Source organism: Streptomyces sp. NPDC054834, assembly GCF_053611185.1.
In genome coordinates, this window is the sequence record NZ_JBSGZV010000031.1 from 1 (window position 1) to 56,047 (window position 56,047).

The window sequence follows — 56,047 nt, forward strand, 5'->3', positions numbered from 1 at the left end:
GGGGGGGGGGGGGGGGGCCCGGGCGCGGGGGGGGGGGGGGGGGGGGCGGCGGGGGGGGGGGCGCCCCCCGGGGGCGGGCGGGGGGGCGGCGCCCCCCGGCCCCGGGGCGGGGGGCGCGCCGCCGTCCGCAGGCGCTCCGGCAGCAGCGCCATCGCGCCGCCGCCGGTCGCGCCGATCAGCCGGAGACCGGGGTACTTGTCCAGCCATCCCGCGAACGCGATCATGGCCATGCCCACCGTGATGTCGCCGAACCGGCCGATCTGCTCGACGAAGCCGATCTCGTCGACCCGTTCGGTGCCGACCGGTTCGGCCGGTGCGTGCACCAGGACCGGCACCCCCGCCTCCGCGGCCAGCGCGAAGAAGGAGTCGGCCCGTGGGGAGCCGAGGAGCTCCCCGTGGACGCTGGACGTGGTGATCAGACCGACGAAGGCGGGGTCCGCCAGGGTCTCCCGCACCCCGTCGAGGTGATCGTCGTCGCCGAACGGGTTGGCGTACACGTATCCGCGCAACTGGTCCGGGAACCTGCCGATCAGGCCCGACATCCAGGCGTGGAAGCCGCGCAGCCGGTCGCGTGGTTGCGCGTAGTTGTCGACGCCCGGGACCCGGGCCATCGCACCGGCCCCGACGGGGCTGCCGATGATGGTGAGGTCGATTCCGGCCTCGGCGCGAGCGGCGAGCATGCCGTCGACGTCGGTCAGGCTCGGGGGCATGGGGAAGCGTTCGGCCGCCTCCGGCGGGGACAGATGCCCGTGGATGTCGATGATCACGTGTCGCTTCCCGTTCTCGGTGTGAGTACGCGGGTGACCGCGGCGCAGTCCTGGTCGCCCAGCCCTTCCTCGGTGGCGCGGACGTGGGTCTCCGCCGCGGCGGTCGCCAGCGGCAGGCTCAGGCCGGCCGCCGCTGCCTGCTTGGAAGCGAGCATGAGGTCTTTGGCCATCAGCCGCAGCCGGAAGTCCGGCTCCTCGAACTGACCGGAGGCCAGGCGTCGCGACTTGAACGCCATGACCGGCGAGGCGAAGCCGCTGCCCGCGATCGTCCTGAGGACCAGCCGCCGGTCGAGTCCACAGGCGGCGGCGAGTTCACTGGCCTCCGCCAGGGCCTGCACCTCTATGCCCATGAGCAGGTTGAGGAGCAGTTTCATCCGCATGCCGGAGCCGAGTACGCCCAGATGGACGACCTCCTTGCCCAGCATCCGCAGCAGCGGCCGGCAGGCCTCGAACGCCTGCTCCTCGCCGCCGACGAACAGCCGCAGCTCGCCGTCACGGGCGTGGTCGCGGTTGCCGAGCATGCCCATGTCCAGGACCGCTGAGACGTCCCCGGCGATCTGGACGACCTCTTCGGGCCCGACGGTGCTCGCGCAGATCAGGACGCCGGGGTAGGCGCCCCGGGCCAGTACGCCGTCGGGTCCGCGCAGCACGGCGCTGAGGGCTTCGCCGTCGGCGACGGCGCAGATGGCGGCCCTCGTACCGGCGACGGCGTCGGCGGGGTGGGATGCCACGAAAGCACCCACCTCGGCAAGCGGTTCGGCCCGGTCCGCGGTGCGGTTCCACACCCGGACCCGTACCCCCTGGTCGAGAAGGCGGGCGGCCAGGCCGGCGCCCATCGTCCCGAGTCCGAGCACTGCGACGGGGTCGTTGGTCGTCCGCGTCATGACGACACCCCCAGGGTCTCCTTGACGACCCGGAAGCGCAGCGACTGCGTCGAGTCGACCCACTGGCGCAGCGGGGCCACCAGCGCGCGGTGCTCCTCGCTCTGCTGCCAGGCGAAGAAGTGCTCGGCCGTCTCCCACTCGCTGGTGATCACCCACTGCCGCGAGTCGTCCACGGGTTCGCCCAGCCTCTCGACGATGTGGCCGGGGGTGCGGGACACGGACTTCCGGATCCGGTCGTACAGATCCAGGAACCCTTGCTCGCCGCCCTCGATCACACGGACCGTGAAGACGACGCCCAGCTTCTCGGCCGAATGGCCCTTCTGCTCAGTGCCCATGTCTCCTCCTGGTGGTGAGATCCGGCAGGACACGCATCCCACCGACTCATGACCGCCGTACGGACGCAACTCCGAATGGGGGACAGCCCAGTGGGCGCAAGGGACTCACGCTGCGTGGTTAGCCCGTTCGGGTGGGTGACGAGACGTGCCGTCACCAGGCCGCGGGACGCGGGTCACCTCACCCGGACGGGGCACTGCCGGCCCTTGCGATCCGGCCCTCGGGTGACGCTCGATCGGGCGATGTCCCGGCCCGGTGGGTGGTGCGGCCGTCAGCCGCCGAACCGGTCCCGCAGCTCGCGCTTGAGGATCTTGCCGCTGGCGTTGCGCGGGAGTTCGGTCACGAACAGCACCCGCTTGGGCGCCTTGAAGGGGGAGAGCTTCTCGCGCGCGTGGGCGATGAGTTCGTCCTCGGTGACCTCGCCGCGCGGGACGACGACCGCCGTGACGGCCTCGATCCACCGCTCGTCGGGCAGGCCGATCACGGCGGCCTCGGCGACGGCCTCGTGCGTGTACAGCGCGTCCTCGACCTGCCGGGAGGCGACCAGTACGCCACCGGAGTTGATGACGTCCTTGACCCGGTCGACGATCGTGAAGTAGCCGTGCGCGTCCCGCACCGCGAGGTCGCCGGAGTGGAACCAGCCGTCGCGGAATGCCTCGGCCGTCTCCTCCGGCTTGTCCCAGTAGCCCTCGCACAACTGCGGTGACCGGTAGACGATTTCGCCGGGCGTGCCGTCGGGCACGTCCTCGCCGTCCTCGTCGACCACGCGGGCGTCCACGAACAGCACGGTGCGGCCGCAGGAGTCGAGCCTGCCCTTGTGCTCGTCGGGTGCGAGGACGGTGGCCAGGGGGCCGATCTCGCTCTGGCCGAAGCAGTTGTAGAGGGCCAGTTTCGGCAGCCGTTCGCGCAGCCGCTCCAGGACGGGCACCGGCATGACCGACGCCCCGTAGTACGCCTTGCGCAGGCCGCTCAGGTCGCGGGTGGCGAAGTCCGGCCGGTTCGCCAGGCCGATCCACACGGTGGGCGGCGCGAACAGGCTGTCCACGCGGTCGGCTTCGATGAGGTCGAACAGGCGGTCACCGTCCGGCGCATCGAGAATGATGTTGGTCGCGCCGACCGCGAGGCAGGGCAGCAGGAAGACGTGCATCTGGGCGGAGTGGTACAGCGGCAGGGCGTGCGCCGGCCGGTCGCCTGCGCTCAGGTCCAGGGCCGCGATCGCGCTGAGGTACTCGTGCACCAGCGCCCGGTGGGTCATCATGGCGCCCTTGGGCAGGGCGGTGGTGCCCGAGGTGTACAGCAGCTGCACCAGGTCCTCGGTACGTGGTTCGGGGCCGTCGTACGGGGACGCGTCCGCCAGCCGCGCGAGGAGCGAGTCCTCGGCGTCCCGCAGCGGCATCACCCGTATCCCGTCCGGGAGTTGCCCGGCGATGTCCGGATCGGCGAGCACCAGGCCGCTGCCCGACTGGCCGACGATGTAGGCGAGGTCGTCGCCGGTCAGGTTCTGGTTGACCGGCACGTGGACGAGTCCCGCGCGGGCGCAGGCGAGGAAGGCGATCAGGTAGGCGTCGGAGTTGTGGCCGTAGGCGCCGACCCGGTCGCCCGGGGCGAGGCCCGCGCCGAGGAGTACGCCCGCCGCACGGGAGACGGCGTCGTCGAGCTCCGCGTACGTCCACGTCCGCTCGCCGTACTCCACCGCGACCCGCGCCGGGGTGCGCCGCGCGCTGCGCCGCAGCACTCCGTCCACCGTGCTGCCGTGTGCCTGCGTCATGTCACATGATCTTCGACCCGCTCGGGAGAGAGGTCAAGGACCGGAGACGGATCCCCCAGGTCCCGGACCGGGACATCGGTCACACGGGTCGCGTACGGCCCTCCCAGTAGGGGTCGCGCAGCCGTCGCTTGTACAGCTTGCCGTTGGGGTCGCGGGGCATCTCGGTGATGAAGTCGACGCTCTTGGGCCGCTTGTAGCCGGCGAGTTGCTCTGCGCAGTGGTCGAGCAGGGCGGCGGCGAGGGCGGGTCCGGGCTCGTGGCCGGGGGCGGGTTCGACGACGGCCTTGACCTCCTCGCCCCAGTCGTCGTGCGGGATCCCGAAGGCGGCGGCGTCGGCGACGGCGGGGTGGGCGAGCAGCGCGGACTCGATCTCGGCGGGATAGATGTTCACACCGCCGGAGATGATCATGTCGATCTTGCGGTCGCGGAGGAAGAGGTAGCCGTCCTCGTCGAGGTAGCCGAGGTCACCGACGGTGAAGAAGTCGCCGATACGGTTCTTGCGGGTCTTGGCCTCGTCCTTGTGGTACGCGAAGCCCCCGGTGCTCATCTTCATGTACACCGTGCCGAGTTCGCCGGGCGGGAGGCGGTTGCCGTCGTCGTCGAAGACGGCCAGTTCGCTGATCGGCCAGGCCTTGCCGACGGTGCCGGGCTTCTTCAGCCAGTCCTCGGCGGTGGCGAAGGCGCCGCCGCCCTCACTGGCCGCGTAGTACTCCTCCACGCTGTGGCCCCACCAGTCGATCATGGCCCGTTTGACGTGGTCGGGGCAGGGGGCGGCGCCGTGGATGGCGTGGCGCATGGCGGAGACGTCGTAACGGGCGCGCACGTCCTCGGGGAGGGCGACCAGGCGGTGGAACTGGGTGGGGACCATGTGGGTGTGGGTGCACCGGTGCGTGTCGATGAGGCGGAGCATCTCCTCGGGTGTCCACTTGTCCATCAGGACCAGGCGGTGGCCGATGTGCAGGGACGCGCCCGCGAACTGGAGGACGGCGGTGTGGTAGAGCGGTGAGCAGACGAGGTGCACGTTGCCGTCGAACGGCTTGATGCCGAAGATGCCGAGGAATCCGCCGAGGTAGGCCTCCTCGGGGAGCTTGCCGGGCAGCGGGCGGCGGATGCCGCGGGGGCGTCCGGTCGTACCCGAGGTGTAGTTCATGACCCAGCCGAGTTCGCGGTCCGCGGGCGCCGACTCGGGCTGTCCGTCGAGGAGTTCGTGGTACGGCCGGAAGCCCCGGGCCGTGCCGACCGCGTACCGGTGTGTCGCGGGCAGGCCCGCCTCGTCGGCGGCGTGGCGGGCGGCGCCCTCGAACCTCTCGTGGGCGAGGAGCACCTTCGCGCCGGAGTCGGACACGATCCAGGCGATCTCGGGTCCGACGAGGTGGTGGTTGACGGGGACGAGGTAGAGGCCGGCCTGGGTGGCGGCCAGGTAGGCGGTGAGGAACTCGACACCGTTGGGCAGGACGACCGCGAAGGCGTCGCCGCGTTCCAGGCCGGCGGCGCGCAGGCCGTGGACGAGCCGGTTGGCGGCGGCGTGCAGCCGTCCGGCGGTCCACTCCTCGCCGTCGGGGGCGACGAGGACCGTGCGGTCGGGGTCGGCGGTGGCCTGGGCCCAGAAGCCCGTGGGGGGTGTGCTCACGACTGGCCGCTCCTTCCGGCGATGCGGTTCAGGCGGTCGACGGCCTGCTCGAAGCCGCGGGTGAGGTCGTCGAAGACGGCCCGCACACTGCGTTCGCTGTTCATCCGGCCGACGATCTGGCCGACGGGCGTGCCGAGCAGCGGGTCGACCTCGTACTTCTGGATGCGGGAGACCGCCTCGGCGACCAGCAGGCCCTGCAACGGCATGGGCAGTGTGCCGGGCCCGGCCGGGTCGTCCCAGGCGTCGGTCCATTCGGTACGGAGCTGGCGTGCGGGCTTCCCGGTCAGCGCGCGGGAGCGGACGGTGTCGCCGGACCCCGCGGCGAGGAGCTTGCGGGTCAGCGCGGGCGAGTGCAGGTCGGCCTCTGTGGTGGTCAGCCATACGGAGCCCAGCCACACACCCTGCGCGCCGAGGGTCAGCGCGGCCGCCACCTGCTGTCCGCTGCCGATGCCGCCGGCGGCCAGCACGGGCAGCGGGTTGACGGCCTCGACCACCTCGGGGGTCAGCACCATGGAGGCGATCTCGCCGGTGTGGCCGCCCGCCTCGTAGCCCTGCGCCACGACGATGTCGATGCCGGCGTCCTTGTGCTTGCGGGCGTGCCGGGCGCTGCCCGCGAGCGCGGCGACCAGCACGTCCCGTTCGTGGGCGCGGGCGACGACGTCGGCGGGCGGCGAGCCGAGGGCGTTGGCGAGCAGCTTGATCGGGTAGTCGAAGGCGACATCGAGCTGGATCCGGGCGACCTGCTCCATCCAGCCGGTGATCCGCCAGCCGGGCGCCTCACCCTCGGCGAGTTCGGGCACGCCGTACTTGGCGAGGGTGTCCTTGACGAACTCCCGGTGCCCCTCGGGGATCATCGCCTCGACGTCGGCCTCGGTCACGCCCTCGACCTTCTTGGCGGGCATGACGACGTCCAGCCCGTAGGGCCTGCCCTCGACGTGCGCCTCGATCCAGTCCAGGTCGCGCTTGAGGTCGCCGGGAGCGGTGTAGCGGACCGCGCCGAGCACTCCGAAGCCGCCGGCCCGGCTGATGGCCGCGGCGACGGCGGGGAACGGCGTGAAGCCGAAGACGGCGTGCTCGACTCCCAGTTTCTTGCTCAGCTCCGTCTGCATGGGGCGCAGGATGCCGCAGTCCCCCGGAGGACGGAAGGCTCTTTCTGATACTCCGTCAGATTTTCCGCGAGCCCCGGCGGACCTGAGGGGGCGTCAGTCGCGCTCCAGCACCGCCATCGCCGCGTTGTGCCCGGGCACCCCGCTCACCCCTCCCCCGCGCACCGCGCCCGCCCCGCACAGCAGGACGTTGGCGTGCCGCGTCTCCACTCCCCAGCGGCCGGTGTCCTCCTGGGCGTACGGCCAGGCCAGGGCGCGGTGGAAGATGTTGCCGCCGGGCAGGCGCAGATCGCGTTCCAGGTCCAGCGGCGTCTTCGCCTCGATGCAGGGGCGGCCGTCCGCGTCGAGGGCCAGGCAGTCGGCGAGGGGTTCGGCGAGGTGGGCGTCGAGCTGGGCCAGGGTCGACTTCAGCAGCTCGTCGCGGACGGCGTCGTTGTCCCGGGTGAAGAGCCGGGCGGGGGTGTGCAGGCCGAACAGGGTGAGGGTCTGGTAGCCGCGTTCGACCAGCTCGGGGCCGAGGATGGTGGGGTCGGTGAGGGAGTGGCAGTAGATCTCCGAGGGCGGCGCGGCGGGCAGGTCGCCGGACGCGGCCTGGGCGTGGGCGGTGGCCAGTTGCCCGTAGCCCTCGGCGATGTGGAAGGTGCCCGCGAAGGCCTCGCGCGGGTCGACGTCGGTGTCCCGCAGCCTCGGCAGCCGCTTCAGCAGCATGTTCACCTTGAGCTGGGCACCCTCGGCGGGCGTCGGGGCGGGATCGCCGGTCAGGGCCGCCAGCTCCTGCGGGGAGGCACCCACGAGGACGTGGCCGGCGGTGACGGTGCCCTCGGCGTCGGCGGTGCGGTAGGTGACCTCGGCGGACTGCCCGTCGGTGTCGATCCGTACCGCCTCGTGCCCCGTGGCGAACACCGCGCCCGCCTCGCGCGCGGCGGTGGCCAGGGCGTCGGTCAGGGCGCCCATGCCGCCGACGGGCACGTCCCAGGCGCCGGTGCCGCCGCCGATGACGTGGTAGAGGAAGCAGCGGTTCTGCGCCAGGGAGGCGTCGTGGGCGTCGGCGAAGGTGCCGATGAGAGCGTCGGTGAGAACCACACCCCGAACGAGGTCGTCGCCGAAGTTCTCCTCGATCGCCACGCCCATCGGTTCCTCGAACAGGGCCCGCCACGCGGCCTCGTCGTCGACGCGGCGGCGCAGTTCCTCCCGCGTGGGCAGCGGTTCGGTGAGCGTCGGGAAGACCCGCTGGGCGACGCGGCCGGTCATGCCGTAGAAGCGCTGCCACGCCTCGTACTCCCGGGTGCCGCCGGTCAGCCGGGCGAAGGCCTCCCGGGTGCGCCGCTCGCCGCCGCCGACCAGCAGCCCGGTGGGCCGTCCGGCCCGCTCGATGGGGGTGTACGAGGAGATGGTGCGCCCTCGGACGCGGAAGTTCAGGCCGAGGTCGCGGACGATTTTCCGGGGCAGCAGGCTGACCAGGTACGAGTAGCGCGACAGTCGGGCGTCGACCCCGGCGAACGGGCGGGTGGAGACGGCGGCGCCGCCGGTGTGGTCCAGCCGTTCGAGCACCAGCACGGACCGGCCGGCCCGGGCCAGATAGGCGGCGGCGACGAGGCCGTTGTGGCCGCCGCCGACGATGACGGCGTCGTAGGTCCGGGATGGCTCGCGAGGGGGCATGGTTCTTCGTAACACGTGATGATCTACGGGGGCCAGAGGCGTGCCGATGACGGCTCAGCGTCCGCCGGACGCCCGCTGCTGCCGCTGTACCGCCACCCGGCGGTACAGCTCGACGGCTTCCGCTCCCCGGCCGAGTTGTTCCAGGCAGTGGGCTTCGTCGTTGCGGCTGGCGAGCGTGTCGGGGTGGTCGGCGCCCAGGACCCGTTCGCGGGCGGCGGCGACGTGGCGGTACTCGGCCAGCGCGTCCGGCCAGCGGCCCAGCCAGCCCAGTCCGACGGCGACCTCCCGGCGGCTGACCAGGGTGTCGGGGTGGTCGGGGCCGAGCACACGCTCGCGGAGGGCGCACACGTCGCGGGACTCGGCGAGGGCCTCCTCCCAGCGGTCGAGGCGGCCGAGGTTGACGCCGAGGCCGTGGCGGGCGCGCAGGGTCTCGGGGTGGCTCGGGCCGTGGACGCGGGTGCGGTCGCCGATCAGGTCGCGGTAGAGCCGGAGCGCCTCGGCGCTGCGGCCGAGGCGGCCCAGGCTGATGCCGACCTCGTAGCGGGCGGCGAGGGTGTCGCCGTGGTCGGGGCCGAGGACCGCCGCCCGTGCCTCGGCGACCTCGCGGTAGGTCCGCAGGGCCTCCGACCAGCGACCCAACTGGCCTAGCGCGTAGGCCACTTCGTACCGGGTGACCAGGGTGTCGGGGTGGCGGGGGCCGAGCACCCGGGCGCGGGCGGCGGCCACTTCGCAGGCCATCCGGTGGGAGTCGTCGAGGCGGCCGAGCCGGCTGAGGTTGAAGGCGAGGTTGTGGCGGCAGCGCAGGGTGTCGGGGTGGTCGGCGCCCATCGTGCGCTCCCGGGCGGCCAGCACGGAGGTGTACGTCTGGTGCGCGTCGAAGTGGCGGCCCAACTGGCCCAGTACGTACGCCGTCTCCTGCCGGGCTGCGAGGGTGTCGGGATGGTCGGCGCCCAGCACGCGCGCTCTCGCCCGGGCGACCTCTGTGTACTCGCGCAGCGCGTCGGCGGGGCGGCCGGCGCGGCTGAGGGTGAAGCCGAGCTCGTACCGGCTGGCCAGGGTGTCGGGATGGTCCGGGCCGAGCAGCCGCGCGCGTTCGGCGGCGACGGCCCGGTGCAGGTCGCCCGCCTCGTCCCAGCGGCCGAGCCGGCCCAGGCCGAGGGCCGCGTGGTGCCGTCCGTCGAGCGCGGTCACGGCCCGAGGGGGCGGGAGGGCCGGAATCTGCGGAAGGGCGGTGACCGGGCGGGCGATCCACTCGCCGGTGAGCCCGGCTCCGGGGTCGGGGGCCGGGCCGGCCAGGCCGGTGCCGGTCGCCTTGTGCCCGGTGGTCATTCCCCGGGTCCAGGACGGCAGACGGGGTTCGGAGGTCCGTGGGGGTGCGGCGACCACGGTCGGCACGTACCCGGGCACCGACCGGCCGGCGGCTATCCGGCGGGCCAGTTCCCTGGCGTCGCCCGGCCGTTGCTCGGGGCGCTTGGCCAGCAGGTCCAGGATGATCCGCTCCAGGTACACGGGCAGCTCGGCACGGTGACCGCGCGGCGGCCGGGGCGGGGTGTCCCGGTGGCCGATCAGGATGGCCCAGGCGTCCTCCAGGTCGAACGGCGGCACCCCGGTGGCGATCTCGTACAGCACGCAGCCCAGCGAGTACAGGTCGCTGCGCTGGTCGACCTCGTCGCCGCCGATCTGCTCCGGGGACATGTAGTGCGGGGTGCCCATGGCGACGCCGGTGCCGGTCAGCCGGGAGGTGAAGCCGATGTCGTGGCCCAGACGGGCGATGCCGAAGTCGCAGATCTTCACCGCGCCATCGGTCAGCCGCACCATGTTGGCCGGTTTCAGGTCCCGGTGCACGATGCCCTGCTGATGGGTGTAGGCGAGGGCGGCGGCGACCTGCTCGGCGATGTCGACGACGTCGGCGACGGGCAGCGGATGGTGCTTGTTGTCCTCCAGGAGCTGGCTGAGGTTGCGGCCCTGGAGCAGTTCCATCACCAGGTACAGGATGCCTTCGGACTCGCCGAAGTCGTGGACGACGGTCACCCCGCGGTGCGAGAGCGCGGCGGCCACCCGGGCCTCACGGCGGAACCGCTCCCTGAGGACACGGGTGAAGGCGTGGTCGTGCTGCGGGCCGAGCGGTTTCAGGCATTTCACGGCGACCTGGCGGCCGAGGGACTCGTCCCGGGCGCGCCAGACCTCGCCCATCCCGCCCCGCCCGATCAGGTCCAGCAGCCGGTACCGGCCCTGGATCAGCCTGGAGTCCGCCATCGCGCGCCGTCGCCCCCGTCGCTGTTCGCCCCGCGCCTCCCCTAGGGGAGGGCGTCACGATGCGGTCGCGCGCAGCCGGCCCGATCCGTGACACACCCCCCTGTCAGGGCCTGTCCGGCAATTCCCGTCGTCCGCCCGAAGGGCGGGCCGCGCGGCGATTGCTGGACAGGCCCTGGTCCAGTATGGCGGCCTATCGCCCGACTTTGTACGGTGCCGGACGCGTGCCCGGTCCGAGCCTCGCCATGGCGCGCAGGATGTGTTTGGGCGGCAGTTGCCAGCGCAGACGTGCGGGAATCCCGCGCAGCACGGTGCCGGTGGCGCGTAGCCGCCGGGTGACGGCGGCGGGTGCGGGGGCCGGTCTGCCGTACAGCTCGTGGGCGTACGGCGGCAGGGAGGCGTACGCCAGATGCGCCACCCTCCGCCACAGCAGCGCGCGCACCGGGACCAGCAGGGGGTGCGTCGGCGGGCGGAGCAGGAAGTCGTCCACCGCGCGTGCGTCGGCTCCCGCGACCAGCCGTGGCCGCACCGTCTCGAAGTAGGCCGCCATCCCGGCCCGGTCGCCGGGTACGGCCGCGGGGTCGAGGCCCACGAGGCGGGCGCTTACCCGGTGCTCGGCTATGTAACGGTCGGCCTGCGCGTCGGTGAGGGGGTAGCCGGAGCGCCGCAGCACGTGCAGATAGGAGTCGATCTCCGCGCAGTGCACCCACAGCAGCAGCTCGGGTTCGTCGACGGCGTACCGCTCCCCCGTCTCCGGATCGGACGCCTTCAGCATCGTGTGGATCTTCCGCACCCGGGCACCGGCCCGCTCGGCGGCCTCCGTCGTCCCGTACGTCGTGGTCCCCACGAAGTTCGCGGTACGCATCAGCCGCCCCCAGGCGTCCCGCCGGAAGTCGGAGTTCTGCATGACTCCGCGCACCGCGCGCGGGTGCAGTGCCTGGAGGTAGAGCGCCCGGATCCCGGCGACCCACATCATGGGGTCGCCGTGCATCTGCCAGGTCACGGAGGCGGGACCGAAGAGGCCGGGGTCGGCTGTACTCACGGGTCACCTCCGGCGGCGTCGGTGAGACCACCATGTCACACATCGAGCATGTCGAACCGGCCGTCTCCGTACACGTCCCGGGCGGCAATGGATCATTGACGATCGATTGTGAACTTCGCCGGTCAAGTTCGGTACGAAATGGGAGTGTCCGGATTTCATGGCTGGACCGGCCCCGGAATGGGGAGTGTTGCCAAGGGGAGATGAGCGGCGGATCGGGGGGACTGTCGTTGGAGCCTTCGGAGTCTTCGGGGGAGGAATCCCGCACACCCGCGCACGGGGTGGACGACGATATCCGGAGCCCGGCCGAGCGGTCCGGCCCCGGGGGGTTCGAAGGGCTGGCGGGTGACGCCTTCGCCGACTTCGACCGGTTCGTGTGCCCCAACGGTGATTTCGCGTGGCCGCTGCTGGACGTGGGCGACCCGGTGACTCCGCCGGACCGCTGCCCGCGGTGCCACGTGGGTCTGGAGTTCCGCACGGCCGGCTGGCGCCCTCATGCTGGGTGACTTCTGGAAGGGGCTCGGGGGGAAGCTCGCCGAACGCTGGCTGACCGCGTTGTTCTCGCCCGCCTGCCTCTTCTGGTTCGCGGGCGCGCTCGCCTGGCTGCACGGCCCGGGGCGGGCCACGGTCCGCGACAAGGGCTGGGCGGGGGCCGCCGCCGTGTGGACCGCGGGGCTGACCGGCCGGCCCGCCCTGGTGCAGTGCCTCGCCGTGGTGGCGTCGCTGCTGCTGCTCACGCTGTCCGGTCTGCTGCTCCAATTCCTCTCACGTCTGGCCGTACGTCTGCTGGAGGGCTACGGAACCTCCCGGGGCCTGGCACGCCTGACGCGTGAGCGGCTGAGCCGACGCGCCCAGCGGGACATCGGGCGCCTGCGCCTGCTGGCCGCCCGGCCGGCCGCCGACCTGGACGCCGACGAACTCGCGGTGCGGGGGCGGCTGGTCCGCGCGATGCGGTCGGCTCCGCTGGACCCCGCCCGCAGGATGCCGACCCGGCTGGGCAACCTGCTGCGCGCCTCGGAGGACCGCGTGCGCGCGCACTACGGCCTGGACCCCGTGATCTGCTGGCCCCGGCTGTGGTTCCTGCTGCCGGACACCGCCAGGAACGAGATCGTCGCCGCCCGCCGGTCCCTGTACCTGAGCGTCCAGGTGTGGGTGTGTGCCGTGGCGTCCGCGGTGTGGTCGGTGTGGTCCCTCTGGGCGATCCCGCTGTCCCTGGTGGTCGCCGCGACGGCCTACCGCGGATTCCTGCTGTCCGCCGCCGGCCAGTACGCGGAACTCGTCGAGTCCTGCTTCGACCTGTACCGGCGCGAGTTGTACACCTCCCTGCGCTGGCCGTTGCCGGCGGACCCGCTCGCCGAGCACCTCGCGGGCCAGCGCCTCACCACGTACCTCACGGCTGGATCCCGCCGGGCCGACCCGGCCTTCGCTCCACCCGAAAGCGGCTGACCCATGCTGAACGAGCTCTTCCGACGCGCCTTCCTGCTGTCCCAGGAGGCCGATCCGACGCCCGCCATCGCGGCCTGGGAGGCCGTCATGGCGCATCCCGGCCACGACACCCTCGTGCCCGAGGCTCGGTGGAACGCGCTGAACGAACTGGGTGCCGTCCGTCTGAAGAGGTACGACGCCGATGCCCGGATCGACGATCTGGCGGGCGCGCTCACGTGTCTGGAGAGCGCGGTCCATGTGTCCCGCCCCCTGCGCCCCGAGCTCGGGGCCATGTGCCAGTACAACCTGGCCCAGGCGCAGGAACGCCGGTACCGGCGCAGCCAGGACGCCGAAGACCTGCTCACCGCGGCTCGCAGCATGTGGAGCCTCGTGGACGCCCCGCCGCCCGGTAAGGACGCTCGCTCGATCTGCCTGTGGGTGAGTGCGCACATCGAGTGGCACACCGGTGACAAGCCCGACGCCCTGCGACGGCTGCGCCTCACCGCCCTGGAGCGCCTGCTGGTGGAGTCGGACGCCCCGGACGCCGCCTGGTACCAGCTGGGAGTGGCGGCCGCACTCGTCGATCTCCTGCACACGGATCCGGCAGGCTCCCGGGACATGGCGGCACGCGCCCTGGCGCTCGCCGAGGAGAGCTGCCGTGTCCTGCCCGACGGGCCCGAACGGCAGACGGCGATCGGCATGGCGGCGAAGATCCGTGACATGCGAGCGTGGATCGACGAGAACATCCCCGTGCCCGCCGATCCCGGTCCACCGCAGCAGCTGGACCTCTTCGAGTGGGTGGAGGGCCTGGCTGACATTCCCGACCGCGAGGAGCGCCTGAGCTGGTTCCGTGAGGCACTACGGCAGAATCCGTACGAAACAGCCAGGGACACCTGGGTGATGCTGTGCGTCGCCTTCGCCGACGAGATCCTCAAGGCGGAGACCAACGAGAAGATCGAGACGGACGAGGCCATCACCGCCCTGCGCGCCGTGCTGGAAGAGCCCGACAGCCCCGCGTCCCGTATCCGGCTGGAGCTGACGTTCAACCTCGGCATGGCCTACAGCCGACGCAGGGCCGGCGATCCTCTGGACAACCAGCGCGAGGCGATGTCGCTGTTCGAGCAGTGCCTCGGTGAGGTGGAACCGGGTCACCACCTCTATCCGCATCTCGCCTGCGCCATCGCACGCCTGGTGCGGGACGACCGCAGGGGAAGCCAGTCGGCCCAGGTCGACCGGGCCATCGCCCTGTGCCTCGACACCCTCGCCACCCTGCCCCCGGACGCGGATCCCGGAAAGCGGGCGCGTGTGACCGGCTCGCTGGCACTCCTGCTGCCCCACCGGACGACCGGCGACCCGGAGGCCGACATCGAGGAGGCGATCGACTTGGGGCGCCAGGCCCTCGAGCTGCTGGACCCGGTCCGGGACGCCATGGAACGAGGGAACATGCACCACAACATGGCGCGTCTGTACCGCGACCGGCTCACCGGAGGCCGCGAGGCCAACCTGTGGCGCGCCATCGAGCACTACCGGGCGTGCCTCCTCGCGCAGCCCAAGGAAACGATGCCCGTGGACTGGGCCATGACCCAGACGTCCCTGGGCGTGGCGTACAGCATGATGCGGGGCAGGGACGTCGAGGCGACCCAGCGGCTGGCGGCCGACGCGTTCATGGCGGCCCTGTCGGTCTTCACCCTGCGGGACCACCCCACGGACTGGGCGCACGCCGAGTTCGGTCTGGGGGTGGCCCTGGGTGACTTCGACGTGCGGGCCGAGCCGGATCCGGAACAGGCCATCGCCCATCTGACGTCCTGCCTCCAGGTGTTCACCGAGGCGGGCTCGCCCTGGGAATGGGCGCTGACACAGTCGTGGCTCGGCATCATACGGATGCAGTCGGGGCCGGCCGAGCAGCGCACCGCCGCGGCCGGGCACTTCCGCGCCGCTCTGCGTGTCCTCAGTTTCGAGAACAGTCCCCGTGACTGGGCGATGGCGCGATTGAACCTCGCCCAGTCGGTTCCCGCGGACGACCGGATGCCCCTCCAGGACACGATCAGGGTCCTGACCGAGCACGGACGACGCAACGAGGCCTTCACGGCCTGGATGCTCCAGGTGCGACTGCTGGGCGAACAGCGGGACTGGGCGGGCGCGGCCGAGGCCGGCGCGCGAGCGGCGGATCTGCACGAGAGCCTCTATCAGGAGGCACTGCTGCGGGAGAGCCGCCACATGGAGCAGCGGGCGGTGTCCGGCGACCTGATGGAGATCGTCACCGTCATGCTCCGGGCGGGCCGCACACTCGAAGCGGTACTGCTCCTCGAACGCACCCGCGCCAGGGAACTGGGTGAGACCCTGGGGCAGGAACGTGAGGGGCTCGACCGTGCGCGGCAGGCGGATCCCGAGGCGCTGGCCGCCTTCCGGGCGGCGGCCGACCGGCTCGCCGCGTTGAGCAGCGCCGAACGGTCGGTTCCGGTCGCCGGTCTGGGCCCCCAGGAGGTGGAGCGGCTGAACCTCTCGCTGGTGCGGGCGATCGCGCGGGCCCGCACCGAACGGGACACGGCGCTGGCGCGGCTGAGAGGGGTGACCGAGCACCTCAAGCCGCCCGGCGTCGGCGAACTGTCCGCGGCGGTCGGCCCGCACCGTCCGCTGGTCTATGCGTATGTGTTCAACGCGGCGGTCCACCTGGTGCTGGTACGGCGAGACGGCGAGGGGTGCCTCGACGTGGACAGCCGGACCACGGCGGACGTCCGGGAACTCGAGGCGGACGAGGCCGCGGCCGCGCTGCGGGACAGGCTCGCGGGCACCCTGGCGTCCTGGCTGCGGGAGCTGGGGGCCGAGGAGGTCACGCTGGTCGCGTGCGGGCCCGTCGGCCGGTGGCCGCTGCACGCCCTGGTCTCGGACGGTCGCTGCCTGGTGGACGACTTCCGGATGTCCTTCACCCCGTCGGCGGCCGTCCTGGCCCGTCGGCATGCGCCCCGGCCCGGCCCCCCGGTCCTGGCGGCCGTCGGCAACCCCACGGCTGACTTGCGCTACGCGTCGGTCGAGGTGGCCGCCGCGGCCGCGCTGGGCTCCTGGTCCCGCGCGACGGTGCGGCACGGCACGGACGCCGCCCCTGAGGTCCTCCAGGAGGACCTGCGCGGCGCCACCCACGTCCATCTCGCCTGCCACGGCGTCTTCGATGCCGCGCGCCCGATGGAGTCGGCCTTCGTGCTCGCGGAGGGGAGCCACCTGACGCTGCGCCGCATCGTGGCGGAGCGCGCCTTCCGGGGCGTCCGTCTGGTCTTCGCCTCGGCCTGCGGCACCGCGTCCACCGACACGTTCGTCGCCGACGAGGCCATCGGGCTGGCCTCCGGCCTCCTTCAGGCGGGAGCGAGCGAGGTCATCGCCTCCCTGTGGAATGTGGACGACCTGGCGACGATGCTGCTGGCGACCCGTTTCCACGCCGAGCTCGGCCACGGCACCGGCCGGGCCCTTCAGTCCGCGCAGCTGTGGCTGAGGGACTCCACCGCCGCCGAGTTCGCCCGGTGGTGCCGACAGCTCTCGGACGCGGTGGACGACCCGTCGCACCGCGAACGGCTCGACGGGGCCGTCGCCTTGTTCGAGGACTTCCCGCCCAGGACACGCTGTTACGCGGAGGCCCGTCACTGGGCCGCGTTCATCCACGTGGGCGCGACTGTCAGCGCCGTACCCGGGGCATCCCCAGACCAATCCACGAGATGATCTCGCGCTGGATCTCGTTGTTGCCGCCGCCGAAGGTGAAGATCACCGCCGAGCGGTAGCCGCGTTCCAGGTCGCCGTGCAGGACCGCGCCCGCGGAGCCCTCCTTCAGGGGGCCGGCGGCGGCGAGGATCTCCATGAGCCAGGCGTAGGCATCGCGGCGGGCCTCGGAGCCGTAGACCTTGACCGCGGAGGCGTCCTGCGGGGTGAGGGTGCCCTCCTGGACGGCGGTCACCATCTGCCAGTTGAGGAGCTTCAGGGCGTCGAGGCGGGTGTGCGTGCGGGCGAGCAGGCGGCGCACCCAGGGCAGGTCGACGACGCGGCGGCCGTTGGCGAGCTTGGTCTCCATCGACCAGCGCTGGACGTCGTGCAGGGCGCGGATCGCCATGGTGCCGTGGGCGGCGAGGGTGACGCGTTCGTGGTTGAGCTGGTTGGTGATCAGCCGCCAGCCCTGGTTCTCGGCGCCGACGCGGCGGGAGACGGGGACGCGGATGTTCTCGTAGTAGCTGGCCGTGGTGTCGTGCGAGGCGAGGGTGTTGATGAGGGTGCAGGAGTAGCCCGGGTCGGAGGTCGGCACCAGGAGCATGGTGATGCCCTTGTGGGGCGGGGCCTCGGGGTCGGTACGGGTGGCGAGCCAGACCCAGTCGGCGGTGTCGCCGTTGGTCGTCCAGATCTTCTGTCCGTTGACCACGTACTCGTCGCCGTCCCGGACCGCTCGGGTCTTCAGGGCGGCCAGGTCCGTGCCGGCGTCGGGCTCGCTGTAGCCGATGGCGAAGTCGATCTCGCCAGAGAGGATGCGCGGCAGGAAGTACGCCTTCTGCTCCTCCGTGCCGTACTGCATGATCGTCGGGCCGACCGTGTTGAGCGCCATCAGCGGCAGCGGGACGCCGGCCTGCGCGGCCTCGTCGAAGAAGATGAACTGCTCCATCGCGGTCATGCCACGCCCGCCGTACTCCTTCGGCCAGCCCACGCCGAGCCGGCCGTCGGTGCCGAGCCGGCGGATGGTCTCGCGGTAGAAGCGCTTCTGGGCGACCGGGTCCGTGTACCGGGCGTAGGCGTTGTCCGGTACCAGGTCGGCGAAGTAGGCGCGCAGTTCGGTGCGCAGCCGCTGCTGCTCGGGCGTGTGGTCGAGGTGCACGGCGCCTCCAGGCTCCCATGGCGGGTCGGTCCTGTCGGCGCACACCGTAGAACGTGTTACAGAAATTGGGAAGCGAGGGGAGCGTCAGCGCAGCGTGGCGATGAACTCCGTGCAGGCCCGCGCGCACGCCCGGCACGCCGCCGCGCTCTCCTCGGCGCCCGGCTGCTCGTCGAAGGCGTGCGCGCACTCCAGGCACACCGTCCGGCACAGCTCCAGCTGGATACGGATGCCGTTCTCGTCCAGGCAGTTGTACTCGGACAGCACACGGCAGGTCGCGTCGCACACCTCGGCGCACATGATGCCCCGCCGCCGGGCCCGTTCCTGCTCGTCCGTACCGCCCGGATCCAGGAGGCTCGCGCGCAGCGCGCATGCCCGCGCGCACTCCGTACACGCCTGCGCACACGCGAAGCGGTCCTCAAGGAACCGGTACAGCTCCTGTTGGGAAGTCGTCGTCGGTGTCACACCGGCCGGGTAGCCGTGGCCCGAGCTGTCAAACGCGGCGGCCGTGGGAAGCGGGGTCCGCGAATGGTCACCAGATGTCGCGACCCGTCACGGAAGGTGTCCGGTTCGCACCGTTATGGCGGGGTATTCGTCTCGTATGAGTACCGCATCGATGCAGCTGGCCGCCGCAAGCGGCCTCATGAGTCTGGTCCTCTTCCTGGTGGCCGTGGTCGTGCTTGCGGTACTGGCCGGGGGTTTCTGGCTGACCTCCCGTGTCAAGTACAACGAGTCGCCCCGTCCGCGCCCGGATGAGCAGCCGCACCTGCCCCCGGGCGGCGCCGTCCACGAGGTCCGGGGGAACCGGGAGTCCGAAGAGGTGCCCGTGGTGGAGAAGGGCGGTCGCCCCCTCACCCCGTACGAGCTGAGAAACCAGGACACCAAGCCCAGCGAGACGAAGGACCGGCCGCGCTGGAGCAAGGGGTCGAGCGGTTCGTTCGGCGGTGGCGGACTGGGCGCCCACTGAGATCGAGGCCCACCGACAGCGAGGGAAGTGAGACCTATGGCGGACTCGGGCCACAGCACGCTGCCCCTGCCCGACTACGACCAGTTGCCGATCGGCAGCCTGGAGAGCCGGGTGCGCTCGCTGGGCATCGAGGAGGTCGAGGAGCTCCTCGCGCACGAGCGCAGCCACGCCGACCGGCCGCTGGTGAGCGAACTGCTGGAACGCCGGCTGGAGCAGCTTCGGGCGGGCGCCGAGCCCACCTCCGGTGATCCACGGGGTCTGCGTCCCGAGCGCAGCGAGGGCCACGCGGCGGGGTCACCGGTCTCCCCGGCGACGTCCCCGCAGCCCTCCAGCCCGCCCCCGCACGGCACGCCGGACCAGCCGGGCAAGCCCAAGGGCGATCGCACCTAGCCCGGAGCCCGGGTTTCCGGGGTGCGGCGGCGGGCACTCGTGCGCCGTGCTCAGGAGAACGGGGCCACGGGCCCGGCGCGCCGCCGACCGGCTGGATGCCCGCCTCCCTCTGTCCGAGGGGGGCGGCCTGCTGCGCAAGGCCTTCCCCGACCACTGGTCGTTCTTCCTGGGCGAGCTCGCCCTCTACAGTTTCGTCGTCCTGCTGCTGACGGGCGTCTGGCTCACCCTGTTCTTCCACCCGTCGATGACCGAGGTCGTCTACAACGGCTCGTACCGGCCGCTGGACGGTGTGCGGGTGTCGGAGGCGTACCGCTCGACGCTGCACATCAGCTTCGACGTGCGCGGCGGGCTGCTGATCCGGCAGCTGCACCACTGGGCGGCGCTGGTCTTCCTCGCCGCGATCGGCACGCATCTGCTGCGGGTCTTCTTCACCGGCGCCTTCCGCCGGCCCCGTGAGGTCAACTGGACGATCGGCGTGACGCTGTTCCTGCTGGCGCTCGCCGAGGGCTTCGCCGGTTACTCGCTGCCGGACGACCTGCTGTCCGGCACGGGGCTCAGGATCGCCCAGGGCATCATGCTGTCGATCCCGGTGGTGGGGACGTACATCAGCATGTTCGTGTTCGGCGCGGAGTTCCCCGGGCACGACCTGATTCCCCGGCTGTACACGCTGCACATCCTGCTGCTGCCCGGATTGCTGCTCGCCCTGGTCAGCCTCCACCTGATCCTCGTCGTGTATCTGAAGCACACGCAGTGGGCGGGGCGGGGCCGTACCGAGCGCAACGTCGTGGGCAAGCCCATGGTCCCTCAGTTCACGGCGAGTTCGGGCGGCCTGTTCTTCATGGTGAGCGGGGTGCTGACGCTGCTCGCGGGGCTCGCGCAGATCAATCCGGTCTGGGTGTACGGCCCTTACCGGCCGGACACCGTCTCGACGGGTTCGCAGCCCGACTGGTACGTCGGCTTCCTGGAGGGCGCGCTGCGACTGGTGCCGCCGTGGGAGACGGCGGTCGCCGGGCACACGCTGATGTGGAACGTGCTGCTGCCCGCCGTGGTCCTGCCATTGGCCCTGTTCGCGGTGCTGTACGCGTACCCGTTCCTGGAGGCCGGGGTCACCGGGGACCACCGCGAGCACCATCTGTGCGACCGCCCGCGGGACGTGCCGGTGCGCACCGGGCTCGGGGTGGCGGCGATCTGCTTCTACGGCGTGCTGCTCGCGGCGGGCGGCAACGACGTCATCGCGCACACCTTCAAGCTCTCCCTGAACGCCCTCACCTGGACCTTCCGGATCGCCCTGCTGATCCTGCCGCCGCTCGCCTTCTTCGTGACCCGGGCGGTGTGCCATGCGCTGCGGGAGGCCGACATGGAGCGGCTGACGGAGGGCGAGGAGACGGGCGAGATCCGGCAGACCATCACCGGCGGGTACGAGGAGACCAGCGTGCCCGTCGACCAGGAGCGGCGGTACGTGCTGGAGGCCTACCGGGTGCCCGAGCGGGATTCCGGGGACGGCTCGGACGACTGAGCTTCCCGGTCGGCGTACTGAAGGACCATGCCGACGACACCCGGAGCGAGCACGCCCAGGCCGATCAGGGCCAGCCACAGGCCGAAGACGACGCCGAGGGCGAGCAGGACGGCCCCGAGGGCGATCGTTATGGGCCACGCGCTGTGCGGCGGGAAGAAGGCGACGGGCCCGGCGGTCTCGATGACCTCCGCGTCGCTGCGGTCCTGCGGCCGCGCACCGAGCCGGCGGTGCTGGACGTGCAGGAAGAACGCGACCAGCGCGGCCATCACGCAGGCCAGGGCGAGGGCGGCCGTCCCGGCGGGTTCGGCGGAACGCCAGCCGTAGCCGGCGGCGGTGACGGCGAAGAACGCCGCGACCCCGGTGAACAGGCGGGCCTCGGTCCGCATCAGGCCTCCTTCGGTATCTCCGGGTGGTGCAGGTCGAACGCGGGGGACTCGGAGCGGATGCGGGGCAGCGCGGTGAAGTTGTGGCGCGGGGGCGGGCAGGAGGTGGCCCACTCCAGGGAGCGGCCGTAGCCCCAGGGGTCGTCGCCGTCCGCGCGGCGGCCGTGGTGGGCGGTGCGCCAGACGTTGTACAGGAACGGCAGGGTGGACAGGCCCAGCAGGAAGGCGCCGACGGAGCTGATGGTGTTCAGCAGGGTGAAGCCGTCGGTGGGCAGGTAGTCGGCGTACCTGCGGGGCATGCCGGCCTCGCCCAGCCAGTGCTGGACGAGGAAAGTGGTCTGGAAGCCGACGAACAGCGTCCAGAAGTGGATCTTCCCGAGGCGTTCGTCGAGCATCCGCCCGGTGAGTTTCGGCCACCAGAAGTAGAAGCCCGCGAACATCGCGAAGACGACGGTGCCGAACAGCACGTAGTGCAGGTGCGCCACGATGAAGTACGAGTCGGTGAGGTGGAAGTCCAGTGGCGGCGAGGCGATCAGGACGCCGCTCATGCCGCCGAGCAGGAAGGTCACCAGGAAGCCGCAGGACCACAGCATCGGTGTCTCGAAGGAGATCGAGCCGTGCCACATGGTGCCGATCCAGTTGAAGAACTTCACCCCGGTCGGCACCGCGATCAGGAACGACATCAGCGAGAAGAACGGCAGCAGCACCGCCCCGGTGGCGAACATGTGGTGGGCCCACACCACCGCGGAGAGCATGGTGATGGCGATGGTGGCGCCGATCAGGCTCACGTAGCCGAAGACCGGTTTGCGGCTGAACACCGGGAGGATCTCGGAGACGATGCCGAAGAACGGCAGCGCCACGATGTAGACCTCCGGATGCCCGAAGAACCAGAACAGGTGCTGCCACAGCAGCGCGCCCCCGCTGGCCGCGTCGTAGATGTGCGCGCCGAACTTCCGGTCCGCCTCCAGGGCGAGCAGGGCGGCGGTCAGCACCGGGAAGGCGGGCAGGACGAGGATCGAGGTGAACAGCACGTTCCAGGTGAAGATCGGCATGCGGAACATCGTCATGCCGGGGGCGCGCAGACACAGGATCGTGGTGATGAAGTTGACCGCGCCCAGGGTGGTGGAGACGCCGGTGACCACGAGGCCCATGGTCCACAGGTCGCCGCCCGCACCGGGGCTGTGGACGGCACTGTTGAGCGGCGCGTAGGCGAACCAGCCGAAGTCCGCCGCTCCCCCGGGAACGAGGAAGCCGGAGATCACCATCAGGCCGCCGAAGAGGTACAGCCAGTACGACAGGGCGTTCAGCCGCGGGAAGGCCACGTCCGGCGCCCCGATCTGCAACGGCATGATCGCGTTGGCGAACCCGGCGAACATCGGCGTCGCGAACAGCAGCATCATGACCGTGCCGTGGATCGTGAACAGCTGGTCGTACTGGCTCTGGGTGACCAACTGAAGGCCCGGGCGGGCGAGTTCGGCCCGCATCAGCAGGGCCAGTACGCCGCCGAAGAGGAAGAAGGAGAAGGCCGTCGTGAGGTAGAGGTTGCCGATGACCTTGTGATCGGTCGTGGTCGTCCAGCGCAGCAGGGCGCGGCCCAGTGGCGAGCGCCGCGTCGGCCGCGGCGGCACCGGGAGCGATCGGGCCGACGAGTCGTGCACCACCATGCGCCGCCGGGTACCCGGGTGTGGCGCACCCATGTGGGTGTGGTCAGGGAAGCGTGCGGTCCCCCACCCGGTGCCCGTCCATGCGCGTCACATGGGCGACGTTCTCCCGGTCCTCGGCGTCCTCGCTGGGGCGGGCGGTGAACCATGCGTCGAGGATCTCCTTCAGCACCGCCTCGGAGGTCAGGCGCAGGCCGATGGCCAGTACGTTGGCGTCGTTCCAGCGGCGGGCGCCGTCCGCGGTGTACGCGTCCGGGCACAGCGCGGCCCGTACGCCGGGCACCTTGTTCGCGGCGATCGAGGCGCCCGTCCCCGTCCAGCAGCACACCACCGCCTGGTCCGCCGTCCCGGCGGCCACCTCACGGGCGGCGGCCTCCGAACAGACCGCCCACTGCGGATCCGCGCCGGGATCCAGAGCTCCGTACACCCGCACCTCGTGACCACGCCGGCGCAGCTCCTCGACGAGGAGCCGGGCGACGGGTTCGTCCATGTCGGAGGAGACGGAGATCCGCATGCTCCCGAGCGTAACCCGCCGATGTCCGGTGGAGCTCCCCGGCCGGGTGAGGCCCGGCCCGTGGCGGCGGGGTGGCTGGATCACAGCGCATGGCCATGGCGGCCCGGCGGCCGTGCTCCTGGGCGTTGTAACCGACCGGTACGGTTTGGCCATGGAGCTTTCCGAGATCAAGGCCATCGGGCGCCAACTGCTTGAGAAGCTGGGCGCCGGAGGGCTGTCCCTGGACGCTGTGGCCCACGAGGGCGGACTGGCCGTCACCGACGTGGAGGCCGTCTTCGCGCGTCGGGACGACCTGCTGACCGCGCTGGTCATCGACGCCTACAACGAGTCCGCCGCCGCGATGGAGCAGGCCGACCAGACAGCCAGGGACGCGGGCGCGTCGGCGGGCGCGCGGCTCCTCGCGGTCACTCGCGCGCTGCGGCGGTGGTCCTTGGACAACGCCGCCGAGTTCACGCTGATCTACGGCTCTCCCGTGCCCGGGTACCACGCCCCGCAGGACACCGTCCCGCCCGCCTCGCGCACCCCCGCGGTGCTGGCCGGCATTGTGCGTTCGGCGCTCGAGGCCGGTGAACTCACCCCGCCCCGGCGGACGTTGCCCGGCCCGTCGCTGCTCCTGCCGGAGGCCGCGGAGCTCTTCGGCGGCGTTCCCGAGGCTCCGTTCTCGGACATCATCGAGCGCGGCATCGTGCTGTGGAGCAATCTGATCGGGCTGCTGGTGTTCCAGGTCTTCAGCCGTACCCACGACAGCGTCCGGGACGAGTCCGCGTTCTTCGACTTCGCCATCGCCGTGGCGGCCGAAGGCATCGGACTCGAGGTGCCCCTGGGCGACGACACCGACTGAGACGACACCGACCGAACCGTCCGCCGCGTGCGCGGCACCGGCAGGGAGCCAGGCCGTGACCACCGTGAGAACCCTCTGCTTCGCCATAGCGGCGCTCTCCTCGTATGCCGCGCTCGTGTACCGGCTGTGCCAAGTCAGGCGCAGCTGGCGGGACAACGCCTACCGGACACTGGTCGTCACTCTGCTGCTCCAGTGCCTCACCTTCACGATGGGTGCCGTCGCCATGGGGAGCAAGAGCTTCCTCGGCGTCGGCAATCTCGCCATCCTGGTGATGCATCTGTCGGCCGTCGCCTTCTGCGTCAGCGCGCAGATCATCCTGCTGCGCTGGGCGACCGCGGACGAGGAGGCGGTGCGGGGGACCCGCTACTGGCTGATCACCGGGATCGCCCTCGACGCGCTGCTGACCGCGCTGTTCTTCGTCGCCGACGGCCCGGGCCGGCCGGCCTCGGACTTCGACACCGGCAGCGGGCAGCCGCTGGTGCTCACCTACCTGCTGCTCTTCATCGTGTCGCAGGCGGTTCCGTGCGTCACCATCTTCCGCCAGTGCGGCCCCTACGCGCGGATGACCGACAAGGCCTCGCTGCGCCAGGCCCTGCAACTGCTCTCCGTCGCCGCGGTGATCCTCTTCCTGTACTGCCTGGCCAGGACGGTCAACATCCTCACCGCCGCGTGCGGGATCGACATCGGTGTCTGGAAGCTCGCCGCGTCCGTCTTCAGCGCGCTGGGCATCGTCGTCCTCTCGCTGAGCCTGACGATGCCGTCCTGGGGGGCCCGGGTCGCCAAACTGCTGGACTGGGCGGACAGTTACCGGTCGTACCGGGTTCTGTACCCGCTCTGGCGGGACTTGTACGAGTCCTCGCCGGACATCGTCCTGGAGCCTCCCGGCGCCTCGGTCTCCGACCTCGACTACCGTCTGCACCGGCGGGTCATCGAGATACGGGACGGATGGCGGGACCTGCGTCCCTACATCGACCGCACCGCCAACGGTTTCGGCACGGCGGACCCGGGGGCGAGCGAGGAGTCCCGGCAGGCGTTCGCCGAAGCGGCACGTATCAGACAGGCGCTGCTCGCCAAACGCACCGGCACCATCCCCGGCGAGAACGGGGACGCGGGCGACTTCGAGGACCGGGATACGGACAACTTCACCGCGGAGGTCGCCTGGCTCACCAAGGTCGCGTCCGCCTACCGTAGAATCGCCAACGCGGGTTGAGAGCTCCCGCCCGGTCTGTTCCCCCGTCAGACCGGGCGGGCTTTTCTTTGCCTCCCCGCGGTTCCCCGTGTCCCCCGCGGTTCCCCGTGGTTCCCCGTGTTTCGCGGTGCTTCCCCACTGTGTCTCTTCGCCTGGCCCGTCCCTCCCCCGAAGGCCGGGCCAGGCTGCCCAGGCCGGCGGCGAACTCGGCCACCCCCGTGAGCCAAGTTAACTGCCAGCTATCGGCGAGATCCACGTTGACGGACTCCAGTCCGATTGTCAACTGACAGCTAATCTGCGAAACTTATGAATAGCCGAGAGCAAGGCCGAGGAGGTGACAGGAGGGAGATTCACAGTGTCCGAGCCTGACGACCGCCCGCTGCTGGCAGTGCGCCTGGACAACCTCTTCAAGACGGTTCGCCCCAAGGGCAAGCACTGGACCAACGCCGAAGTGGCGGAGGAGCTGAAACGGGCCAGCCCCGAACTCAGGGTCGGCGGTGTGTATCTGTCGCAGCTGCGGACGGGCAAACGAGCCAATCCCTCACCGGACCTCCTGGCCGCCCTCGCTCGCTTCTTCGGCGTGTCGGTCGCCTACTTCTTCGACGACAAGGTCGCCGAGTCGGTACTCAACGAGATCGCCGCCGTAGAGGCACTGCGCCAGTCAGGGGTCCGTGCCGTGGCGATGCGGGCGGCCGGGATGAAGAAGGAGAACCTCCAGGCCATCACGGCGATCATGGACCAGTACCGGCAGTTGCAGGGTCTTCCGCCGGTCTCCGACCCCTCGGACGCCGAGTGAGACGCGCCAGGAAGGGACGGTCCGCCGACCAGGACCGGCGCAGTCAGCTCAAGCGGCTCCGGAGAGCCGGCGCGCAGCGGATCGCCGAACTCGGTCTGCCGAACGTGGCCGACGTGGCCGAACTCTGCCGCCATCTCGGGGAGGTCCGCGACCGTCCGATCACTCTGGTGCCGATGCAGATGCCCGCGTCGCACCCGTGCGGCATGTGGGTCGCCGCCCGCGACGAGGACCTCATCTTCTACGACGCCAACACCACCAGCGCGCATCAGGAGCACATCATCTTGCACGAGCTGGGCCACATCATCTGCTGCCACCGCGGGGCGGGCTGGCTGGACGAGGCGACCGCCCGCCTCCTCTTCCCCAACCTCGACCCCGACCTCGTGCGCGACATGCTCCTGCGCGCGACCTACGACGACGTACAGGAACAGGAGGCGGAGATCATCGCCTATCTGCTCTCCCAACGGGTGGACAGCACCCAGGAACGGCATGGCGCGCCCCCGGCCGAGGAGGCCGGGAAGGAGGGGGACTCCGGAAAGAACGCCATGCTCAGCCGGATCGAACGCACCCTGATCTGACGTGGGTCGCTCACACTCCCGCGGACGCCACCTCCTCGGCGAGGATCGACACGGCCCGGCGGATGTCGTCCTCACGGTGTTCACTGGTGACGAAGAACCGCAGCCTCGCGAGTCCCTCCTCCACGGCGGGATGGAAGATCGGATCGGCCACGACTCCCCGGGCGAACAGCCGGTCCGCGACGCGCAGGGTCCTCGCGGAGTCGCCGAGCACACACGGCACGATCGGAGTGTGGGCGCTGGAGCCCGTCGGCAGACCGGCCGAGGCGGCGAGGCCCAGGAAGAGCTCCGCGTTCCGCCGCAGCGTGCGCACCCGGTGCGGTTCCGCGGCCATCAGCTCGGTCGCGGCCAGCGCAGCGGCAGCGTTGGCCGGGGTCAGGCCGACGCTGTAGACGAAGCCGGGCAGCGTGTGCCGCAGCCAGCGCACCATCCGGGCCGAGCCACCGAGGTAGCCGCCACAGCTGGCGAAGGCCTTGGAGAGGGTGCCCATCCACAGGTCCACGTCGGCCCGGTCGGCCCCGAAGAACTCCCCCACGCCACGGCCGCGTTCGCCCACGGTGCCGATGCTGTGCGCCTCGTCGACCATCAGCAGGGCGCCGTACCGCCTCTTCAGCTCGATCACGGCGGGCAGGTCGACGAGGTCACCGTCCATGCTGTAGGCGCCCTCGACGGCGATCAGCACCCGCCGGAACCGGGACCGGTTGAGCCGCAGCATGTGCTCCAGCTCGCCGACGTCGTTGTGGGCGAACGGGCGTCGCGCCGCACCGGACAGCGCGCAGCCCTGAAGGATGCTGTCGTGGGCGAGGGCGTCGTGCACCACCAGGTCGCCCGCGCCGACGAGATGCCCTATCGCGGTGACGTTGGTGGCATGACCGCTCACCAGCGCCAGGCAGTCCGCCACTCCGAGGAAGCCGGCGAGGGCCCGCTCCAGCCGGACGGTCAGGTCCCGTTCACCGGAGAGCACCCGGCTCGCGGACACCGAGGTCCCGTACCGCTCCACCGCCTCGTGCACGGCCTCGTTGACCGCCGGATGACCCGAAAGCCCGAGGTAGTTGTAGCTGCCGAAGGACAGGTACGGCCGGCCGTCGATCACGGTGGTGTCGCGGATGTTGCCCTCGTGGACCCGGAAGTACGGCAGGTCCGCGCCGCTGCCGGTGATCGAGTCCAAACGCTCCTCGAACAGCCGTACTTCAGGGAAGTCGTCCGCGCACGCGGTGTCGGCGGCCCAGTCCGCCGGCGTCCGCGGCGGCAGCGGCTCACCGGGGGGCAGCGGCTCACCGGGGGCCGGCGGCTCGGTCAGGTGCGGGTCGACCAGTGTGATCAGCCGCTCGACGGTCAGGCCGCGGGAGAACATCTCGTCGGTACGGAAGCCCGGTACCCGCTTGCCGATGTTGACCTCCAGTTCCTGGAGCATCAGCGAGTCGAAGCCGAGATCGGTCGCCAGCACCATCCGCTCGCTCAGGTCCGAGAGGGGGAAGACACCGGCCCGCGACACCTCTTCGAGCACGATGGCCGCACTCGACGCGCCACCGGCCGGCGCCGCCACCGGCACCGCCTCGGGGCGGCCCACCGGCCCGGACCGCTCCTCCCCCACGGCATCGAGGGGGCGGGAGGCGTCCTCAGGCTCGCGAGCCGACTCGTCCACCACCCAGTGGCGGCGCGGGGCGAGCGGGCTGGGCGGCAGGGTGCAAGGCGGTATTCGCTCCGCCCCCGGGCTTCCTCCCGAGCCGGTGACCGCGCGCTCCGCGAGTCCGTCGGGCGCCGCCGCGGAACGGCCCGCCGCGACGGCCTCCGACGCCGCGCTCAGCTTGGCGACGGCGTCGGCGGCGTCCTCCGCCACCAGGGCGAGGCGTTCGGCGAGGGGAGCCCGGCGGGCCAGGGTGTCCGCCACGGCGGCCAGCGGCGGCCGGTCGTCGGCGATGGTGTCGGCCAGTTCCCGGGCGTATCGGGCGAGCCCGGCCCGGTCTCGGGCGCTGAGGACCAGGCGGTGCGGCCCTGTGTCCGGTGCCGGGCGGGCGGATGCCGTGGCGCACTCCTCCACCACCACATGCACACCGGTCCCGCCGAACCCGAAGGCACTCACCCCCGCCCGGCGAGGCTGCCCGGACTCCGGCCATCGGACCGGTTGCGTGGGGACGGTCAGCCGCGCGGCGTCGAGCCCGGCACGGTCCGCCAGGTCGAACTCCGGCTGCGGCGGTACCACTCCCCGGTGCACGGCCAGGACGGCCTTGATGAGTCCGGCCAGCCCGGCGGCGTTGAGCGAGTGCCCGACCACCGCCTTCACCGCGCCGAGGAAGGCGGGCGGGCCGTGCTCGCCGCGCAGTTCGCGCAGGACCCCGACCTCGACCGGATCGCCGACCGCGGTCCCCGTGCCGTGCGCCTCCAGGTAACCCACCGCGTCCGGGGCCAGGTCCGCGTCCCGGTAGGCCCGGCGCAACGCCCGGAGCTGACCGGCCGCCTGAGGGTGCATACCGCCCTGCACGGTCCCGTCGTTGGCCGTTCCCACACCGCGGATCACCGCGTAGACCCGGTCGCCGGCCGCCAGCGCGTCGGCCAGGGGCCGCAGCACCAGTACCCCGGCGCCCTCCCCCAGGACGAACCCGTCGGCCCGCGCACCGAACGGCAGGCACCGGCCGCTGCGCGAGATGGCTCCGATCCGGCAGAGTCCCACCAACAGGTCGGGAGTGAGCAGCAGTTGAGCACCTCCGGCGAGGGCGATACGGCATCGGCCCGCGCGCAGTGCGAACACGGCGTTGGCCACGGCCATGAGCCCGCCGGAGCACGCCGAGTCCAGCGCGTAGCTCTCGCCGTGCAGATCGAGGACCGAACTGATCGTGTTCGGGCCCATGTTGAGCAGCAGCCCGGCCACCGATGTGCCGTGCAGCCCGTCGACCGCGCGGGCCGTGTCCGGCCACCGGGGATCGGCCGGCCGCGCCCCGAACTCGCCGCCGGCCAGCTGACGCATCCGGATGTGCAGGGTGCTGATCTCGCGGTAGCCGCTCTCGGTGAGCGAAGTGATCACCGAGGTCTCCTCGCGGTCGAAGCCGTCGGCCTCCCAGCCCGCGTCCTGGACGGCCTCACGGGCGAGGTCGATCAGCAGCCGGTGCTGGGGGTCCATCGCCCGGGCCCGCCGCGGCGGGATGCCGTAGTGCGCCGCGTCGAAGTGGTCCACGTCCGGCAGCAGCGCCATGGTGTCCGTATAGGCCGCGGACGTGTCACGGAAGTTGTCGCTGAGGAAGGCTGCGGTGCGCCACCGCGAGTCCGGGACGGAGGAGAACTGGGCCTGCGGCGCCGTCAGGAGCCGCCAGTACTGGTTCACGTTCCGCGCTCCCGGGAACCGGCAGGCCATCCCCACGATCGCGACGTCGTCGTGGCGGGCTCGCGCTGAGCCCGCGGTGGAATCCTTGGTCGTCACGGAGGTCACCGGGCGGTCGCCGGTCGACTGCGCCACCAGTCCACGGTCGCTCTGACCTGCTCGTCGACGGGGGTGGCCCGGGCCGTGAACTCTGCCTCGTAGGCGCTGGAGTCCACCACGAACGGGCGGTCGAACTGGTAGCGGATCTCCTTGAGTTCGCGGACCAGCGGGGAGAAGACCGAGGCGACGCCCAGCACGGCCGGCGGCAGCGTGCGGACCGCGACCGGTCCGGTGCCGGCCTCGGCGGCGAGGCGGTCGGTCATCTCCCGGGTGGACAGTGGCGGTTGGGTCGGGATGTGCCATGCCCGTCCCCAGGCTCGTTCCTCGCCCGCGACCTCGGCCATGGCCGCGGCCACGTCCGGGACATAGGTCCAGCTGTGCGGGGCGTCCGGATCTCCGAGGGTGGTGACCGGCTTGCCGCGCAGCAGCCGCGGCATGACCCGCCCGGCCAGGTGCCCGCCGTCGGTCACGCCGGGGCCGAAGAAGTCGGAGGCCCGTACTTCCACCGCCTTGATGCGCCCTTGCTCGTGCAGTTCCCTCGCCTGCTCCCAAACCGCCGCTCGCACCCGCCCCTTGGGGCCGGTCGCCGCGAGCGGAGACTTCTCGGTGAGGGGGCCGTCCACCGGACCGTAGCCGTAGAGGTTGCCCAGCACGACCAGGACGGCCCCGCTCGCCTCGGCCGCGGCGCAGACCGACGAGGCCAGCGGGGGCCATTCGCTCGCCCAGCGGTGGTAGGGCGGTGCGGCGCAGTTGTGGATCGCGGCGGCGCCCCGCACGGCGTCGGTCAGCCGCTTGCTGTCGGTCGCGTCCAGCGCGACATGTTCGATGCCGGGCTCGCGACTCCCGCCCGACCTGGTGATGACGCGTACTGATTGACCCTTTTCGGCCAGCAGCCGGGCGGTGGCCGCCCCGGCGGGCCCGAAACCTAAGACGATATGAAGACTCACGCTCGCACACTAGCGCCAGCACATGTGACGCTCGCGGCCGGTACGTCAGGGACATGCCACACAGAGGTGAGGTCCGCGCGCTCCGGCGACGCACGTGACCTTCGCTGCCACAAGGTCGATACTGCCAGTAGCAGCACTCCAGACGTCCCGCCTAGGAGGTACCGATGAGGATGCTGATCAACGTCCCGGAGACCGTGGTCGCGGACGCGCTGCGGGGGATGGCGGCGGCCCATCCCGAACTGGCCGTCGATGTCGAGAACCGGGTGATCGTACGGCGGGACGCCCCCGTGGCCGGCCAGGTGGCGCTGGTCTCGGGCGGTGGGTCGGGGCACGAGCCACTGCACGGCGGGTTCGTGGGCCACGGCATGCTGTCCGCGGCCTGCCCGGGCGAGGTGTTCACCTCGCCGGTGCCGGACCAGATGGCGCGGGCGGCCGCCGCCGTGGACAGCGGGGCGGGTGTGCTGTTCGTCGTGAAGAACTACACCGGCGACGTGCTCAACTTCGACATGGCGGCCGAGCTCGCCGAGGACGAGGGCATCCAGGTCGCGAAGGTGCTGGTCAACGACGACGTGGCGGTCACCGACAGCCTCTACACGGCCGGCCGGCGCGGTACCGGCGCGACGCTGTTCGTGGAGAAGATCGCGGGCGCCGCCGCGGCCGAGGGGCAGCCGCTGGAGCGGGTGGAGTCCATCGGACGCCAGGTCAACGAGAACTCCCGCACCTTCGGCGTGGCGCTCAGCGCCGGCACCACCCCGGCCAAGGGCAGCCCCACCTTCGACCTGCCGCCCGGCGAGCTGGAACTGGGCATCGGCATCCACGGCGAGCCGGGCCGGGAACGGCGTGCGATGATGACCTCCGGCGAGATCGCCGACTTCTCGGTCCACGCGATCCTGGAGGACCTCACCCCGCGCACTCCCGTGCTCGTGCTGGTCAACGGCATGGGCGCCACCCCGCTGCTGGAGCTGTACGGCTTCAACGCCGAGGTCCAGCGGGTGCTCGGCGAGCGCGGTGTCGCCGTGGCCCGCACGCTCGTCGGCAACTACGTCACCTCCCTGGACATGGCGGGCGCCTCGGTCACGCTGTGCCAGGTCGACGAGGAACTGCTCAGGCTGTGGGACGCGCCGGTGCGCACACCGGCCCTGCGCTGGGGTATGTGACACGGCGCCGGAGCGTCAGACCCATCTACCACGCGAGGAGATCCAGTGCTCGACGCCGACTTCTTCCGCCGTTGGATGACGGCGACCGCCGCATCCGTGGACCGCGAGGCGGAACGGCTCACCGCCCTTGACTCGCCCATCGGGGACGCCGACCACGGCAGCAATCTGCTGCGCGGCTTCACGGCCGTGCGGGCCGCGCTGGAGAAGGAGGCGCCGCAGACCCCGGGTGCCGTCCTGACCCTGGCCGGGCGCCAGCTGATCTCGACGGTCGGTGGCGCGTCCGGGCCGCTGTACGGCACCCTGCTGCGCCGTACGGGCAAGGCGCTCGGGGACGCCGCCGAGGTGAGCGAGGAAGAGCTCGCCGGGGCGCTGCGGGCGGGCGTGGACGGGGTGATGGCGCTCGGCGGTGCCGCCCCCGGGGACAAGACCATGATCGACGCCCTGCTGCCGGCCGTCGACGCGCTCGGCGACGGCTTCGGTGCGGCCCGGGCCGCCGCCGAGGAGGGCGCCGAGGCCACGATCCCGTTGCGGGCCCGCAAGGGCAGGGCGAGCTACCTCGGGGAGCGCAGCATCGGCCACCAGGACCCGGGGGCCACCTCGTCGGCGCTGCTGATCGCGGGGCTGGTGGAGGCCGCGGAGGCGCCAGGTGAGTGACGGCAGGCTGGTCGGGATCGTGCTGGTGTCGCACAGTGCGGAGGTGGCCGCATCCGTCGCCGAGCTGGCCAGGAGTCTGGCCGCCGGCGGTACGGCGGTACCGGTCGCCGCGGCGGGCGGCACCGAGGGCGGCGGGATCGGGACCAGCACCGAGCTGGTCGCGGCCGCGGCCGCGGCTGTGGACCGGGGCGCCGGGGTCGCCCTGCTCACCGACCTGGGCAGTGCGGTGCTCACCGTGAAGGCACTGCTCGCGGAGGGGGACGAACTGCCGCCGGACTCCCGGCTCGTGGACGCCCCGTTCCTGGAGGGCGCGGTGGCCGCGGTCGTCACGGCGGCGACGGGCGCCGACCTCGACGCGGTGGAGGCGGCGGCCGTGGAGGCGTACACGTACCGGAAGGTGTGAGGGGACGGCCCGGCAGCCGGCCGGCCCGCCCGTTCAGCCGCCGTCCCGGACGAACCGCCGTGCCAGCCGCTCCCCTCGCGCCACGGCCTCCGCGTGGTTCTCGATGGGCTTCACCGGCGAGTCCTTGAAGACGATGTACGTGACACCGGAGGGCACCCCGCCGGTGCGCGGGTCGGTGGGGATCCCGAGGTCGCGGGCGGTGGCGTACGAGGCCTCGCCGATGATGTCGCGCGGGCCGGTGTCGCCGACGACCGCGTACCGCACCGTGCCCCGGTAGACGACGGCGGCCACCGAGCCGCCGCGGACACCGTGCGCGTGGGGGTTCCAGATGCGGCTTCGGGCCGGCACCACGATGTAGGGCAGGCGCTCGGCGCTCAGATGGCGGCCGTCGGACTGCTGGTAGGCGGTCGCGGAGGAGAAGAGCGGGTCGGTGCGGCGGTTGCAGCGGGCGGTGGGCCGCCCGTCGCAGTCGATGTCGAGGTCGGCCTCCCAGAACACCACCTCGCGGGTGCCGCAGATCCGGACCTTCTCCGAGCCTCCTGAGTCGGTGCGGTAGCGGCCGTGGGAGACCGGGGCGCAGTGGCGCAACCTGGCCAGCAGGTTCGCGGCCGAAACCCGTCCTTCGCTCCGGGACACGGCTGCGCCGCCGGGCCGTACGGCGACGGCGGGTTCGGTCAGCGTCGCCGGGACGAACAGAGCGGCCGCGCCGGCCGCGGCCAGCGTCAGTGCCTGGGCACGCACGATGAGGGACCCTCTCATGGGGGGACATGGGAGATAACCCGGACAAATCTGACATAACGGACGCCCTAAGAGTGGCCGGGTGGCCGGGGACCTGAGTCCGTGTCGGCCCAGGCCGCCCCGGCCGCCCGTGCGGGCGCGGGATCAGCGACGACAGCGTTCCGCGCCCCAGGCGTGAACTCCCCTGCTCTCCGGGGCAGTTCAGCCGTGAGGTGGCTCAGCATACGTAACTCCCCCCTCCGGTCGCCAAATAGGACCATCACATCACCCTCTTGAGGTGATCACGCCATACGGGCCATATTGGTCCGGACCATTGCGGTGACACTGCTGCGGGGAGGCTGAGTCGTGCGACGCGTGCCCCTCCCTCCGGTCGTCGCCTGCGGTGCCCTGGCGCTGGTGGTGTCCTGCGGCTGGGGCGGCGCGGACGGTGACGAGGGCCGGATGCCGGGTGAGCCGACGGGTGTCACCGCCGCGGCCGGAAGCGCCACGACCGTGCACGTCATGTGGAACGCCGTTACCGGCGGCGCCGGTGTCCGCGTCTACGAGGTGTATCGGGGCACCACGAAGGTCACGGAGGTGCCGGGTTCGCAGCACATGGTGGACGTCACCAGGCTCAGGCCGTCCACCATGTATGTCTTCACCGTCCGGGCCCGGGACACGGACGGGCGAACCGGGCCGCCCAGCCGGAAGGTCCGGGCGAGGACACCCGCCGCCGTCGCGGCGGACCGCTCGGCACCGAGCCGCCCCGGGCACCCCGAGGGCCGTGCGGTCGGCAGCCGGTCCGTCCAGTTGTCCTGGGGCGCCTCCAAGGACGACCGGGGCGTGGTGTCGTACGACGTCTGCCAGGGCGGGGTGAAGATCCACAGCGTCGGAGGCGGGCAGACCGCGACCGTGGTCACGGGGCTGCGCCCGGGCACCCGCTACGTCTTCACCGTCCGCGCCCGCGACGCGGCCGACAACCTCTCGCCCGCCGGCGCCCCCGTCCGGCTGACCACACCGGGCACCGACGACGGCCGGAACACCGCCCCGACCGGCTTCCGGGCGACGACCCACCGCGCCGACGGGGCGTACTACATCGACCTGTCCTGGATGCCGCCGCGCACCGACGGCGTGGTCACGGAGTACCAGATCCGGCTCGACGGGCGCCCCGCCACCTCCCTGGTCTGGGGCGGGAGTCCGCCGCGCGGCCAGGCGTCCTACAGCTTCTACGCGGGCGGGGACGCGGGTGTGGTCCACCGGGTGCGGATCCGGGCCCGGCTGCCGGACGGCACCTGGGGCGGGTTCTCGGCGGAGCGGACCGTGACCACCGGCGAGGGCGGCTGAGCGCGCCGGACGGCGCCCCGGAGTTCACCCGGTTGCGGCAACCCCTCACCCGGACGGGTGCGGTCCGCCTGCGGGACGGCCCGGGCGCACGTTTGCTGGCCCCGAGGCAGCACGGACGTTTCCCGACCCCCGGCGGCGCATGGGACGTTCCGCCAACCGTGCCGCCGGAGGGCAGCCCTATGCGCACTACTCGACTTCTCCTCCGCTCCGGCCTCACCGCGGCAGCCGCCGCCGCGCTCCCGATCGGGTTCACCGGGCCGGCCGGCGCCGTCTCGGGGATCTCCGTCAGCACCACCGGGTCCACGGTGTCGGTCACGACCAGCGCCTGTACGCAGAACAACGGCAGCTGGGGCAACGCCTCCCTGATCGCGAGCAGCCAGGCGAACTTCGCCCAGGGCCGCCAGGTGGCCCTGGCGGGCACGACCATCAGTCAGTCAGCGGCCTGGTCGGGGGTGAGCCCGGGGACGTACACCGTCGTGGTCGTCTGTTCCAACGGCATCACCGCGGGCACCCAGGCGGTCGTCGTCGCGCCTCCCTCGAGGCCGACGATCTCCGCCACGTCCGCCCCCTCGCCGTCGCGCGGTGTCATGGGTGGCGTGGGCGGCGCCGCCCACGACTACGGCCCGGTCACCCTCGGCGTGGGCGGGGCGCTGGTGGGCATCGCTCTCGTCGCCACCGGCTGGATCCTGCGCCGCCGCTCGAAGGCGTACCGGTTCTGAACCGGGCCCGTCAGACGCCCTCGTCGCCGGCCGCGTTCCGCGGCAGCTCGCCGAACTCGGCCAGGGCGTGGGTGAGCCACCCGGTCCAGAAGGTCTCCAGATCGATGCCCGCCCGCAGCACCAGATGGCGCAGCCGGTCCTGCGCGCTGTCCCGGTCCGGCGGGAAGTCGCGCCGCTCGATCTCCTGGTACTCGGCCAACTGCCGCCGGTGCAGCTCGAGATGGCGGCGGATGTCGGTCTCCAGGCCCGCCGTGCCGACCACCGCCGCCGCGCGCAGCCGCAGCAGCAGGGCGTCGCGGTGCGGTTTGGGGTCCTGGGACGCGGACGTCCAGCGGGCCAGTTCGGCGCGGCCCGCGGGCAGGACCTCGTAGCTCTTCTTCTGCCCGCGGGCCGGCTGCTCGGCCGGCAGGGTGCGGATGTGACCCTCGGCCTCCAGCTTTCCCAGCTCGCGATAGATCTGCTGGTGCGACGCCGACCAGAAGTAGCCGATCGACTTGTCGAACCGGCGGGTCAGCTCCAGCCCCGACGACGGCTTCTCGAGCAGGGCGGTGAGGATCGCGTGCGGGAGTGACATGAACTCATCCTAGGGATGACGCCGGGCCGTTCCGGCGTCGTCTACAGGGCCGCCGCCAGCTCCGTGCCCTGCTTGATGGCGCGCTTGGCGTCCAGTTCGGCGGCCACGTCGGCGCCGCCGATGAGGTGCGCGGGGCGCCCGGCGGCGACCAGCTCCTCGTACAGGCCGCGGCGCGGCTCCTGGCCGGTGCACAGCACGATCGTGTCGACCTCGAGGACCGTGCTCTCCTCGCCGACGGTGATGTGCAGCCCGGCGTCGTCGATCCGGTCGTAGCGCACGCCCGGGACCATGGTGACCCCGCGGTGCTTGAGCTCGGTGCGGTGGATCCAGCCGGTGGTCTTGCCGAGCCCCGCGCCGACCTTGGTGGTCTTGCGCTGGAGCAGGTGGACGGTGCGCGGCGGCGCGGGCCGCTCGGGGGCGGCGAGGCCGCCGGGCGCGCGGTAGTCCAGGTCGACGCCCCAGTGACGGAAGTACGTCGCCGGGTCCTCGCTCGCCTTGTCGCCGCCGTCGGTGATGAACTCCGCGACGTCGAAGCCGATGCCGCCCGCGCCGAGGATCGCGACCCGGTCACCGACGGGGGCGCCGTCGCGCAGCACGTCGAGGTAGCCCACGACGCGGGGGTGGTCGACGCCGGGGATGTCGGGGGTGCGCGGGGTGACGCCGGTGGCGACGACGACCTCGTCGTAGTCGGTGAGGTCCGCGGCCTCGACGGGGGTGCTGAGCCGTACGTCCACGCCGTGCGCGTCGAGCTGGTGGCGGAAGTAGCGCAGGGTCTCGTCGAACTCCTGCTTGCCGGGGACCTTGCGGGCCACGTTGAGCTGGCCGCCGATCTCGCTCGCGGCGTCGAAGAGGGTGACCCGGTGGCCGCGTTCGGCGGCGCTGACGGCGCAGGCGAGGCCGGCGGGGCCGGCGCCCACGACGGCGACGCGCTTCGCCAGCCGGGTCGGCGAGAGGACCAGCTCGGTCTCGTGGCAGGCGCGCGGGTTGACCAGGCAGGAGGTGATCTGTCCGCTGAAGGTGTGGTCCAGGCAGGCCTGGTTGCAGCCGATACAGGTGTTGATGGCCTCGGGCTTGCCGGCGGCGGCCTTGGCGACGAAGTCGGGGTCGGCGAGCATCGGGCGGGCCACGGAGACCATGTCGGCGCAGCCGTCCGCGAGCAACTGCTCGGCGACTTCTGGGGTGTTGATGCGGTTGGTGGTCACCAGCGGGACGGACACCTCGCCCATGAGCTTCCTTGTGACCCAGGTGTAGGCGCCGCGCGGGACCGAGGTGGCGATGGTGGGGATGCGCGCCTCGTGCCAGCCGATGCCGGTGTTGATGATCGTCGCTCCGGCGGCCTCGACGGCCTTGGCGAGGGTGACGACCTCCTCGAGGGAGGAGCCGCCGGGGACCAGGTCCAGCATGGACAGCCGGTAGACGATGATGAAGTCCTCGCCGACCGCGGCCCGCACGCGGCGGACGATCTCGACGGGGAAGCGCATGCGGTTCTCGTACGAGCCGCCCCAGCGGTCGGTGCGGTGGTTGGTCTGCGCGGCGATGAACTCGTTGATGAGGTAGCCCTCGGAGCCCATGATCTCGACGCCGTCGTAGCCCGCCTGCCGGGCCAGGCCGGCGGCGCGGGCGTAGTCGTCGATGGTCCGCTCGACCTCGTCGTCGGTGAGCGCGCGGGGCGGGAAGGGGCTGATCGGCGCCTGGACCGGGCTCGGCGCGACCAGGTCCTTGTGGTAGGCGTACCGCCCGAAGTGCAGGATCTGCATCGCGATCTTCCCGCCCTCGCGGTGCACGGCGGCGGTGACGGCGGCGTGCTGCTCGGCCTCCGCCTCGGTGGTGAGCTTGGCGCCGCCCTCGTACGGGCGCCCCTCCTCGTTCGGCGCGATGCCGCCGGTGACGATGAGCCCCACTCCCCCGCGCGCGCGGGCCGCGTAGAACTCCGCCATCCGCTCGAACCCGCGCTCGGCCTCCTCCAGGCCCACGTGCATGGAGCCCATGAGCACCCGGTTGGGCAGCGTGGTGAAGCCAAGGTCGAGGGGGTTCAGCAGGTGGGGATAACGGCTCATCGGGGGCCCTCCGTGCGCGGTGTCTTGGCTCTGTTCTAGAGGAGTGAAGAGCCATTGTGCAACTAGTTGCACAAACGAGGGAGCGTGAGTCCGGCCACTTTGTAACTACTAGTATGTACAGTCAGTGCGCACCGGCCCGCCCCAGACAGGAGCCCACCCATGCCCTTCGTCCGCATCGACGCCCTCGGCACCGACCGCACCCGCCTGGAAGCCCTCGGCCGCGCCGTCCACGAAGCGCTGGTGGAGACCCTCGGCGTCCCGCCCGACGACCGGTTCCAGGTCCTCACCGGCCACGACGGCGTCACCGGCACCCTGCGCCACGACGACTACCTCGGCATCCACCGGGACGAGGGTGTCGTCTTCGTCGCGATCACCATGCGGTCGGGGCGCACGCCCGGCCAGAAGCGGGCGCTGTACCGGCGGATCGCGGAGCTCGCCCACGCCTACGCGGGCACCGAGCCGCGCAATGTGCTCGTCACCGTCACCGAGAACGAGTCGGTCGACTGGTCCCTCGGCCACGGGGAGGCGCAGTACGCCCCGGGCGCCGGTGGGGCGGCCGGGGCGTCATGAGCAGCCGGAAACCCGGTCAGCGGCTTTCGAGGCGAAGGTGGAGGTCCCTCTCCTGGTCGCCGGAGGCCGTGCAGGTCTCGTGGACGGTGAACATCGAGGCCAGGGTGGACCGGAACCGGTCGACGGCCCAGTAGCCGCCCTGGACGTCCGCGGTGACGGACGAGCCGAGCCGGACCGGTGGGCACACCTCCTGGCGGGCGTCCGCGACGTCGTAGCTGCCGAGCCACACCATGGGGCGGGTCTCGTGCAACTGCTGCGGCACCTCGTCGTCACCCCGGTCGGACGAGAAGCAGTGGCTCAGGGCGTCGAACACCACCCGGGCGTCCTCCTTGGAGCCGCTGATCTCCACCGAGACGGTTTCCGGATGCGACCGCTCCACGTTCCTCATGATCGCTCCTTTCGTGGCCGCGCTGCGGTGGAACGGGGTACCCCGCCGAACCGCTTCCATCCTCAGGAAAGCACCACTCCTGCCGGAGCACTACCGCTGCGGGGACGGCGGGGACCCTGTCCCGGTCTCGGATGAACCGGTCGCGTCAGCCCCGGGTGACCTCGTGCGTCAGCCTCGCGTGAACTTGTACGTCTTGCTGTCGGTGAGCACGCAGAAGCCAGGGGACACCACGATCACGCGCAGGGTGCCGGTACGCCGGTCGTAGTCGATGCCCTCGGCCTCGAAGGTGCCGGAGCAGCCGCTGCGCAGCGGCAGTTGGCGCAGCGCCGTGACGTGGCCGGAGACGTCCGCCGTGCCGTTCGGCGTGCCCGACAGGTCGACCTGGAGGAGCGGCTTGGTGACGCCGAAGAGCGTGCCCTCGGGGTCGTCGGAGGAGCACAGCAGCGTCGTCGGGCCGGAGAAGTCGCAGCCCTGGACGTCGCGCACGGCATGGTCGAGGTTGATGGTGGAGACCTGCGGCAGGTTCGCCGAGGGCGAGGTGGAGGCGTTCACGCCCGGGGTCGGGAAGACCAGGAAGCGGGTCATCGTGCCGTACTCGCCCGCCAGCATCCACTGGCCGTCGGGCGAGATCGCGACCCAGGAGTTGTTCAGCGCCTCCCCGGCGCCCAGCGTGTGGACGTACTCCGACCAGGCGCCGCCGGGTGCCTGCACCCGGAACATCTTCGAGTTGCCGGAGTCCCGCTGGTACGGCTCGATGTAGTAGCCGCCGTACGAGGCGTCGGGGTCGCCGACGTGATTCCAGCCGCGGCTGCTCACGTCGGAAGGGATGGTGCCGATGCCGGTGTACCGGTTGGGGCTGCCGGCCGGGACCTCGACCGAGGTCAGGCCCTGGCTCTCGGTGAGCGGATCGGCGCGGTCGGAACCGGTCTCGGTCCAGGTGTCGGCGGCGGCGGCGGGCGCGGCGGACACGGTGAGGGACAGGGCGGCGGCGGTGGCCACGACGACGAGTGCGCTGAGGGCTGTGTGACAACGTTGCCGGACGGACGCGGGCAGGGGCGCGGGCATGGCCGACTCCTCGGGCGGGGGGTGGTGATCGGTCGGCCGACAGTCTGGACCGAGCACATGGGCATGTACAGACCAATCGCGCAACAGGGGCGTGAACTCTGTGGCGTCGCGGTGGAGAAAGTCGGCGGCTGCGTCGGAGAGTCCGGCGCGGGCACGGTAGAACAAGGGGAGGCGGCACTGGGGAAGGCGTGCCGTGCGGACAGCAGGAGGCGGTGCGTGACATGAGTGCAGCCGAGGTTCCCGTGGGCGGGGGCGGCGAGCCCCTGCGCGGGCCGGTGCGCCCGAGCGGGCTGCTCGACGTGCTGGGCGTGGCCTCGGTGGTGCTGGACTCCGACGGGCGCATCGTGCTGTGGAGCCCCCAGGCGGAGGAGCTGTTCGGCTGGTCGGCGCAGGAGGCGCTGGGGCGGTACGCGGCCCGCCTGATGGTGCACGAGCAGCACGTCCAGCTGGTCGGCGAGCTCTTCGCCGATGTGCTGCGCACCGGGCAGGACTGGGCCGGCGGCTTCCCCATCCGGCACAAGGACGGCAGCACGCGCCTGGTGGAGTTCCGCAACATGCGGCTGCTGGACGACCGGGGGGCCGTGTACGCGCTGGGTCTGGCCGCGGACCAGTCGACGGTCCGCCGGATGGAGCAGGACCTGGCGCTGTCCGGGCGGATGGTGCAGCAGTCGCCGATCGGACTGGCCGTCCTGGACACGCGGCTGCGGTACGTCTCGGTCAACCCGGCGCTGGAGAAGATCAACGGCGTGTCCGCCGAGGAGCACGTCGGGCGGACCCTCCGCGAGGTGGTGCCACTGCTGGACGCCGACGCGCTGGACTCCGCGGCCCGCCGGGTCCTCCAGACGGGCGCGCCGCTCGTCGACCGGTCCACGGTGGGCCGCACCCCGGCCGACCCGGACGAGGACCACGCCTGGTCGGTGTCGCTGTACCGGCTGGAGGACGCCACGGGCACGGTGCTCGGCGTGGCTGCGTCGATGGTCGACACCACCGAGCAGTACCGGGCGGGCGTCGAGGCGGAGGCCGCGCGGCGCCGCCTCGCCCTGATCGCCGACGCCTCGGCACGGATCGGCACCACGCTGGATCTGGACCGCACCGCCCGCGAGCTGGCCGACGTCGCCGTGCCGGAACTCGCCGACGTGGCGGCGGTGGATCTGCTGGACGCGGTCGTCGAGGGCCGCCGCAGCACCCTCGGGCCGTCCGAACCGGCGGTGATCCGTGCCCTCGCCGTCCGCGCGGAGGACGCGGCGGACGCCCTGCGGGCCGCCGACCCGCCCGGGCAGATCGCCCGCTACGCGCCCGACCGGCTGGTCACCGAGTGCGTACGGACCGGCAGCCCGGTCCTGGTGGCGCAGGTGAAGGACGAAGACCTCCCGCGCATCGCCCGCTCCCCCGAGGCGGCCGCCCTGCTGGACCGGGCGGGCATCCACTCGTATCTGGCCGTACCCCTGATCGCGCGCGGCGAGGTGCTCGGCGCCCTCGACCTCAAGCGCACACGGAACCCGGAGCCCTTCGGCGAGGACGACCTGCTGCTGGCCCGGGAACTGGCCGCCCGCGCGGCCGTGCAGATCGACAACGCCCGCTGGTACCAGAACGCCCGCGACACCGCGCTCACCCTCCAGCGCAGCCTGCTGCCCGGCCATCCGCCGGTGACCACCGGCCTCGAGGTGGCCTCCCGTTACCAGCCGGCCGGGGCCACCAGCGAGGTCGGCGGCGACTGGTTCGACGTCATCCCCCTGGAGGACGGCAAGACGGCACTGGTCGTGGGCGATGTGATGGGCAGCGGCATCAGCGCCGCCGCGACGATGGGCCGGCTACGGACCGCGACGACGACGCTGGCCTCCCTCGGCCTGGATCCCGCGGTGCTCCTGGAGCACCTCGACAAGACCACCTCGGGGCTCGACCACTCCATCGCGACCTGTGTGTACGCCGTCCACGACCCCCATCTGCGCCAGTGCCGGATCGCCAACGCCGGGCACCTGCCGCCGGCGCACGTGCGTCCCGGCCGCCCGCCGGAGCTGCTCGACCTGCCCACGGGGGTGCCGCTGGGCGTGGGGGGCGTGGGTTTCTCCACCGTCACCGTCGACTTCGCCCCCGGCGACGAGCTCGTGTTCTACACCGACGGTCTGGTGGAGACGCGCCGGCACTCGCTCGACGAACGCCTGGACGCCCTGCTCTCCCTCCTCGACGATCCGGCCCGCCCACTGGAGGAGGTCTGCGACCTGCTCCTGCGGACGCTGCACCACCCCGACAACCACGACGACGTGGCGCTCCTCATCGCACGGGCGCAGGAGCTGACCCAGGCCGGCCCTGGGCCCCGCGCTCGGGCCGCACGCCGATGACCACATGGCTGTACAGCTCCTCCGAAACCGCCAGCCGCGTGGCCAGGCCGGCGCGGGTGAAGGCGTCGACGGCCGCCGGGGACTGGTGTTCGCTCGTCTCGACCAGCAGGCAGCCGCCGGGAGCCAGCCAGTCGGGGGCCTCGCCGGCGACTCTGCGCAGGACGTCGAGGCCGTCGGGGCCGCCGTCGAGGGCGACGAGCGGTTCGTGCTCGCGGGCCTCAGCGGGCAGGAGCCCCACTTCGCCGGTGGGGACGTACGGCACGTTGGCCGCGAGGATGCCCACGCGACCGCGCAGGCCCCCGGGCAGCGCCTCGAACAGGTCGCCCGCGTGGACCTGGCCGCCGTACGGGGCGACGTTGCCGCGGGCGCAGCGCACCGCGGCGGGGTCGATGTCGGCGGCGTGCAGCTCGACCCGGCCGAGGGCCGCGGCCAGCGCCGCGCCGACCGCGCCGGAGCCGCAGCACAGGTCGACGACGACGGCCGCGCCCGGCGCCTGGGCGAGGGCCTGGTCGACGAGGAACTCGGTACGGCGCCGGGGTACGAAGACGCCGGGCTGCACGGCGATGCGCAGCTCGTGGAAGCGGGCCCAGCCGAGGACGTGTTCGAGGGGCAGCCCGGCGACGCGCCGGTCCACCATCGTGGCGAGTTCGTCCGGGGTACGGGCGGCGGCGAGGAGCAACTCCGCCTCGTCCTCGGCGAAGACGCAGCCGGCGGCGCGCAGCGCCGTCACGACCGCGTCGGGCGAGAAGGGGGAAAGAGGGGGCATGGAAGCCGAGAGCCTTTCTTCGGGCCTGGGGCCGAAGGGCACTCTCGCGGTCACCGGTGCCGGTGATCCGTTCCGTCGCGAGGAGAGAGCACCCCAGCTGACACAGCGGTAATGGGTCTCACCTCCTCGACAGCCGGCGGCCGGGATCGTCCGCGGCACGGACGGCCACCTTACCCCAGCCCGATCGGGCGTCGGCCGCGCGGAGTTCGCCCCGGCGGCACACCAGTCAGCTAGTTGTATTATGCAACCAGAAAGGCGGAGGAGGCGGACCCGTGACAGCAGCCCGGAGGGCGATCGAGACCATCCAGCGCGAGATGACGATCTTCGCCCGGCGGGCCCGGGCCTCGGCGGGGCGTATGCACCCGGAACTGTCGCTGGTGTCGTACACGCTGCTCGGACATCTGGAGGAGGTCGTCAGCTGCCGGGCCACCGACCTCGCGGCGCACTACGCCCTGGACAAGTCCACGGTCAGCCGTCAGGTGTCCGCGCTCGAGCGGGCGGGGCTCATCGAGCGGCGCCCGGACCCGGCGGACCACCGGGTCCAGTTGCTGCATCTGACCGAGGCCGGCCAGGAGATCCTCGCCCAGGTCACCCGGCGCCGCCGGGCGGCCTTCCGGGAGCGGCTGGCCGACTGGCCGGAGGAGGACCTGACGCGGTTCGCGGCGTACCTGGAGCGGTACAACGCCGAGCCGCCGGAGGTCGCCGAGGCGGAGTGAGCGGACCGCCGGATCACGCCGCCGGCACGGCCTCCAGGCCGTCGGCCAGCCGCTCGGGAACCCGGGCCGCGAGGAACGCGGTGCGGCGGCGGAGCCGGAAGCCCAGCGACTCGTACAGCCGGATGGCGCCCGTGTTGCCCGCGCCGGTGTGCAGGAACGGCGTCTCGCCGCGTTCCCGGATGCCGTGCGCGACGGCGAGGATCAGGCGGGTCGCCAGGCCCTCGCCGCGGAAGGCCGGGTCGGTGCAGACCGCGCTGATCTCGGTCCAGCCCGGCGGGTGCAGCCGCTCCCCCGCCATCGCGATCAGGGCGCCCTCGCGCCGGATGCCCAGACAGGTCCCGAGCTCGATGGTGCGGGCCTCGAACGGGCCGGGCCTCGTGCGCGCGACCAGGTCGGTCATCTCGGGTACGTCGGCGGGGCCGAGGCGGACCGCCTCCGCGTCCGGGGCGGCGGCCAGGCCGTCGTCCACGAGCTGGACGCCCTCGATCCGGAAGGTGATCTCCCAGCCGTCCGGAACCCGCCCCCGGAAGCCCGGCAGCGGCACCTCGGCACCCGGTCCGGCCAGCGCCGCGAGGTCCGCCCAGTCCTCGGCCTCGGGCTCGTCGGGCAGGGCCAGCCACGGGGAGACGTCGACCGGGTAGCGCAGGATCCGGCCGCGCCGCTCGGCGAAGCGGGCGTGCGGGCCGGTCAGTGAGGCGCGGGCAGGGTTGTCGAGGACGTGCGGGGTCTCGGTGGTCATCGGGCGACCTCGATCACGATCTTGCCGCGGGCGTGCCCTTCCTCCACGGCGCGCAGGGCCTCTTCGGCGCGCTCCAGCGGGAAGGTCCGGGTGACGTGCGGGTCCAGGTCGCCCTTGACGACCAGTTCCGCCACCGCGTCCAGGACCGCGGCGGTGCGGGCGCGGGCCACCCGGGCGCCGCCGAGGTCCGCCACGGTCTGCTCGGGCGCGCCGGCGGTGATCAGCTTGGTCCGGTCGGTGAGCAGGCCTGCCGCCTCGGCGAGCACCTCGCCGCCGACGAGGTCGAAGACGCCGTCGACGCCGGCGCGAGCGGCGGCGCGCACCCGCCGGGCCAGGTCCGGCCCGGCCGGCACGTGCACGGCGCCCAGCGACTGGACGAACTCCTTCTTGCCCTCGCTCGCCACACCCACGACCCGCAGCCCGAAAGCCCGGGCGATCTGTGCGGCGGCGGCCCCGACCCCACCGCCCGCACCGGTGATCAGCAGCGTCGCGCCCGCAGGCAGGGCGAGCTGGCGCACGCCGTCGTAGGCGGTGGCGGCGGCGACCGGCAGGGTGGCGGCGTCGGCGAAGGACAGGGCGGCGGGCTTGTGCGCGGTCGACGCGGCGGGCAGCAGCGCGTACTCGGCGTACCCTCCGGCGGCCGTGTTGCCGAAGACCTCGTCCCCGACTGCGAATCCGCTCACGCCTTCGCCGATCTCCTCGACGGCGCCGGAGACCTCGTTGCCGAGCACGGCGGGGAACTCGCGCTCGCCGGTCTCACCGGGGCGGCGGTAGCCGGTGCGCAGCTTCCAGTCCACCGGGTTCACGCCCGCCACGCGGACCGCGACCAGGAGCTGACCGGGGCCGGGGCCCGGCCGGTCCACGTCCACGAGGGCCTCGGTCTCCGGTCCGCCGTACCGCGTGAAGACGTACGCCTTGGGCATCTGCTTCCTCACTCTCCTTGCGCTGCTGTCGCCGAGGCGCCGGCGATGGCACTCAGCGCCAAGGAGGAACGCGGGAGAGCTATTCCCGGACCGGCCGGGAGTTCATACGGCCGCAATGATCGGGCCCCGGCGAGCGCCACTGACCAGGGACGGAGCACGGCCGGGGACAACGTACGGTTGAGGCATGAACGTCACCCGAGGCTTCATCGGGCGCCCGCGCGCCGACCGCGCGGGGCTGCCGCCCGGCCAGTACGACGCCGGAGACGACTGGCCCGTCCTGTCCGCCGAGGTCACCCCCGACCTCGCGCCCGCCGACTGGACGTTCCGCATCGACGGGCTGGTGGCCGAGCCCCGCACCTGGGACTGGGACGAGGCGCACGCGCTGCCCGGGGCCGCGTACGAGGGTGACATCCACTGCGTCACGAGTTGGTCGAAGTTCGGGGTGCGGTTCGGGGGCGTGTCACTGGACGCCTTCCTCGGCGCGGTCCGGCCCCATGGGTCCGCCACCCATGCCGTCGCCTACTCGCACACCGGCTACACAGCCGGCCTGCCGCTGGCCGACCTCACCGGCGGGCGCGCCTGGATCGCGTGGGAGTACGACGGCGAGCCGCTCGCGCCCGAGCACGGCGGGCCGGCCCGGCTGCTGGTGCCGCACCTGTACTTCTGGAAGAGCGCCAAGTGGATCGCCGGTGTCACGCTGCTCGACCACGACGAGCCGGGTTTCTGGGAGCGGAACGGCTACCACGCGCGGGGCAACCCCTGGGAGGAGCAGCGGTACTCCGGTGACTGAGGCGGTGACCACCACGACGTTCACTCCCCCCACGCGTTTCGCGGTGCCCGGACGCATCGAGGCCGGCGACCTGGCCGCTTCGGTGTGGCAGACGGCGACGCTCACCGGGATCCGGCGGGAGACGCCCCGTGCCGCCACCTTCCGGCTCGCCGTGCCGGCCTGGACGGGGCACCTGCCCGGACAGCATCTGATGCTGCGGCTCACCGCCGAGGACGGCTATGTGGCGCAGCGCCACTACTCCATCGCGTCCGCGCCGGACGGCTCCGGGCACATCGAGCTGACCCTGGACCACGTCGAGGGCGGCGAGGTCTCCGGCTGGTTGCACACGGTGGCCAGGCCGGGTGACACGGTCGAGGTGCGCGGCCCGCTGAGCGGCTTCTTCGCCTGGCCGGGCGACCGGCCCGCGCTGCTGGTCGGCGCCGGATCCGGTGTCGTACCGCTGATGTCGATGGTGCGGCACCACCGGGCGCGGGGTCTGTCCGTGCCGCTGCGGATGGTGGTGTCCGCGCGGACCCCCGAGGAGCTGATCTACGCGCGCGAGCTGGGCGCGGAGACCACGGCCGTGTTCACGCGCCGGGCGCCGGAGGGCGTGCCGGTGGGTCGTGTGGCGGCCGCACATGTGGCGCCGCTCCTGGCCGAGCAGCCTCCTGGTGGGTGGGAGGCCTATGTGTGCGGCTCCAACGGCTTCGCGGAGCACGCCTCGCGGCTGCTCGTCGCGGCGGGACAGCCCGTCGACCGGATCCGCATCGAGCGCTTCGGCTGACCGGCGGTCCGGAGGCGCGCCAGTGGGCGTCCAGCGGCGCTGTGGGGCCCCTTGCCATGCTCGGCTCCGCCGCGACGTGGTTGGTCCACGGGGTGAGCGAGCTGCTCCGTACGGGGTACGAGACCGGTGTGGACGCTCGCATGCGTGCGACGTGCGCGGGGAGGGGCGGACCGGCTCCGGCAGGGGCCGACCGGCCCTTCGGCTCGGGTGACGGCGAGGAGGTCGACATGCGAACCCGGGTGCGCGGATGGCGCTGGCGGCGCAATCCGCTGCGACGCCGGTCGGACGTCGTGGAGGCGTGGACGGCGCTGGCGGTCGCCGTCCTGCTGTTCGTGGGCGCGCCCCTGGCCGGGGCGCTGGCGGGCCTGTGGGCCCATGAAGAGGCGCGGACCGTGGCCACGGCGCAGCGGGAAGAACGCCACCGCGTCCGTGCCGAGGTGATCGGCGAAGCGCCGGAGCGGCTGCCCTCGGTGGGCGACCGGCAGGCCTACCGGACCACGGTGCGCTGGGCGGAGCCGGGCAAGGGGACGCGTACGACGTCGGCCCGGGTCCCGGCGGGGGCGCGTCAGGGTGACGTGGTGGACGTGTGGTTCGACTCCCGCGGGCGCAGCGTCGCCCCGCCGTCGGACGACGTCGCGGTCTGGCAGCACACCGTCAGCGTCGGGGTGTGCGTGGCGGGCGGCGCGGCGGCCGTGCTCCTCCTCGGCCACGGCATCGCCCGGCACGTCTCGCTGCGGCACCGGATGGACGAGTGGGAGCGGGAGTGGGCCCGCACGGGGCCGGACTGGACCCGGCGCCGGGCTTGACCCGGCCGGCGCGGGAGAGAGGCCTCGGTGCCCGGCGAGGGCCTGGCGAGTCCTCCGATCACCGACGTACGGTGTGATCACCCGCACGCTCTCACTCAAAGGCGGTTGCTGATGGCCCTGTTCGATCTCCCCCTGGACGAACTCCGCACGTACCGCAGTGAGTCCGCCGAGCCCGAGGACTTCGACGCCTTCTGGTCCAAGACGCTCCAGGAGGCCCGCGAGCACGACCTGGACGCCCGCTTCGAACCGGTGGACTCCGGGCTGTCCACCGTGTCGGTGTACGACGTGACGTTCGCCGGGTTCGGCGGCCACCCGGTGAAGGGCTGGCTGACCCTGCCCGCCGGTGCCGAGGAGCCGCTGCCGCTGGTGGTGGAGTTCGTGGGCTACGGCGGCGGTCGCGGGCTGCCGCACGAGCACCTGCTGTGGGCGTCGACGGGCCGGGCGCACTTCGTGATGGACACGCGCGGCCAGGGCAGCGCCTGGGGCGGCGGGGGCGGCACCGCCGACCCGGTGGGCGGCTCCCCCGCGTACCCCGGCTTCATGACCCGGGGCGTCGACGCGCCCGAGAACTACTACTACCGCCGGGTGTTCACGGACGCGGTGCGCGCGGTCGAGGCGGCCCGTTCGCACCCGCTCACCGACGCGGCGCGGACCGTGGCGACCGGCGGGAGCCAGGGCGGCGGCATCACCCTCGCGGTGGGCGGGCTGGTCCCGGACCTGGTGGCGGTCGCCCCGGACGTGCCGTTCCTGTGCGACTTCCCGCGCGCGGCGACCCTGACGGACCGGCACCCGTACCGGGAGATCGGCCTGTACCTCAAGACGCACCGCGGGCGGACCGAGGACGTCCTGCGCACGCTGTCCTACTTCGACGGCGTCCACTTCGCGGCCCGCGGCCGGGCGCCCGCCCTGTTCTCGACGGCTCTGGAGGACCAGACCTGCCCACCGTCGACGATCTTCGCGGCGTTCAACGCCTGGGCGCACGACGACAAGGGGATCGAGGTGTACGACTTCAACGACCACGAGGGCGGCGGCCCGTACCAGGTGGCGGCGAAGCTGCGCTGGCTGCGGTCCTACGCCTGAGGGGCGGCGGATGGACACACGGGAGGCCGCGGAGCGGTTCGTCCGGGTCTGGGAGCGGGCCTGGGCCACGCACGACGTGGCGGCGCTGTTGGAGTTGTACGCCGAGGACTGCGTGCACCGGTCGATGCCGTTCCGCGAGCCGCACCGCGGGCGCGAGGCGCTCGGGGCGTATCTGCGCTGGTCGTTCGTCGAGGAGCGGGTGACCGGCGTGCGGTTCTCGGCGCCGGTCGTCGCTCCGGGCGGCGTCGCGGTGGCGGAGTTCCTGGTCCTGGCGGAGGAGGACGGCGTGCCGTCCACACTCGCGGGCTGCGTCTTCGCGCGGTTCGACGAAGAGGGGCGTGCCGTGGAGACCCGGGACTACTGGCACACGGCGGACGGTCACCGGCAGCCCACCGGGAGGCTGTTCTTCCGCTGACCGCCCTTGTCCCTTTCCCGCCCTTCCCTCCAGTCCGACCAGTCGGTACGTTCAGGGGGCCCGGGTCGCAGCGTCGCGGCCCGGGCTCACGGCGGACGACGGAGGGCTGATGTCCGGGGACCAGGCTCACGAGGTACGGGTGCACGGCCACTGCGACGCCCGTTTCACGGCGGTGCGGCGGGCGTTCGAGGAGAACTTCCGGGACCGGGACGAGCTGGGCGCCGCGGTGGCGGTGACGGTCGGCGGCGAGACGGTGGTGGACCTGTGGGGCGGCTGGGCGGACGCGGCCCGCACCCGCCCGTGGCGGCGGGACACGCTGGTCAACGTCTGGTCGACGTCCAAGGGACCGGTGGCGCTGTGTGCGCACGTCCTCGCCGACCGGGGGCTGCTCGACTTCGACGCGCCGGTAGCCGACTACTGGCCCGAGTTCGCGGCGGCGGGCAAGGAGAAGGTCCTCGTACGGCATCTGCTGTCGCACCGCGCCGGACTCTCCGGTCCGCGCGAACCGCACTCGCTGTGGGAGCTCTACGACTGGGAGCTGACGACCGCGCGGCTGGCGGCGACCGAGCCGTGGTGGGAGCCGGGGACGCGGTCCGGCTATCACGCGCTGACGTACGGCTTCCTGGTGGGCGAGGTGGTCCGGCGGGTCTCGGGGCTGCTGCCGGGGGCGTTCCTGGAGCGGGAGGTGACCGGGCCGCTCGGGATCGACTTCCGGATCGGTCTGCCCGAACGGGAGGCGGGCCGGGCGGCCGAGCTGGTGCATCCGCGGGCCGCGACGAGCGGCGAACAGGCCGCGATCTTCAGCCAGTTGGCGCCCGCGGCGATCGCGGCGCTGACCAATCCCGCGGTGGGCGCGAAGGAGGCCAACACGCCCGAGTGGCGGGCCGCCGAGATCCCGGCCGCCAATGGTCACGGCACGGCGCGGGCGGTCGCCGAGCTGTACGGCGTCTTCGCCGGGCGCGGGACGTTCGGCGGCCGGCGGGTGCTGTCCGCCGAGGCTGCCGAGCGGGTGCGCGAGGGTCAGGGCAGCTGTCGTGACCTGGTGCTGGGGGCGGGTTTCGAGAGAGAGACGGAGGTCGGGCTGGGGCTGTGGCTGAGCGGCCCGAACGGCTCGTACGGTCCCAATCCGCGCGCTTTCGGACACGACGGCTTCGGCGGTTCCTGCGGGCTCGCCGACCCGGAGGCGGGCGCGTCCCTCGGCTATGTGATGAACCGGATGGGGCCGCACATCGCCGACGACCCGCGCAAGCAGGCGCTGGTGGACGCCCTGTACCGCGCACTGTGACGCCCGCGGCCCGCGGTTCGGTTTTCGGCCGAACCGGCGGGCCACCCTTCCCTGCTGGTGTAGACCAATGCTAGATGTGGTCGCGCAATGAGCCCGCACGGCTACGTCTTGTCACCAACAGGAGGCGCGGCATGGCCCGCACCACCCCCCACGACCACCCGCAGACCGACGACGAGCCCCTCTACTGGCGGATCGCGACCCAGTTGCTCGGCGAGCTGCGCGAGGGAACCATTCCGCCCGGTGAACGGCTGCCGGGCGAGCGGCGGTTGGCGGAGCATTTCGGCGTCAGCCGGGAGACCGTCCGGCAGGCGCTGGAGGTGCTGCGCCGCGACGGTCTGGTGACCACCGACCGGCGGGGCAGCCACGCGACGCTGCCCGGCCTGCCGGTGGAGGACCCGGTGTCGCTCGCCTTCCCGGTGGGCGCGCGCAGCGCCGATCCGGGCGCGGTCGACCGGGCCACCGTCACCTGGGAGGCTCCCCCGCCCGAGCACGCCGTCGCCCTCGGTCTCGGCCCGCACCGGCCGACCCTGGTGCACCGCTACCAGTCCGCCACGCCCGACGGCCGCGCCGTGCGCAGCGCGGTGACGTCCTTCTCCGCCGTGGCCCTGTCCGAGGTGGCCGAGCTGGGCCGCTACCGCGACCGTGCCGACGGCGCCGCGGCGGCGCAGCTGCGGCGGGCCTACGACTGGATGCGCAAGGCCGGCCTGACCCTGCACCACCGGGACTCCATCAGCCAGGTCGCCGACGCCTCCTCGGTCCGGGTGACCCGCCGGGTGCACGACCAGTTCGCCCGGCCGCTGGAGATCACCGATCTCGTGGTGGACGCCCAGCGGGACACCCTGGTCTACGAGTTCACGGTGCCGGCGGCGGGGTGACGCCGCTGCGCGCCACCACCAGCCGGGCGCGGGGGCCGCCGTCCGCGCGCCGCCCGAGCTCGGGCAGGGCGTGCAGCTCCACCACGAACCCGGCGCGCTCCAGCTCCCGCACCACGTCCCCGAACCGGAAAGCGCGGTAGTACATGACGAACGGCGGACGCCACACGGCGTTGCGCACCCGCATCACCGCGTCGAAGCCGAGCAGCATCCAGTACGCCGCGGTCGCCGGCCTCGGCGGGGCGAGCACAAGGAACGCGAACCGGCCGCCCGGGCGGAGCACCGAGTGCACCCGGGCGAACAGTCCTGGCAGCTCGCTGGGCAGGAAGTGGCCGAACGCCCCGAAGCTGACCACCAGGTCGAAGGCGGCGGCGAACGGCAGCGCGCGGGCGTCACCGCGCACCCAGGACACGCGCGGCCCGGTGGGGCGGACCCGTTCCCGGGCGACGGCGAGCATGCCGGCGCTGAAGTCGACGCCCGTGACGCTCTTCCGGCACACCCGCGCCAGTACCTCCGTACCGGCGCCGGTCCCGCAGCACAGGTCGAGCCCGTCGGCGAAGGGACCGAGCCGGGCGAGCACCTCCGCCACCGGCTCCAGCACCTCGTCCGGGGTCCGGAAGGGGGTGTGGTCGAACTTCGGGGCGAGCAGGTCGTAGCCGTGCTCGACGGACGACAGCGCCTGCACGGCGAGTTCGCGCAGGGTGGGGCCTTCGGGGCTGAACATCCGGGTCAGCCTAGGGCAACGCGCTGCTTCAGGACCGCCAGAACCCGCTCGCACCAGCGCAGGTTCCCCTCCTCGAAAGCGATCCCGCCCATCAGGGTCAGATACGGGCCGATGCGGTCGGACTCGCTCAGATACTCCTCCTCGGTGCGGCCGTCGAGGAGACGGTCGCGGAGGCGCAGATAGCGGTCGAGCTTGCCGCGCGCCCAGGACATGCGCTCCTCGACCAGCTCGCGGGTGACGGCCGGGTCCACCCCGTCCATCGCCTGGATCTTCACGAAGAGCTCGTCGCGGAGGGTGGTGGGCCGGCGGGGCGGCTCGGCGGCGAAGGAGCGCAGGTCCGCGCGGCCGGCCTCGGTGAGGGTGAACATCCGCTTGTTGGGCCGTCGCTCCTGCTGCACCACCCGGGCCTCGATCAGCCCCTCCCCCGCCAGCCGTTCCAGCTCGCGGTAGAGCTGCTGCGGGGTCGCCGGCCAGAAGTTGGCCAGGGACACGTCGAAGACCTTGGACAGCTCGTAGCCCGAGGCCTCGCCCTCCAGAAGAGCGGCGAGGACGGCGTACTTCAGAGACATGTGGACACGCTAACAGCGGATGACTATTCTCATCCGCACCTAATCAATTAATTGACTATGAGGTGGTCCGATGCGTGCGTTCCGCGAGGCGGTCGAGGCGGGCGACATGGACGCCGTGGAGGCGCTCCTGGCCGAGGACGTGGTCTTCACCAGCCCGGTCGTCTTCAAGCCGTACCCGGGCAAGGCGATCACGGCGGCGATCCTGCGCGGGGTCGCGCGGGTCTTCGAGGACTTCCGGTACGAGCGGGAACTCGCCGGCGCCGACGGACGCGACCACGCGCTGGTCTTCGCCACCCGGGTGGGCGACCGCGAGCTGACCGGCTGCGACTTCATCCATCTGAACGAGGACGGCCTGATCGACGAACTGACGGTCATGGTGCGGCCGTTGTCGGCCGCGCAGGCCCTGGCGGCGGCCATGGGAGCGCAGTTCGAGCAGATCGCCAAGGAGGCGGAGGCCCGGTCGGCCTCCGCCTCCTGACGTCAGGCGACGGTGAGGGTCAGCGCGCCCGTGCGGGTGGTGCCCGGCGTGAGGGCCGTCGGCGTGCCGTCGACCGTCAGCGTCACCGTCTTCCCGCGCGGGGCCTTCACAGCCGCGTCGGCGGCGATCGTGAGCGACGTCAGGTACGAGGTGCCGGTGACCGTCCAGGTGGAGCCGCTGTTCAGCTTCACGATCGCCCCGTTGTTGACGGCGGGCTGCACGGTGTTGGTGACGATGCCCAGCTCGTAGAAGGTGGACGCGTCGATGGTGGACACGCGGTGCCTGGCCCTCGATGCGGAGATCACGCCCTCGACGGCCGAGTCCTCGAAGGTGAGGACCATGTTCTTCCCCTTGCGCATGCCGTTGTAGAAGTCGCCCTTCAGCTCGATGGAGCTGAAGGTGGCGGCCCCGTCGGAGCCGTGTGCCGCGGTCACGTCGAAGGAGGAGTCCTTGGCCGGGTCGTCGGTGGGCTCGGTGTAGACACCGACGTTCATCATCTTGCCGTTCACGTTCACCGGGCCCGGGTCGTCCAGCTCGATCATCTGAAGGATGATCCCGTCGCGCGGGTTGAGCCGGGCGCCCTGGGAGCCGTCGACGGTGATGGCGGTCTGCTGGCCCTTGTTGAGGAAGGTGGCCCGCTCGGAGTCGACGACCGTGCCCCCGTCGATGGTGAGCGTGCCCGCGCCGAAGAACATATAGCCGAAGTGGCCCGAGTCGACGGCCGTGCTACGCACCGGCACGGCCGCCAACTCGGTGTCTGTGAGACCGATTTCGAGCTCGGTGTTGAGTGCGGCGACGGCCTCGCGGGTGCTGTCGCCGTAGTGCACGACGGCGGCCGATCCGGCGATGATGGTCGCGTAGCTGCCGACGTCCACCCGGGAGCCGAGCACCCGGACCGTGGCGTCCCCGATGGCGTACGTGCCGTAGCCGTACGCCCCGGTGTTGCCGAAGTGGCTGTTGATCGCGGTCAGCTTCAGCCCGCTGCCGCCCTCCACCGACAGCGCCCCCCAGGTCTCCGAGAACACGGTCGAGTCGAGGTAGGTCGCCCTGCTGTTCCTGCCGATCAGGTTGGTGGCCCGGACGTTGCCGTCGAGGCCGAGCATCCAGGGCACGGACTCCATGTACGGGGTCTCGACGGTGGCCTGGTAGTCGGCGGGCAGCACGCCGTTGCGGGCGCGCAGGACGGAGTCCTTGACGAGGACGTTGGCGCCACCGTCGGCGATGACCGTGGTACGTACCACGCCCTGGGTGCTGATCCGGGCGCCGTCGAGCACCAGCCGGGTCGACGCGCCGTCGCCGACCACGGCGGCACCGTACCCGGCGAAGTCGCAACGGCCGTTGCCCGTCAGGGAGATGGTGGGCCGCCGGAGCGTGTAGGTGCCGTTCTCGACGTACACGCCGTCGAAGCACTCTCCGGTGGACGTGATCGACACGTTCCGGGCGCCGGTCTCGGTGACCCTGCCGCCGAGGACGGCGGAGAGCACGGACTTGCCGGTCACCACGCCGTCGGCGTCTACGTACAGCGCCTGCCGGAAGGGAAAGGTGAGCGTCTCGTAGGTGACCCCGGTGGCCTCGGCCACGGTGAGGACGACATCTCCGCGGTAGGTGCCGGCCTGGACGAGGGTGGCGGTACCGCCGGTCCCGGTGAGCAGCTGGCCGGTCTCCACCCCGTTCACGGTGAGCGTGAGGCTGTGACCGTCGGGGGCGACGATCCTGCCGCCCTCGGCGACGGTGAGCCGGCCGACGCGGGTGGTGGCGGCGAGTTCGTACGTCTGGCCCGCCTCGACGGTGATCTCCTTGGCGGAGGCCCGCTCCGGTGCGGCGAGTGCGGGTGCCGGGGGGACGAGGAGCGCCCCGGCCGTCGCGGAGCCGGCGATGAGTATCGAACGTCGGGTGATCAGCATCATGACTTGCCTTCCCAGACAGGTGGAGTGCGTCGTTGCGCAAAGTGAGCGGGCGGGCATCGGATATGTCGTCACGGCGGCCCGCCGAGGAGCCCCGGGGGATTCGGAAGGAGAGTGAATCAGCCCCGTACAGAAGGCAGTAGGGGCCGCACACACCCATTCGGGAACCCGATTCCTCGGATCGCGCGGCCCACTTCATGGCCATCACACAGAGTTGCCACAGTCAGTGGTCACGCCGGTGCGGTCATTCCCGCCGACAGGTCGATGTCCGCCCCGCACAGCCCCGGCATGCCGAGCATCGCGACCAGTGCGCGGGCCACCTCGTCCTCCTCCAC

At 72.3% G+C, this 56,047-nt stretch carries 53 protein-coding genes (1 of these 53 cut by a window edge); 25 read left to right on the top strand and 28 right to left on the bottom strand.

What is annotated here, in order from left to right; genetic code table 11:
• The 9 genes from ACWGJM_RS32440 to ACWGJM_RS32480 form a co-directional block, all read right to left on the bottom strand.
• Positions 1-767: amidohydrolase family protein (locus tag ACWGJM_RS32440; RefSeq protein WP_453415306.1), on the bottom strand; the 767-nt coding region annotated here is incomplete at its 3' end.
• Entirely contained in the window at positions 764-1,651 is an 888-nt protein-coding gene (locus ACWGJM_RS32445; RefSeq protein WP_453415307.1) for an NAD(P)-dependent oxidoreductase, read from the bottom strand. The genes ACWGJM_RS32445 and ACWGJM_RS32440, both read right to left, overlap by 4 nt.
• Positions 1,648-1,986 (bottom strand): antibiotic biosynthesis monooxygenase family protein, encoded by a 339-nt coding sequence (locus ACWGJM_RS32450; protein WP_453415308.1) that lies wholly within the window; start codon positions 1,984-1,986, stop codon positions 1,648-1,650. The genes ACWGJM_RS32445 and ACWGJM_RS32450 overlap by 4 nt, the downstream gene beginning before the upstream one ends.
• 269 nt (positions 1,987-2,255) lie before the next feature.
• Positions 2,256-3,752 (bottom strand): acyl-CoA synthetase, encoded by a 1,497-nt coding sequence (locus ACWGJM_RS32455; RefSeq protein WP_453415309.1) that lies wholly within the window; start codon positions 3,750-3,752, stop codon positions 2,256-2,258.
• Between the two features lie 79 nt (positions 3,753-3,831).
• Entirely contained in the window at positions 3,832-5,382 is a 1,551-nt protein-coding gene (locus ACWGJM_RS32460) for an acyl-CoA synthetase (RefSeq protein ID WP_453415310.1), read from the bottom strand.
• Positions 5,379-6,491: an NAD(P)H-dependent flavin oxidoreductase gene (locus ACWGJM_RS32465; RefSeq protein ID WP_453415311.1), complete on the bottom strand. Its 1,113-nt coding sequence runs from the start codon at positions 6,489-6,491 to the stop codon at positions 5,379-5,381. The genes ACWGJM_RS32460 and ACWGJM_RS32465 overlap by 4 nt, the downstream gene beginning before the upstream one ends.
• Positions 6,492-6,584: 93 nt before the next feature.
• Positions 6,585-8,147 (bottom strand): phytoene desaturase family protein, encoded by a 1,563-nt coding sequence (locus ACWGJM_RS32470; RefSeq protein WP_453415312.1) that lies wholly within the window; start codon positions 8,145-8,147, stop codon positions 6,585-6,587.
• A 54-nt stretch (positions 8,148-8,201) separates the two neighbouring features.
• Positions 8,202-10,403, bottom strand: a complete 2,202-nt coding sequence (locus ACWGJM_RS32475) for a tetratricopeptide repeat protein (protein ID WP_453415313.1) — start codon at positions 10,401-10,403, stop codon at positions 8,202-8,204.
• 190 nt (positions 10,404-10,593) lie between these two features.
• Entirely contained in the window at positions 10,594-11,391 is a 798-nt protein-coding gene (locus tag ACWGJM_RS32480; protein WP_453415404.1) for an oxygenase MpaB family protein, read from the bottom strand.
• A 543-nt stretch (positions 11,392-11,934) separates the two neighbouring features.
• On the opposite strand from ACWGJM_RS32480, the gene ACWGJM_RS32485 reads away from it, so the two are divergent.
• Positions 11,935-12,885 (top strand): hypothetical protein, encoded by a 951-nt coding sequence (locus tag ACWGJM_RS32485; protein ID WP_453415314.1) that lies wholly within the window; start codon positions 11,935-11,937, stop codon positions 12,883-12,885.
• Between the two features lie 3 nt (positions 12,886-12,888).
• Positions 12,889-16,572, top strand: coding sequence for a CHAT domain-containing protein (locus tag ACWGJM_RS32490; protein ID WP_453415315.1), 3,684 nt, complete (start codon positions 12,889-12,891; stop codon positions 16,570-16,572).
• Here the strand turns inward: ACWGJM_RS32490 and ACWGJM_RS32495 are convergent.
• Together ACWGJM_RS32495 and ACWGJM_RS32500 are read right to left on the bottom strand one after the other, a co-directional pair.
• Positions 16,529-17,707 carry an acyl-CoA dehydrogenase family protein gene (locus ACWGJM_RS32495; protein WP_453415316.1) on the bottom strand — a complete coding sequence of 393 codons (1,179 nt, stop codon included), beginning with the start codon at positions 17,705-17,707 and terminating at the stop codon, positions 16,529-16,531. The genes ACWGJM_RS32490 and ACWGJM_RS32495 overlap by 44 nt on opposite strands.
• Positions 17,708-17,791: 84 nt before the next feature.
• Entirely contained in the window at positions 17,792-18,169 is a 378-nt protein-coding gene (locus ACWGJM_RS32500; RefSeq protein ID WP_453415317.1) for a four-helix bundle copper-binding protein, read from the bottom strand.
• 136 nt (positions 18,170-18,305) lie between these two features.
• Here ACWGJM_RS32500 and ACWGJM_RS32505 point away from each other — a divergent pair, with 136 nt between their 5' ends.
• The 3 genes from ACWGJM_RS32505 to qcrB are packed head-to-tail and all read left to right on the top strand — an operon-like array spanning position 18,306 to position 20,577.
• Entirely contained in the window at positions 18,306-18,671 is a 366-nt protein-coding gene (locus tag ACWGJM_RS32505; RefSeq protein WP_453415318.1) for a DUF6479 family protein, read from the top strand.
• A 36-nt stretch (positions 18,672-18,707) separates the two neighbouring features.
• Positions 18,708-19,061, top strand: a complete 354-nt coding sequence (locus tag ACWGJM_RS32510) for a hypothetical protein (protein ID WP_453415319.1) — start codon at positions 18,708-18,710, stop codon at positions 19,059-19,061.
• 46 nt (positions 19,062-19,107) lie between these two features.
• Positions 19,108-20,577 carry a cytochrome bc1 complex cytochrome b subunit gene (gene qcrB, locus ACWGJM_RS32515; protein ID WP_453415320.1) on the top strand — a complete coding sequence of 490 codons (1,470 nt, stop codon included), beginning with the start codon at positions 19,108-19,110 and terminating at the stop codon, positions 20,575-20,577.
• Here qcrB and ctaF read toward each other — a convergent pair.
• The 3 genes from ctaF to ACWGJM_RS32530 are packed head-to-tail and all read right to left on the bottom strand — an operon-like array spanning position 20,532 to position 23,135.
• Entirely contained in the window at positions 20,532-20,963 is a 432-nt protein-coding gene (gene ctaF, locus ACWGJM_RS32520; protein ID WP_453415321.1) for an aa3-type cytochrome oxidase subunit IV, read from the bottom strand. The genes qcrB and ctaF overlap by 46 nt on opposite strands.
• Complete coding sequence (gene ctaD, locus ACWGJM_RS32525; protein WP_453415322.1) at positions 20,963-22,624, bottom strand: aa3-type cytochrome oxidase subunit I; 1,662 nt, start codon at positions 22,622-22,624, stop codon at positions 20,963-20,965. The genes ctaF and ctaD overlap by 1 nt, the downstream gene beginning before the upstream one ends.
• 43 nt (positions 22,625-22,667) lie before the next feature.
• Positions 22,668-23,135 carry an RpiB/LacA/LacB family sugar-phosphate isomerase gene (locus tag ACWGJM_RS32530; protein ID WP_453415323.1) on the bottom strand — a complete coding sequence of 156 codons (468 nt, stop codon included), beginning with the start codon at positions 23,133-23,135 and terminating at the stop codon, positions 22,668-22,670.
• A 151-nt stretch (positions 23,136-23,286) separates the two neighbouring features.
• Between ACWGJM_RS32530 and ACWGJM_RS32535 the strand changes: the two genes are divergently transcribed.
• From ACWGJM_RS32535 to ACWGJM_RS32550, 4 genes are all read left to right on the top strand, one after another.
• Complete coding sequence (locus ACWGJM_RS32535; RefSeq protein WP_453415324.1) at positions 23,287-23,976, top strand: TetR-like C-terminal domain-containing protein; 690 nt, start codon at positions 23,287-23,289, stop codon at positions 23,974-23,976.
• 55 nt (positions 23,977-24,031) lie between these two features.
• Positions 24,032-25,186, top strand: coding sequence for an MAB_1171c family putative transporter (locus tag ACWGJM_RS32540; RefSeq protein WP_453415325.1), 1,155 nt, complete (start codon positions 24,032-24,034; stop codon positions 25,184-25,186).
• Between the two features lie 334 nt (positions 25,187-25,520).
• The gene (locus tag ACWGJM_RS32545) at positions 25,521-25,961 is read left to right on the top strand and encodes a helix-turn-helix domain-containing protein (protein ID WP_453415326.1); all 441 of its coding nucleotides are present in this window, start codon (positions 25,521-25,523) and stop codon (positions 25,959-25,961) included.
• Entirely contained in the window at positions 25,958-26,536 is a 579-nt protein-coding gene (locus ACWGJM_RS32550; protein WP_453415327.1) for a toxin, read from the top strand. The genes ACWGJM_RS32545 and ACWGJM_RS32550 overlap by 4 nt, the downstream gene beginning before the upstream one ends.
• Positions 26,537-26,546: 10 nt before the next feature.
• Here ACWGJM_RS32550 and ACWGJM_RS32555 read toward each other — a convergent pair whose 3' ends face one another.
• Together ACWGJM_RS32555 and ACWGJM_RS32560 are read right to left on the bottom strand one after the other, a co-directional pair.
• The gene (locus ACWGJM_RS32555) at positions 26,547-29,882 is read right to left on the bottom strand and encodes an aminotransferase class I/II-fold pyridoxal phosphate-dependent enzyme (RefSeq protein WP_453415405.1); all 3,336 of its coding nucleotides are present in this window, start codon (positions 29,880-29,882) and stop codon (positions 26,547-26,549) included.
• A 71-nt stretch (positions 29,883-29,953) separates the two neighbouring features.
• A complete protein-coding gene (locus ACWGJM_RS32560) occupies positions 29,954-30,895 on the bottom strand; it encodes an NAD-dependent epimerase/dehydratase family protein (protein ID WP_453415328.1) in 942 nt (313 codons plus the stop codon).
• A 164-nt stretch (positions 30,896-31,059) separates the two neighbouring features.
• Between ACWGJM_RS32560 and dhaK the strand changes: the two genes are divergently transcribed.
• From dhaK to ACWGJM_RS32575, 3 genes are read left to right on the top strand one after another with little or no spacing between them, the layout of a single operon-like run.
• On the top strand, positions 31,060-32,052 hold the full coding sequence (gene dhaK, locus ACWGJM_RS32565) for a dihydroxyacetone kinase subunit DhaK (protein WP_453415329.1): 993 nt from the start codon (positions 31,060-31,062) through the stop codon (positions 32,050-32,052).
• A gap of 45 nt (positions 32,053-32,097) precedes the next feature.
• Positions 32,098-32,706 (top strand): dihydroxyacetone kinase subunit DhaL, encoded by a 609-nt coding sequence (dhaL, locus tag ACWGJM_RS32570; protein WP_453415330.1) that lies wholly within the window; start codon positions 32,098-32,100, stop codon positions 32,704-32,706.
• Positions 32,699-33,109 carry a PTS sugar transporter subunit IIA domain-containing protein gene (locus tag ACWGJM_RS32575; protein WP_453415331.1) on the top strand — a complete coding sequence of 137 codons (411 nt, stop codon included), beginning with the start codon at positions 32,699-32,701 and terminating at the stop codon, positions 33,107-33,109. The genes dhaL and ACWGJM_RS32575 overlap by 8 nt, the downstream gene beginning before the upstream one ends.
• Before the next feature lie 33 nt (positions 33,110-33,142).
• Here the strand turns inward: ACWGJM_RS32575 and ACWGJM_RS32580 are convergent, their stop codons facing one another.
• The gene (locus ACWGJM_RS32580; protein ID WP_453415406.1) at positions 33,143-33,850 is read right to left on the bottom strand and encodes a glycoside hydrolase family 75 protein; all 708 of its coding nucleotides are present in this window, start codon (positions 33,848-33,850) and stop codon (positions 33,143-33,145) included.
• Positions 33,851-34,192: 342 nt separating this feature from the next.
• Between ACWGJM_RS32580 and ACWGJM_RS32585 the strand changes: the two genes are divergently transcribed.
• Positions 34,193-35,170 carry a fibronectin type III domain-containing protein gene (locus tag ACWGJM_RS32585; RefSeq protein ID WP_453415332.1) on the top strand — a complete coding sequence of 326 codons (978 nt, stop codon included), beginning with the start codon at positions 34,193-34,195 and terminating at the stop codon, positions 35,168-35,170.
• Between the two features lie 179 nt (positions 35,171-35,349).
• Positions 35,350-35,889 (top strand): hypothetical protein, encoded by a 540-nt coding sequence (locus ACWGJM_RS32590; RefSeq protein WP_453415333.1) that lies wholly within the window; start codon positions 35,350-35,352, stop codon positions 35,887-35,889.
• 10 nt (positions 35,890-35,899) lie between these two features.
• Here the strand turns inward: ACWGJM_RS32590 and ACWGJM_RS32595 are convergent, their stop codons facing one another.
• Positions 35,900-36,463 (bottom strand): PadR family transcriptional regulator, encoded by a 564-nt coding sequence (locus ACWGJM_RS32595; RefSeq protein WP_453415334.1) that lies wholly within the window; start codon positions 36,461-36,463, stop codon positions 35,900-35,902.
• A gap of 41 nt (positions 36,464-36,504) precedes the next feature.
• Positions 36,505-38,520, bottom strand: a complete 2,016-nt coding sequence (locus ACWGJM_RS32600) for an FAD-dependent oxidoreductase (RefSeq protein WP_453415335.1) — start codon at positions 38,518-38,520, stop codon at positions 36,505-36,507.
• Between the two features lie 159 nt (positions 38,521-38,679).
• On the opposite strand from ACWGJM_RS32600, the gene ACWGJM_RS32605 reads away from it, so the two are divergent.
• The gene (locus ACWGJM_RS32605) at positions 38,680-39,090 is read left to right on the top strand and encodes a tautomerase family protein (protein ID WP_453415336.1); all 411 of its coding nucleotides are present in this window, start codon (positions 38,680-38,682) and stop codon (positions 39,088-39,090) included.
• Positions 39,091-39,106: 16 nt separating this feature from the next.
• Here ACWGJM_RS32605 and ACWGJM_RS32610 read toward each other — a convergent pair whose 3' ends face one another.
• Together ACWGJM_RS32610 and ACWGJM_RS32615 are read right to left on the bottom strand one after the other, a co-directional pair.
• Positions 39,107-39,478, bottom strand: a complete 372-nt coding sequence (locus tag ACWGJM_RS32610) for a hypothetical protein (RefSeq protein WP_453415337.1) — start codon at positions 39,476-39,478, stop codon at positions 39,107-39,109.
• A gap of 168 nt (positions 39,479-39,646) precedes the next feature.
• Positions 39,647-40,531, bottom strand: a complete 885-nt coding sequence (locus tag ACWGJM_RS32615) for a hypothetical protein (RefSeq protein ID WP_453415407.1) — start codon at positions 40,529-40,531, stop codon at positions 39,647-39,649.
• 233 nt (positions 40,532-40,764) lie between these two features.
• Here ACWGJM_RS32615 and ACWGJM_RS32620 point away from each other — a divergent pair, with 233 nt between their 5' ends.
• Entirely contained in the window at positions 40,765-42,882 is a 2,118-nt protein-coding gene (locus tag ACWGJM_RS32620) for a SpoIIE family protein phosphatase (RefSeq protein ID WP_453415338.1), read from the top strand.
• Here the strand turns inward: ACWGJM_RS32620 and ACWGJM_RS32625 are convergent.
• On the bottom strand, positions 42,815-43,648 hold the full coding sequence (locus ACWGJM_RS32625; protein WP_453415339.1) for a putative protein N(5)-glutamine methyltransferase: 834 nt from the start codon (positions 43,646-43,648) through the stop codon (positions 42,815-42,817). The genes ACWGJM_RS32620 and ACWGJM_RS32625 overlap by 68 nt on opposite strands.
• 314 nt (positions 43,649-43,962) lie before the next feature.
• Here ACWGJM_RS32625 and ACWGJM_RS32630 point away from each other — a divergent pair, with 314 nt between their 5' ends.
• Complete coding sequence (locus ACWGJM_RS32630) at positions 43,963-44,364, top strand: MarR family winged helix-turn-helix transcriptional regulator (RefSeq protein WP_453415408.1); 402 nt, start codon at positions 43,963-43,965, stop codon at positions 44,362-44,364.
• A 13-nt stretch (positions 44,365-44,377) separates the two neighbouring features.
• On the opposite strand, the gene ACWGJM_RS32635 is transcribed toward ACWGJM_RS32630, so the two are convergent.
• Both ACWGJM_RS32635 and ACWGJM_RS32640 read right to left on the bottom strand, forming a co-directional pair.
• Positions 44,378-45,103, bottom strand: coding sequence for a GNAT family N-acetyltransferase (locus ACWGJM_RS32635; protein ID WP_453415340.1), 726 nt, complete (start codon positions 45,101-45,103; stop codon positions 44,378-44,380).
• Positions 45,100-46,026, bottom strand: coding sequence for an NADP-dependent oxidoreductase (locus tag ACWGJM_RS32640; protein ID WP_453415409.1), 927 nt, complete (start codon positions 46,024-46,026; stop codon positions 45,100-45,102). The genes ACWGJM_RS32635 and ACWGJM_RS32640 overlap by 4 nt, the downstream gene beginning before the upstream one ends.
• Before the next feature lie 184 nt (positions 46,027-46,210).
• On the opposite strand from ACWGJM_RS32640, the gene ACWGJM_RS32645 reads away from it, so the two are divergent.
• The 7 genes from ACWGJM_RS32645 (at position 46,211) to ACWGJM_RS32675 (ending at position 52,040) form a co-directional block, all read left to right on the top strand.
• Positions 46,211-46,816: a sulfite oxidase-like oxidoreductase gene (locus tag ACWGJM_RS32645; RefSeq protein WP_453415341.1), complete on the top strand. Its 606-nt coding sequence runs from the start codon at positions 46,211-46,213 to the stop codon at positions 46,814-46,816.
• Positions 46,809-47,579, top strand: a complete 771-nt coding sequence (locus tag ACWGJM_RS32650) for a ferredoxin reductase (protein ID WP_453415342.1) — start codon at positions 46,809-46,811, stop codon at positions 47,577-47,579. The genes ACWGJM_RS32645 and ACWGJM_RS32650 overlap by 8 nt, the downstream gene beginning before the upstream one ends.
• A 227-nt stretch (positions 47,580-47,806) precedes the next feature.
• Entirely contained in the window at positions 47,807-48,385 is a 579-nt protein-coding gene (locus ACWGJM_RS32655) for an Rv1733c family protein (RefSeq protein ID WP_453415343.1), read from the top strand.
• Between the two features lie 111 nt (positions 48,386-48,496).
• On the top strand, positions 48,497-49,465 hold the full coding sequence (locus ACWGJM_RS32660; protein ID WP_453415344.1) for an acetylxylan esterase: 969 nt from the start codon (positions 48,497-48,499) through the stop codon (positions 49,463-49,465).
• A 10-nt stretch (positions 49,466-49,475) separates the two neighbouring features.
• Positions 49,476-49,880, top strand: coding sequence for a nuclear transport factor 2 family protein (locus tag ACWGJM_RS32665; RefSeq protein ID WP_453415345.1), 405 nt, complete (start codon positions 49,476-49,478; stop codon positions 49,878-49,880).
• A 109-nt stretch (positions 49,881-49,989) separates the two neighbouring features.
• The gene (locus tag ACWGJM_RS32670) at positions 49,990-51,165 is read left to right on the top strand and encodes a serine hydrolase domain-containing protein (RefSeq protein WP_453415346.1); all 1,176 of its coding nucleotides are present in this window, start codon (positions 49,990-49,992) and stop codon (positions 51,163-51,165) included.
• 131 nt (positions 51,166-51,296) lie between these two features.
• Positions 51,297-52,040 (top strand): GntR family transcriptional regulator, encoded by a 744-nt coding sequence (locus ACWGJM_RS32675; protein WP_453415347.1) that lies wholly within the window; start codon positions 51,297-51,299, stop codon positions 52,038-52,040.
• On the opposite strand, the gene ACWGJM_RS32680 is transcribed toward ACWGJM_RS32675, so the two are convergent.
• Both ACWGJM_RS32680 and ACWGJM_RS32685 read right to left on the bottom strand, forming a co-directional pair.
• Entirely contained in the window at positions 52,018-52,761 is a 744-nt protein-coding gene (locus tag ACWGJM_RS32680; RefSeq protein ID WP_453415348.1) for a methyltransferase domain-containing protein, read from the bottom strand. The two genes, ACWGJM_RS32675 and ACWGJM_RS32680, sit on opposite strands and share 23 nt — an antisense overlap.
• A 5-nt stretch (positions 52,762-52,766) precedes the next feature.
• Positions 52,767-53,330 (bottom strand): PadR family transcriptional regulator, encoded by a 564-nt coding sequence (locus ACWGJM_RS32685; RefSeq protein ID WP_453415349.1) that lies wholly within the window; start codon positions 53,328-53,330, stop codon positions 52,767-52,769.
• A 70-nt stretch (positions 53,331-53,400) separates the two neighbouring features.
• Between ACWGJM_RS32685 and ACWGJM_RS32690 the strand changes: the two genes are divergently transcribed.
• The gene (locus ACWGJM_RS32690; RefSeq protein WP_453415350.1) at positions 53,401-53,808 is read left to right on the top strand and encodes a nuclear transport factor 2 family protein; all 408 of its coding nucleotides are present in this window, start codon (positions 53,401-53,403) and stop codon (positions 53,806-53,808) included.
• Positions 53,809-53,810: 2 nt separating this feature from the next.
• Here ACWGJM_RS32690 and ACWGJM_RS32695 read toward each other — a convergent pair whose 3' ends face one another.
• Positions 53,811-55,715 (bottom strand): hypothetical protein, encoded by a 1,905-nt coding sequence (locus ACWGJM_RS32695; protein ID WP_453415351.1) that lies wholly within the window; start codon positions 55,713-55,715, stop codon positions 53,811-53,813.
• Between the two features lie 227 nt (positions 55,716-55,942).
• On the bottom strand, positions 55,943-56,047 hold the 3' end of the coding sequence (locus tag ACWGJM_RS32700; RefSeq protein WP_453415352.1) for an SDR family NAD(P)-dependent oxidoreductase. The gene runs 666 nt beyond the window's last position; only the last 105 of its 771 coding nucleotides appear in the window; its start codon lies beyond the right edge, outside the window; the stop codon is at positions 55,943-55,945.

Coding starts and splice junctions, on each gene's coding strand:
- ACWGJM_RS32445 (WP_453415307.1), bottom strand. CDS start 1,651: ATGACGCGGACGACCAACGACCCCGTCGCAGTGCTCGGACTCGGGACG.
- ACWGJM_RS32450 (WP_453415308.1), bottom strand. CDS start 1,986: ATGGGCACTGAGCAGAAGGGCCATTCGGCCGAGAAGCTGGGCGTCGTC.
- ACWGJM_RS32455 (WP_453415309.1), bottom strand. CDS start 3,752: ATGACGCAGGCACACGGCAGCACGGTGGACGGAGTGCTGCGGCGCAGC.
- ACWGJM_RS32465 (WP_453415311.1), bottom strand. CDS start 6,491: ATGCAGACGGAGCTGAGCAAGAAACTGGGAGTCGAGCACGCCGTCTTC.
- ACWGJM_RS32470 (WP_453415312.1), bottom strand. CDS start 8,147: ATGCCCCCTCGCGAGCCATCCCGGACCTACGACGCCGTCATCGTCGGC.
- ACWGJM_RS32475 (WP_453415313.1), bottom strand. CDS start 10,403: ATGGCGGACTCCAGGCTGATCCAGGGCCGGTACCGGCTGCTGGACCTG.
- ACWGJM_RS32480 (WP_453415404.1), bottom strand. CDS start 11,391: ATGCACGGCGACCCCATGATGTGGGTCGCCGGGATCCGGGCGCTCTAC.
- ACWGJM_RS32485 (WP_453415314.1), top strand. CDS start 11,935: ATGCTGGGTGACTTCTGGAAGGGGCTCGGGGGGAAGCTCGCCGAACGC.
- ACWGJM_RS32490 (WP_453415315.1), top strand. CDS start 12,889: ATGCTGAACGAGCTCTTCCGACGCGCCTTCCTGCTGTCCCAGGAGGCC.
- ACWGJM_RS32505 (WP_453415318.1), top strand. CDS start 18,306: ATGAGTACCGCATCGATGCAGCTGGCCGCCGCAAGCGGCCTCATGAGT.
- ACWGJM_RS32510 (WP_453415319.1), top strand. CDS start 18,708: ATGGCGGACTCGGGCCACAGCACGCTGCCCCTGCCCGACTACGACCAG.
- ctaF (WP_453415321.1), bottom strand. CDS start 20,963: ATGCGGACCGAGGCCCGCCTGTTCACCGGGGTCGCGGCGTTCTTCGCC.
- ctaD (WP_453415322.1), bottom strand. CDS start 22,624: ATGGTGGTGCACGACTCGTCGGCCCGATCGCTCCCGGTGCCGCCGCGG.
- ACWGJM_RS32530 (WP_453415323.1), bottom strand. CDS start 23,135: ATGCGGATCTCCGTCTCCTCCGACATGGACGAACCCGTCGCCCGGCTC.
- ACWGJM_RS32535 (WP_453415324.1), top strand. CDS start 23,287: ATGGAGCTTTCCGAGATCAAGGCCATCGGGCGCCAACTGCTTGAGAAG.
- ACWGJM_RS32555 (WP_453415405.1), bottom strand. CDS start 29,882: ATGGCCTGCCGGTTCCCGGGAGCGCGGAACGTGAACCAGTACTGGCGG.
- dhaK (WP_453415329.1), top strand. CDS start 31,060: ATGAGGATGCTGATCAACGTCCCGGAGACCGTGGTCGCGGACGCGCTG.
- ACWGJM_RS32590 (WP_453415333.1), top strand. CDS start 35,350: ATGCGCACTACTCGACTTCTCCTCCGCTCCGGCCTCACCGCGGCAGCC.
- ACWGJM_RS32595 (WP_453415334.1), bottom strand. CDS start 36,463: ATGTCACTCCCGCACGCGATCCTCACCGCCCTGCTCGAGAAGCCGTCG.
- ACWGJM_RS32600 (WP_453415335.1), bottom strand. CDS start 38,520: ATGAGCCGTTATCCCCACCTGCTGAACCCCCTCGACCTTGGCTTCACC.
- ACWGJM_RS32605 (WP_453415336.1), top strand. CDS start 38,680: ATGCCCTTCGTCCGCATCGACGCCCTCGGCACCGACCGCACCCGCCTG.
- ACWGJM_RS32610 (WP_453415337.1), bottom strand. CDS start 39,478: ATGAGGAACGTGGAGCGGTCGCATCCGGAAACCGTCTCGGTGGAGATC.
- ACWGJM_RS32620 (WP_453415338.1), top strand. CDS start 40,765: ATGAGTGCAGCCGAGGTTCCCGTGGGCGGGGGCGGCGAGCCCCTGCGC.
- ACWGJM_RS32625 (WP_453415339.1), bottom strand. CDS start 43,648: ATGCCCCCTCTTTCCCCCTTCTCGCCCGACGCGGTCGTGACGGCGCTG.
- ACWGJM_RS32630 (WP_453415408.1), top strand. CDS start 43,963: ATGACGATCTTCGCCCGGCGGGCCCGGGCCTCGGCGGGGCGTATGCAC.
- ACWGJM_RS32635 (WP_453415340.1), bottom strand. CDS start 45,103: ATGACCACCGAGACCCCGCACGTCCTCGACAACCCTGCCCGCGCCTCA.
- ACWGJM_RS32640 (WP_453415409.1), bottom strand. CDS start 46,026: ATGCCCAAGGCGTACGTCTTCACGCGGTACGGCGGACCGGAGACCGAG.
- ACWGJM_RS32645 (WP_453415341.1), top strand. CDS start 46,211: ATGAACGTCACCCGAGGCTTCATCGGGCGCCCGCGCGCCGACCGCGCG.
- ACWGJM_RS32655 (WP_453415343.1), top strand. CDS start 47,807: ATGCGAACCCGGGTGCGCGGATGGCGCTGGCGGCGCAATCCGCTGCGA.
- ACWGJM_RS32660 (WP_453415344.1), top strand. CDS start 48,497: ATGGCCCTGTTCGATCTCCCCCTGGACGAACTCCGCACGTACCGCAGT.
- ACWGJM_RS32665 (WP_453415345.1), top strand. CDS start 49,476: ATGGACACACGGGAGGCCGCGGAGCGGTTCGTCCGGGTCTGGGAGCGG.
- ACWGJM_RS32670 (WP_453415346.1), top strand. CDS start 49,990: ATGTCCGGGGACCAGGCTCACGAGGTACGGGTGCACGGCCACTGCGAC.
- ACWGJM_RS32675 (WP_453415347.1), top strand. CDS start 51,297: ATGGCCCGCACCACCCCCCACGACCACCCGCAGACCGACGACGAGCCC.
- ACWGJM_RS32680 (WP_453415348.1), bottom strand. CDS start 52,761: ATGTTCAGCCCCGAAGGCCCCACCCTGCGCGAACTCGCCGTGCAGGCG.
- ACWGJM_RS32685 (WP_453415349.1), bottom strand. CDS start 53,330: ATGTCTCTGAAGTACGCCGTCCTCGCCGCTCTTCTGGAGGGCGAGGCC.
- ACWGJM_RS32690 (WP_453415350.1), top strand. CDS start 53,401: ATGCGTGCGTTCCGCGAGGCGGTCGAGGCGGGCGACATGGACGCCGTG.
- ACWGJM_RS32695 (WP_453415351.1), bottom strand. CDS start 55,715: ATGATGCTGATCACCCGACGTTCGATACTCATCGCCGGCTCCGCGACG.